Raw genomic sequence first — 57222 nt, 5'->3', positions numbered from 1 at the left:
CGTCCGGGCGGCTCGGCGCGCACCAGCTGGCGGATCAGCTCGTCCGCGGTGACACCGGGCTTGGAGAACAGCACCCGCACCCCGCGCGGCGGCGCGAGCAGCACCGGGGCGGCCAGCTCGGCGCCGTCGAAGACACAGGTCACCTCGGCACCCGTCTGCGCGGCGAGCTGCGAGAGCTGGCCGAGCAGCCTGAGGCGCTGCTTCTCCAGCGGCATCTGCGGATAGCCGGTCTTGGTGACGTTGTAGCCGTCGACGACGAGGTGCGCCTGCGGCAGCGCGAGCAGCTGGTCCAGGATCGCCGGGTCGTGCTCGGACAGCGCGCGGGCGGCGATGTCCTTCGGCGTCATCCGGCCCGGCTCGACCGCGTCCACGGTCTCGGCGGGCCGTACGGACACCGGCGGCAGCGCGAGCTCCCGCCGCAGCCCCTGCGCCGCGTCCAGCACGGTGTCCAGGAGCAGGCGTACGCGCATGTCCTCGACGCTGCGGCCCTCGCGGGCGGCCCGGCGGGCGGCCTCCAGGGCGGCCTCGGTCTCACCGAGACGCGCCTTGAGCCGACGGGTCTCGCTCTCGGCCGCGGACACCTGCGTCTGGCCCTCGGCGCGCACGGTCTCGATCTCGCTCTGCACCTTGCGCATCGCGGCCTCGCCGCGCTTGACGTCACTGAGGGCGGCGCGCAGCTTGCGGTGAAGCGATTCGGCTTCCTTCCTCACCGCCTCCAGCTCCGCGCGCAGCCGGTCGGTCTCGGTCCTGGCCTGCAGGCGGGCCCGGTCGAGCTCCTCGCGCAGCCGCTCCACCTCGGCGCGGCTCTCCTCGTCGGCGCGCTCGGCGTCCGCCCGCTGCGCCTCCTCGCCGGCGGCGGTGACCAGCTTGACCCAGCCGACGGGGCGCAGCACATAGGCCGCGGCCGCCACGTCCAGCGGATCCGCGGCCGGGGGCGGCGAGCCGGCGTCGAGGGCGCCGGCGAGCTCCGGCTGGGTGTCTCTGAGCCGCTCCCCGATGCGCTGCCTGAACAGCGCGTCGGTCTCCACGGCGACCGCCATGGCGTTCCCGGCGAACTTCGTCCGGCGATTCGGCGCGAACCGTGCGTACTGCCGCAGTTGCGCGGGCAGTTCCGCGACGGTCAGCCCGCCGAAACCGTCGGACACGATCTGCACGACGCGCTTGCGCACGCCCTCGGGCAGCGGACGGTCGAGCACCTCAGCGGCGCCGTCGCCCGGCTCCCCGCCTGCGCTCTGAACCATCCGTCGTCCCCAATACCTGTGCGAGACCCGCTCCCTTCAGGAGCCGGCACCCGGCCTGTCCACGAGTTCCACCTGATCCACGCCGTTGCACCAGCGGCAGCGCACCGACTCGATGGTCTCACTGACCACCTCGCGCTCCTCGACGTTCGGCTCTCCGGCGAGGTCGAGGTGCACGTACTCGACGACCTTCGAGGAGCGGGTCACGTCGAAGCGGGTCAGGTTGCCACAGAGGGTGCAGCGCCAGCGGGTCGTCGCGGTCGGCAGGGGAACCGTCATCGTGGCTGCTCTTCCTTCTTCCGGTCTGCGTGACGCACCGGCTTCCCTGGTGCGTGTGGCTCGTAACCCTACGGCCTGGGGGACACCCGACGCCCGTCCGTCCACAGCGGCGAGGCGGTCTGCGCGGTTCGGTCCCGTTACGTCATGATCTGTTCATGATCGGCAAGTGGAGCGCGGCGCGCGGCCGGGCGGGACGGGAACGGCCGGCGCAGTCGGCACAGTCGGCACCGGTGACGTACGGCCTGATCGTGGCGTGCTCGCTGGTCTTCGTGGCCGGCCCGGCGTCCGGTCTGAACCCCTCGTACGGCACCGGCGACGGGCTGCTCGCCGCGCAGCGGTCGTACTTCCGGCGCTGGGGGGTCGTGCCCGCGGAGCTGCTCACCGGGGACCCGGGCGCGCTGCTCACCCCCGTGACCGCGCTCTTCGTCCACGGCACCTGGCTGCACCTCCTCGGCAACATGCTGTTCCTGTACGTGTTCGGGGCGATGGCCGAGGAGCGGATGGGACGCCTCCAGTTCATCCTCTTCTACGTGGGCTGCGGCTGTCTCGCCCTGGTGGGGTTCGCCGCCGCCAACGCCGGCTCGTCGCAGACGCTGGTCGGCGCGTCGGGGGCGATCTCCGCGGTCCTCGGCGCGTTCCTGTACCTCTTCCCCGGAGCGCGGGTCACGAGCCTGTTCCCGTTCCTTTTCTTCCTGCCGCTGCGCTTTCCGGCCTGGGTGACGCTGCCGTTCTGGGTGGCCCTGCAGTGGGTGGCGGCGGGCCGGGAGGCGCGCGGGCCGGGGGTCGCGTACCTCGCGCACGTCGTGGGGTTCGGGCTGGGGTTCGCCTATGCGTGGGTGCGGTACGGGCGGGAGCCGGCCGTGCCCGCCGGCCCGGGCGGGGAACCGGCGGACGGGCCCCCGGCCGACGGGCCTCCGGCCGGGCGGCCCCGTCCCGGCGAAGCTGAGTAAGGTGAAAAAACCAGCGCCGTCCCCAGGGAGAGAACCAGCCGTGATCACCGCGATCGTGCTCATCAAGACCAGCGTCGACCGGATCCCCGAGATCGCCGAGTCGATCGCCGCGCTGGACTCCGTCAGCGAGGTGTTCTCGGTCACCGGCACGTACGACCTGATCGCCATGGTGCGGGTACGGGCCCACGACGACCTCGCCGAGATCATCCCCGGCCGGATCAGCAAGATCCCGGGCGTCGAGGCGACGGACACGCACGTCGCGTTCCGCACGTACTCCCAGCACGACCTGGAGGCCGCGTTCGCCATCGGCCTGGACAGCTGAGGGGGACGGGGCGGCCGCCGTCGGCGTGACGGCGCGCACCGCCGCGCGACGCGGTGCGGGGCAGCGGGGGCCGAGCTCCCTGACCGCCCGGCCCCGCGGGACCACGGCCCGGCCCGGCCCGGGCGGCGGCTGACGCCGGGCGGCCCACGGCGTCCTCCTGAGGCGCCCGCAGCGCGATGCGGTCCGGGGCGGTCCGGCGCCCGCACCGGCCTCGGCTCCGGCACCCGCGTCGCCCTGCGCCCGCGGTACGCCGGATGAAGAGTTCTTCATCTCCGGCTCATCCTGGGCGGCAGCCCGTCCGCGCAGGGTGGTTCCATGGCCTTCTCGCGCAGAATGGCGGCCCTGGCCGCCGTCGTGGTGATCCCGTTGGGTATCGCCGCGACCAGCTTCGCCCTCACCGACAGTCCCCAGTCACCGAAGATCCCGCCCCAGGTGGAGCTGGAGAGCGGCTCCCCCACGGCGACGCACCCCACCGGCCGGCCCACCCCGCCGCCGAGCGACGAGGTCGTGTCGCCGCCCGCCGTGACCGACAGCCCCGCCACAGACGACGATGACGACGACCGCGGCCAGGACGCGGGGGACGACGGACCCGGTGACGACGACGGACACGATGACGCACGCGACGACGGACACGACGGCCGGTCCGACGACGGCCCCGGCGGCGACGGCTGACGGCGGGCGCCGGCGGATCTCCGCCCGGGTCCGCATCCTGCTGTGGCTGCTGCTGGTGATGGCGGTCGCCCTCGCCTCCGTGGCCACCACCACCCGTTCGATACTGCTCCGGGAGACCGAGAACCGGATCAGCGGTCTGCTCGCCCAGGAGACCGGCGAGTTCAGCGCCTTCCAGAAGCAGGGCGTCGACCCGGGGACCGGCCGCGGGTTCACCGACCCGACCCGGCTGCTGGACGTCTTCCTGCAACGCCAGTACGCCGATCCGGACGAGGAGCTGCTCGGACTGGTGGGCCGGGCGGACGGCGCCCCCGCGCAGCGCATCCAGCCGCGCGACATCCCCGTCGCCGTGCCCCTGCACCGGGACGAGGACGCCCGGCGCCGCATCTTCGACTCGCCCGACCGAACCGGCACCCTGGACCGGCCGTCGGGCGGCGACGTCCGCTGGGCCAAGGTCCCCATCGCCCGGCCGGGCGGCGAGGCGGAGGCCGCGTTCGTCGTCGCCTTCCACCCGGGGCGCGAACAGCAGCGCGTGAACGACGTGTTCCGCGTGCTGCTCGCCATCTCCGGGGTGGCCCTGCTGGTGACCACCGGCATCGGCTGGGTGGTCGCCGGGCGGATCCTGCTGCCCGTACGGCTGGTGCGCACCGCCGCCGCCGAGATCACCGAGCAGGACCTCACCCGCCGTATCCCGGTGCGCGGCCGGGACGACGTGGCCGCGCTCGCCGAGACGTTCAACGCGATGCTCGACCGGCTGGAGCGGGCCTTCGCCGCCCAGCGCGAGTTCGTGGACGACGCGGGCCACGAACTGCGCACGCCGATCACCATCGTCCGCGGCCACCTGGAGGTCATGGGCGACGATCCGGCCGAGCGTGAGGAGACCGTCCGGCTGGTCACCGACGAGCTGGACCGGATGAGCCGCATCGTGGAGGACCTGCTGCTGCTCGCCAAGGCCGAACGCCCCGACTTCGTCACCCCCGAACCCGTCCAGCTCGCCGAACTCACCGCCGACGTCTACGTCAAGGCCCGCACCCTGGGCGAGCGCGACTGGCAGCTCGCCGGAACGGCCGACCTCGAGGTCCGGCTGGACCCGCAGCGCATCACCCAGGCGATGGTCCAGCTCGCGCAGAACGCCGTGCAGCACACCACGCCCGGGCAGACCATCCGCATCGGTTCCCGCGCCGACGGCACCCGCGTCGAGCTGTACGTCGCCGACTCCGGACCCGGGGTCCAGCCGCAGGACGCCGAGGTCATCTTCGAACGGTTCCGGCGCGGCACCGCCCGGCGCGGCGCCCGCGGCTCGGGCGCCGGGCTCGGACTGTCCATCGTCCGGGCGATCGCCGAGGCCCACGGCGGGCGGGTCCGCCTGCACGACACCGAGGGCGGCGGCGCCACCTTCGTACTCACCCTGGAAGAGGCACGCCCGTGAACCGCATCCTCATCGTGGAGGACGAGGACCGCATCGCGTCCTTCGTCGAGAAGGGCCTGCGCGCCAACGGCTTCACCACCACCGTGGTCGGTGACGGCGACGCGGCCTACGAGTACGCCGTCACCGGCGGCTTCGACCTGGTCCTGCTGGACATCGGGCTGCCCGGCCGCGACGGCTTCACCGTGCTGCGCGCGCTGCGCGAGGCGCGGGTGACGGTGCCCGTGATCGTGCTGACCGCGCGGGACTCCGTACGGGACACGGTGGCCGGCCTGGAGGGCGGCGCCGACGACTGGATGACCAAGCCGTTCCGCTTCGAGGAGCTGCTCGCCCGGGTGCGGCTGAGACTGCGTACGGCGGCCCGGGCGCCCGAGGTGACGGTGCTGCGGACCGGCGAGCTCAGCCTGGACCTGCGCACCCGCCGGGCCCGGGCGGGGACCCGGACGGTCGACCTGACCGCCCGTGAGTTCGTGCTCCTGGAGCTGTTCCTGCGGCATCCGGGGCAGGTCCTGTCCCGGGAGCAGATCCTGTCGCACGTGTGGGGGTACGACTTCGACCCCGGCTCCAACATCGTCGACGTGTACGTGCGCGCGCTGCGGAAGAAGCTGGGGCCGGAGCGGGTGGAGACGGTGCGCGGGATGGGGTACCGGCTGCCGGGGTGACCCGCTGCGGAGCTCGCGTGAAGTTTCCTTCATCCACGGCTCATCGACGGCTCACCGCCCCGATGAACCCTGGATGACGTGACCCTGAACCTGCGTTCCGCCCTCACCCTCTGCGCGGCCCTGTCCCTGTGCGCGCTGCTCGCCGTGCCCGGGAACTTCCCCGGGCTCGGCGCGGACGCCCGGCTCACGCTCGCCGTCTTCGCCCTGGCGACGTGTGCCTGGATCGGCACGCCGATCGACGACACGTACATCGCGCTCGGTGCCGGGCTGGCCCTGACGGTGACCGGGGTGATCAGCAGCGACACGCTGTTCGGCACCCTGGGCGACTCGACCGTGTGGCTGCTGATCTGCGCCTTCGTACTGGCGGCGGCGGTGACCCGGACGGGGCTCGCGGGGCGCGTGGCGGTGTTCCTGGTCGGCGGGGCGCGCACGGTGCGGCAGCTGACGCACCTGACGACGGCCGCGCTGGTGGTGACGGCGTTCGCGGTGCCCGCCACCTCGGGGCGGGCCGCCCTCGCGCTGCCGGTGTTCCTGGCCCTCGCCAAGGCCCTCGCCGACCGGAGACGACTGGTCGTGATGCTGGCGCTGCTGTTTCCGACCGTCATCCTCCTGTCGGCGGTGGCGACCCTGATCGGTGCGGGCGCGCATCTGATCACGGTGTCGGTGCTGTGGGAGGCGACCGGGACCCGGATCGGCTTCACGGAGTGGCTGCTGCTGGGGCTGCCGCTGGCCGTCGTCAGCTCCCACCTCGCCGCCGAGGCCGTACTGCTGACGACCACGCGGCGCGCGGACCGCGAGGGCCCGGTGCACATCACGCCCGAGCAGATCCAGGAGCACAGCGACCGCCCGGTCACCGGCGCCTGGTCGCAGGCGGAGACGCGGTGCGCGGCGCTGCTCGGCACGGTCGTGCTGCTGTGGTGCAGCGAGCCGCTGCACCAGGTGTCCCCCGCGGTGGTCGCGCTGATCGGCGCGGTCGTGGCGTCCTCTCCCGCCCTCGGCACCGTACGGCTGAAGGACGCGCTGAAGACCGTCCCCTGGTCGCTGCTGCTGTTCATGGCGGCGACGATGGCGATGGGCGTCGCGCTCGCCGACTCCGGCGCTGCGAAGTGGCTGGTGGGCGGGCTGCCCACGGGCGGTGTCCCCCCGGCGCTGTTCCTGACCGTCGTGATCGTCGTCAGCACGGCGGCCCACCTGGTGCTCCAGTCCCGTTCGGCGCGCTCCTCGGTGCTGGTCCCGCTGGTGGTCGCGGCCGCCGTGGGCGCCGGGGTCAACCCGGTCGCGGCCGCCCTCGCGTCCACCGCCGCCGCGGGCTTCTGCCACACCCTGCCGGCCTCCGCGAAGCCCGTCACGCTCTTCGCCGAGATCCCCGGCACCCCCACCTACACCCCGCGTGACCTGCTGCGGCTGTCCGCCGTCCTGGCGCCGCTCACGGCCGCCCTGGTCCTGCTCTTCGCCGTCGCGGTGTGGCCGCCGCTCGGCGTGCCCGTCGTCCGCTGACCCTCTGTTCGTCCTCCGTTGGGAGCCCGCCCATGTCGCACCCCAAGCTCACCCGTATCGCCGTCGCCCCCAGCGGGTTCAAGGAGTCCCTGTCCGCCCGGGCCGCCGCCGACGCCATCGCCGCCGGTGTCCGCCGGGTCGTGCCCGACGCCCGCGTCGACCTGATCCCGCTGGTGGACGGCGGCGAGGGCACGGCCGCCGCGCTGGCCGCCGCGACCGGGGGCCGGCTGGTCGCGCTCCCCGCCACGGGACCGGTAGGAGAACCCCTGGGCACCCACTTCGCGCTGCTCGGCGGCTCGAAGGACACCGCCGTGGTGGAGATGGCCGCGGTCGCGGGGCTCTCCCTCGTCCCGCGCGGCCTGCGCGACCCCGGTGCCACCACCACGTACGGCGTCGGCGAGCTGATCCGCGCCGCGCTCGGCACGGGCGTACGGCGGATCCTCGTCGGCTGCGGCGACTCGGGCACGTCCGACGGGGGCGCCGGCGCGCTGCAGGCCCTGGGTGCCCGGCTGCTGGACGCGGACGGCCGTGAACTGCCGCCGGGCGGCCGGGAGCTGGCCCGGCTGCACCGCGTCGACCCGTCCGGACTCGACCCCCGCCTCGCGGACGTCGAACTGCTCGTCGCCTGCAACCCGTACAACGTGCTGTGCGGCGAGCGCGGTGTCGCCCGGGTCTTCGGCCCGCAGAAGGGCGCGACGCCCGCGCAGGTGGAGGAGCTGTCGGCGGCCCTGGAGAACTGGGCGCGCGTCCTCACCCGCGACCTCCGCGTCACCGGCACCGATCTGCACCACGGCCCCGGCACCGGCGCCTCCGGCGGTCTGGGCGCGGGCCTCGCGGCGCTGGGCGCCCGCCTCCTCCCCCGCTTCGACGTGCTCCTGGACCACCTCGACCTGGACGCCCGGCTGGCCCGCGCCGACCTGGTCCTCACCGCCGAGGGCGCCCTGGACCACCAGACGCCCCGCGGCAAGGTCCCGGCCGAGGTGGCCCGCCGCGCCAAACTGTACGGACGGCCGGTGCTGGCCCTCGCGGGCACCCTGGGCGAGGGCGCCCACGACGTGCCCGGCGTGGACGCCTGCCACGGCATCCTGCCCGCCCCGATGGCCCTGGCGGAGGCCCTGCTCCGGGCCTCGGAGCTGCTCACCGACGCCACCGAGCGTGCCCTGCGGATGATCCTGCTGGGCGCCCGGCTACCGGCGCCCGCCGCGGCCCCGTTGCCCGCCCCGGCGACGGCTCACGCGGCGGTGTCGGGCACGCAGCGCCCGTTCTCCGTCCGGTAACCCCACTTCGCCCCGTCCCGCACGAGCTCGGCGACCGCGGCCGTGAACCGCTCCACGTGCTCGTCGGGCGTGCCCGCGCCGAAGCTGACCCGGATGGCGTTGAGTGACTTCTCGCCGGGCGCGGCCTCGGGCGCACCGCACTCCCCCTGCGCCTCCGGGCCGGTGCCGAGCAGCGTGCGCACCAGCGGGTGGGCGCAGAACAGACCGTCGCGTACGCCGATGCCGTACTCGGCGGAGAGCGCGGCGGCGAAGTGCGAGCTGTTCCAGCCCTCGACGACGAAGGAGAGGACGCCCACGCGCGGGGCGTCGTCACCGAAGAGCGACAGGACCCGCACCCCGGGGACCCCGGCAAGACCCGTGCGCACCTTCTCGATCAGGTGCCGCTCCCGGGCGACGAGACGGTCGAAGCCCTCCTCGGTGAGCGCCTTGCAGGCGGAGGCGACGGCGTGGGCGCCGATGACGTTCGGGGAGCCGGCCTCGTGGCGGGCGGCGCCGTCGTGCCACTCGACGTCCACGCCGCCGTCCGCGCGGCGGGAGACCGTGCGGGAGGCGCCGCCGCCCGCGAGGTAGGGCTCGGCCTCCCGCAGCCAGTCGGCGCGGCCGGCGAGGACCCCGGAGCCGAAGGGCGCGTACAGCTTGTGCCCGGAGAACGCCACCCAGTCGACGTCCAGGTCGCGCACGGACACCGGGTGGTGCGGAGCGAGCTGCGCGGCGTCCAGCACGATGCGCGCGCCGTGCGCGTGCGCGGCGGCGGCCAGCTCGCGCACCGGCCACAGCTCTCCGGTGACGTTGGAGGCGCCGGTGACGCACACCAGCGCGGGGCCCTGGGGATCGCGGGTGGCGAGGGCACCCTCCAGGGTGGCCACGGCCTCGTCCGGCGTGCGCGGGGCGTCCAGGTACGTCACCCGGGCGTCCCGCCAGGGCAGCAGCGAGGCGTGGTGCTCGGTCTCGAAGACGAACACCTGGCAGCCGGCGGGCAGCGCGGCGGCCAGCAGGTTCAGCGAGTCGGTGGTGGAGCGCGTGAAGACCAGCTCGTCGTCGGCCCGGCAGTCCAGGAACGCGGCGACCGTCGCCCGGGCGCTCTCGAACAGGTCGGTGGAGAGCTGCGAGAGGTAGCCGGCACCGCGGTGGACGCTGCCGTAGTACGGGGCGTACGCGGCGACGTCGTCCCACACCCGCTGCAGGGCCGGGGCGCTGGCGGCGTAGTCGAGCGCGGCGTAGGTGACCTCGCCGCCGGTGACCAGCGGGACGGTGACATCCCGGCCCAGAACGGGCAGCGGGGTACAAACGGCCGGGTCGGTGGCAGCGGTGGGGACAGACATGGCGAACTCCGGTGAGTGGCAGGCGAGATCACCGTGCGGACGGTGCGTCGACGACACGGGTGAAGGTGACAGAGGGGGTGCGGAGGCGGGGCTCTACGCCCTATCGCATTCGCTTGCTCACGGAAGGCTCCTCGACGACCAGGACCCCTGGTGACGCGAGGGGTCCGCGCTTGCCGCAGACCTCGCTGCCTACGGCCTGGTCCTCACCCGGGGCACCCCGCCACGGACGGAGGGTTGCCGGACAGCCGGCCGGGGCCTCATGGCTGTCGCTCATGACCTGGTACCGGAACGTACGCGAGATGATCGTCGTCCCGCAACCCGTGTCCGGATCGCGGGACGACATCGAGGGGGCACGCTACGCGTTGCTGGCGGCCACCCAGCGCTCCAGGGTCCGCTTCGCCGCGCCGGAGTCGAGGGACTCCGCGGCCCGGTCCATGCCCGCGCGGATCTGCTCCACCAGCGTGCCGCTGCCCGGCTCCAGGGCCACCAGGGCCGCCGCCGAGTTGAGCAGCACGGCGTCCCGTACGGGACCGGTCTCGCCGTCCAGCAGACGGAGCGCCACATCGGCGTTGTACGACGCGTCCGCGCCCCGCAGCGCCTGGACCGGTACGAGGTCGAGGCCCACGTCCCGCGGGTCGAAGGACTCCTCCGTCACCTTGCCGTCGCGCACCACCCAGACCCGGGACGTGGCCGTGGTGGTCAGCTCGTCCAGGCCGTCGTCGCCGCGGAAGACCAGGGAGGAGTGGCCGCGTTCGGCGAACACCCCCGCGATGATCGGCGCCATCCGCGGGTCGGCGACGCCCACCGCCTGCGCCTGGACCTGCGCCGGGTTGGACAGCGGGCCGAGGAAGTTGAACACCGTGCGAATGCCGAGCTGGCCGCGGGCGGCGGCCACGTGGCGCAGCGCCGGGTGGAACTTCACCGCGAAGCAGAAGGTGATCCCGGCCTCCTCGGCGACCTGCGCGACCCGCCGGGGGGTGAGGTTCAGATTGACGCCGAGCTTCTCCAGGACGTCCGAGGCCCCGGAGGCCGACGAGGCGGCCCGGTTGCCGTGCTTGACCACCTTGGCACCGGTGCCGGCGACGACGATCGACGACATGGTGGAGATGTTGACCGTCCTGGCGCCGTCACCGCCGGTGCCGACGATGTCCACCGTTCTCCCCGGCACCTGGATGACGTTGGCGTGCTCGTACATCGCCCGTACGCAGCCGGAGATCTCCTCGACGGTCTCGCCCTTGGCGCGCAGGGCCACCGCGAACCCGGCGATCTGCGCGTCCGTCGCCTCGCCGCGCATGATCAGGTCCATCGCCCAGGCGGTGTCGTCCGCGCTCAGGTCACGGCCGTCCATCAGCCCGTTCAGCACGGCGGGCCAGGAGCGGCCCGCCGCGGTGTCGCCTCCAGCGGGGGTCACAGCGCTCATCAGCCGCTCCTGGGTCGTGTCTTCTCCGGTACGTCGACGCCCCCACCCTATCCAGCCCGGGGCACGGCGAAGGGCCCCGTCCGTACACCGGACGGGGCCCCTGCCGTGGCGTGGCTGACGCAGTGATCAGTGGTGACCGTGGCCGCTCGTGATCTCCTTGTACTCCTCGACGGTCGGCTTGGCGATCTGGCTGTCCTCGCCGTAGTACCGCTTGCTCAGCTTGACGCGGAGCTTCTCGACGGGCGACACCTTGCGCTCGACGCCGTTCTCGTCGGTCGCGGGACCGATCTCGGCCGGCCGGTACTGCTCGTGCGCGGTGAGCGTGTACAGCTGCTCCTGGCTGAGCGGCTCGTGCACCTCGATGAACTCACCGTGCGGCAGGCGCTTGATGATGCCGGTCTCACGGCCGTGCAGCACCTTCTCGCGGTCCCGGCGCTGCAGGCCGAGGCAGATCCGCTTGGTGATGACGAACGCGACGACCGGGACGGCGAAGAACCCGATGCGGACGAACCAGGTGACCGCGTTGATCGACATGTGGAAGTGGGTGGCGATGAGGTCGTTGCCACCGCCGATCAGGCCCACCATGTACCAGCTCACCCAGGCGACACCGAAGGCGGTGCGGGTCGGCGCGTTGCGCGGGCGGTCCAGGATGTGGTGCTCGCGCTTGTCGCCGGTGATCCAGGACTCGATGAACGGGTAGAGGGCGATGATCGCCAGCACCAGGCCGAAGAGGACCAGCGGGATGAACACGCCCAGGACGAGCGTGTGACCCCAGAAGTTGATCTCCCAGCCGGGCATCGCGCGGACGAGGCCCTCGGCGAAGCCCATGTACCAGTCCGGCTGGGCGTTCGTGGACACCTGGTCGGGCCGGTACGGGCCGAGCGCCCAGATCGGGTTGATCGTGGCGATCGCCGCGATGGCCGCGATGACACCGAAGACCAGGAAGAAGAAGCCTCCGGCCTTGGCCATGTAGACCGGCAGCAGCGGCATGCCGACGACGTTGTTGTTGGTCTTGCCGGGACCCGCGTACTGCGTGTGCTTGTGGTAGAAGACCAGGATCAGGTGCGCCACCATCAGGCCGAGCATGATGCCCGGCAGCAGCAGGATGTGGATCGAGTAGAAGCGGGCCACGAAGTCGTCGCCCGGGAACTCGCCGCCGAACAGGAACATCGAGATGTACGTGCCGACGATCGGCACGGACAGGATCGCGCCCTGCGTGAAGCGGACACCGGTGCCGGAGAGCAGGTCGTCCGGGAGCGAGTAACCGGTGAAACCGGTGAACATGCCCAGGGCGAACAGCAGGAAGCCGAACAGCCAGTTGATCTCACGCGGCTTGCGGAACGCGCCGGTGAAGAAGACGCGCATCATGTGCACGAACATGCCGGCCAGGAAGATCAGCGCGGCCCAGTGGTGGATCTGCCGGATGAGCAGACCGCCCCGCACCTCGAAGCTGATGTCCAGCGTCGACTTGAAGGCCTCGCTCATCAGCTGGCCCTGCAGCGGCTCGTAGACGCCGTGGTACTCCACCTCGTTCATCGACGGGTGGAAGAACAGCGTCAGGTACACACCCGTGAGGATGATGATGATGAAGCTGTACATGCAGATCTCGCCCAGCATGAACGACCAGTGGTCGGGGAAGATCTTGCGCATGTTGGCCTTGGCCAGGGAGTAGATCCCGAGGCGGCCGTCGGCCCAGTCGGCGACGCGCTCGCCGGCCGGTGCCTTCCCGCGGGAGCGCGGGTCGGCGGCGGTGGTGTTCGTAGTGCTCATCCGCGCTCCCAGAAGGCAGGACCGACGGGCTCCTCGAAGTCGCCGAGCGCCTCGAGGTAACCCTCGTCGTTCACGCCGATGCGCAGCTGCGGCAGGGCGTGACCGGCCGGGCCGAAGATGACTCGGGCGCCGTCGGAGAGGTCGAAGGTGGACTGGTGGCAGGGGCAGAGGACGTGGTGCGTCTGCTGCTCGTACAGGGAGATCGGGCAACCGACGTGGGTGCAGATCTTCGAGTACGCGACGATGCCCTCGTGGGACCACTCGAGCTCGCGCTTGTCCTTGATGTCGTTCGGGTGGAGCCGAACGATCATCAGGGCCGCCTTGGCGATCTCGTTCATGTAGCCGTGCTCGTGCTTGTCCAGACCCTCCGGCTGAGCGAAGGTGAGCGAGCCGACGGCGATGTCCGAGGGGCGCATCGGCTCGTTCGTGTTCTGGTTGATGAGCAGCTCGCCCTTTTTCCACGCCGTGTGGCGCAGCTTGGTCCCCGGCGCCGGGCCGAGGCCGCCGAGCAGGAAGACGCCGGAGAGCGGCACCAGGGCCAGCGCGCCGAACATCGTGTTGCGGATCAGCGAGCGGCGGCCGAGCTGCGACTCCTTGGCACCCGCCCGGAAGTCGGCCATGACCTTGGCCTTGACCTCGGGCGACGCCTCGATCGGGTGACGCTCGTCGGCGACCTCCACGTCCGACATCAGCGTGCGGGCCCAGTGGACCGCGCCGGCGCCGATGCAGAACAGGGCGACGCCGAGCGTGCCGCCCAGCGCGAGGTTCAGGGCGCTGATGTGGCCGAGCGTCCAGACGTAGACGATCTTGTCGACCGGGATCGTCAGGTACGCGACGATGAAGCCGACGGTGGCCAGCATCGAGAGCGTGAACAGCAGGGCTACCGTGCGCTCGGAGCGCTTGGCGGCCCGCTCGTCGATGTCCTGGATGCGGTGCTCGTGAGGCGGCAGGCCCGGGTCGGCGAACGGGTTCTTCTCGTCCGCCACGTCCACGGCGCCGTGCGCCTGGCCCTGCGCTGCGGGCAGGTTCTCTTCTGGAATGTCTTGGCTACTCATGACTTCTTGGCCTTTGCGGTCCGAGCGGCGACCCAGACGGCGACGGCGATCAGCGCGCCGAGACCGAAGACCCAGGCGAACAGGCCCTCGGCGACCGGACCGAAGCCGCCCAGCTCCATACCGCCGTGGCTCACGGTGTCATCGCTGTTGACCGCGTCGAGGTACGCGATGATGTCCTTCTTGTTCTTCTCCGACAGCGTCGTGTCGGGGAAGGACGGCATGTTCTGCGGGCCGGTCTGCATGGCCTCGTAGATGTGCTTCGGGTCGACGTCTTCGAGAGTCGGCGCGTACTTGCCCTTGGTCAGCGCACCGCCCTTGCCGGTGAAGTTGTGGCACTGCGCGCAGTTGGTGCGGAACAGCTCACCGCCGGCGGCGCTGTCGGCGCCCGCCGGGTCGTACTGCTCCTTGGTCGGAATCTCCGGACCGGCGCCCAGCGAGGCGACGTAGGCCGCGAGCTGGTCGATCTGGGCCTGCGTGTAGATGACCTTCTTGCGCGGGATCTGAGCGCCCGGCTGCTGGGCCGGCATGCGCCCGGTGCCCACCTGGAAGTCCACGGACGCGGCACCCACGCCCACGAGGCTCGGCCCGTCGGAGGTGCCCTGACCACCGGTGCCGTGGCAGCTGGCGCAGCCGACGGCGTAGAGCTTCTGGCCCTCTTCGATGGCCAGGGACTGGGCGGTGTCGTCGGCCTGCGCCTTTTCCGCGGGCGCGAAAACGGCGTACAGCCCCCCGGTGGCCGCCAGCGCGATGAGTAGGACGACGATCGCCGCCAGCGGATGGCGTCGTCGTGCGGAGAGCTTTTTCACGGATTACCCCGGTGTCAGGATCTTCTGCGTCGATGCTTCTGGTAGTGGATCGGTCCGTCGCGGCCTCGAGCGCACCGCCGACGGCGCCCGATTTACTTGATGATGTAGATCGTGGCGAAGAGGCCGATCCACACGACATCGACGAAGTGCCAGTAGTAGGACACGACGATGGCGGCGGTCGCCTGCTCGTGGGTGAACCTGCGGGCCGCGTAGGTGCGTCCCAGGACCAGCAGGAAGGCGATGAGACCACCCGTCACGTGCAGGCCGTGGAAGCCGGTGGTCAGGTAGAACACCGAGCCGTACGGGTCGGACGAGAGCGACAGGCCCTCGTGCTTGACCAGCTCCGTGTACTCGAAGATCTGACCGCCGATGAAGATCGCACCCATGATGAAGGTCACGACGAACCACATCCGGAGCTTCTTCACGTCCCCGCGCTCGGCGGCGAAGACGCCGAGCTGGCAGGTGAGCGAGGAGAGCACCAGGATCGTGGTGTTCGTCAGCGAGAACGGGAGGTTCAGGCTGTCGGCCTTCTCGCTCCAGAACTCCGGACCGGTCACCGATCGCAGGGTGAAGTACATCGCGAAGAGGGCCGCGAAGAACATCAGCTCGGAACTCAACCAGATGATGGTTCCGACACTGGTGAGGTTCGGTCGATTGACCGACGGGTGCGCGTGCCCGGTATCTACTGTCGTTGCTGTCGCCACGACCGACATTATGTCGGTCGCTTATCCCGCCCTCACTCCGGGGGGTGCCGTTCGGAGTGTCCGAGCCGCCTGCGCTGCCCGTTCGGCCCATCGAAGCCGTGTCGGAACCGGTGCTGACGGGGTGTTCGGAGGGGTAGCATCCGCGCATCGGTCCTGTTGCCGTTCCCGTAAGTCCCGTAGTCCGTACGTACGACGCCGACGTCCCGGAGGAAGCATGCAGCCGACCGCAACGGTGCTGGTCTACAGCGACGACTCGGGTACCCGTGAGCAGGTGCGGCTCGCGGCCGGGCGCAGGCCCGCCCCGGACGTCCCCGCCGTCGAGTTCGTCGAGTGCGCCACGCCGGCCGCCGTCGTGCGCGAGCTGGACAAGGGCGGTGTCGACGTCTGCGTCCTGGACGGCGAGGCCGTGCCCATGGGCGGCATGGGGGTGTGCCGTCAGATCAAGAACGAGATCTTCGCGTGCCCGCCGGTGCTGCTGCTGATCGGCCGCCCGCAGGACGCCTGGCTCGCCACGTGGAGCCTCGCGGACGCGGCGGTGACGCTGCCGGTGGAGCCGGTGGAGTTCGCGGACGCGCTCGCCGGCCTGCTGCGGCGCAGGGCCGCTGTGAGCGCCTGAGGGCCTCACGCGGACTGGGGGCGCAGTCTGGCACGGTCGTCCGGGCGGGGTGCGTCGGCGTCCGGCGCCAGGGCGCTGCCGGCGCGCCACCGCCGCCAGTCGAGGTTCCAGTCGCCGAAGCCGTTGCCGAAGGGCGTCATCGTCTCGCCGCCGGAGTTGACGACCTGGACGATGTCGCCCTCGCGCACGGTGTCGAAGAACCACTCGGCGTCGGAGGTGCTCATGCCGGTGCAGCCGTGGCTGACGTTGGCGCTGCCCTGGGAGCCCTGCGACCAGGGGGCCGCGTGCAGGTACTCGCCGCTCCAGGTCACCCGGGCGGCGTAGTACACGGGCAGGTCGTAGGAGTCGGAGCTGTCGCGCGGTATGCCGATGCTCTCCCCGCGCATCCGGACGAAGTACTCCTTGCCGAGGACCACCTTGACGCCGTTGCGGGTCTCGTAGCCGGGTTTGCCGGTGGTGACCGGGATCTCGTTGATCACCTCGCCGTCGCGGTAGACGGTCAGGCGGTGCGCGGCGGCGTCCGTGACGGCGATCAGCCGCTCGCCCGTGGTGAGCTTCAGCGGCTTGGCGCGGCCGCCGCGGAGGCGGTCGCCGATCCGCATGCCCTCCAGGTTGCTGCGGACGCGGATCGTGGCGTGCGTGGGCCAGTACTCCTCGGGGCGGTAGTGCAGCTCCTTGTCGTCCACCCAGTGCCAGGCGCCCTCCACGGCGGGCGTCGCGTCGACCTTCAGGGCGCGTTCGACGACGGCCCGGGCGGCCCTGGTCCGGACGGGGGCGCTGAGTTCGGCGACGACGGGCTGGCCGACGCCGTACCGGCCCGCCTTCGGGCCGAAGGTGACGTCCAGCCGGCCGGTGGTCCTCGGCCGTCCGGTGCGGAAGGTGCGCACCTCGTGCCCGCGCCGGCCGTCCTCGTCCTCGGTGCTCACCCGGACGGTGTAGCGGGCGTCGGCGGCGAGCGGGGAGGTGCTGTGCCAGCGGCCGCCGTCGGCCGCGAGTTCGCCCGCGACGTACCGTCCCGCCCCGTCCACGGCCGTGACGTCCGTGAGACGGCCGTCGCCGTCGGCGGTGATGTCCAGGGGCTTGTCCGGGTCGGCCCGTCCGCCGTCGCCGGTGGGGGTGCGGAACGAGACGTGGTCCGCCGCGTCGTACGGCGTGGCCGCGAGCGGATGGCCGTCGGCGCCACAGGCGGTGACGGCCGTCCCCAGGGCGGCCAGCAGCGCGGTGGTACCGACGACCGTGCGGTGACGCGGAGTGCGCTTCATGGCCTCACCGTAGGAAGGGCCGTCCGGCCGGGCGCGGCGGATGGCCCGTCCGGGGGAACGGGATGCGCCACAGGAGTGCAAAGGAGGGAGCCCGGACCTCCTCGGCGGAGTGTCCGGGCTCCCGTCACGCTCGGCGCGTGTTACTGGTTCTGGTTCTCACCGCGGTAGTACTCGAAGACCCAGCCCCACAGGCCGAACGCGAGGACGGGCAGCGAGAAGTACAGCAGCCACCAGCCGAAGACGACGCCCAGGAAGGCGAGCGCGCCACCGACGGCCAGGGACAGCGGCTGCCAGCTGTGCGGGCTGAAGAAGCCCAGCTCGCCGGCGTCGTCCGCGACGTCCGCCTCCTTGTTGTCCTGGGCACCCGTGTCGACCCGCTTGGCCGTGAAGGCCAGGTAGTAGCCGATCATGATGCTCAGGCCGAAGGCCAGGAAGAGCGCCGTGGTGCCGGCCGGCTCCTTCGACCACCAGCCGTACACGACGGCCATGATCAGGATGAAGGCGGCCAGCCAGATGAACATCTTGCCCTGGATCTTCACTTGCCGGCCTCCTTGCCGCCGACGAGGGCCTTCTCGTCACGCTCGACGTTCTCGAGCTGGTCGAGAGCGGCGATCTCGGGGTGGTGCAGGTCGAAGGCCGGGGATTCGCTGCGGATGCGCGGCAGCGTGGTGAAGTTGTGCCGCGGCGGCGGGCAGGAGGTCGCCCACTCGAGCGAACGGCCGTAGCCCCACGGGTCGTCGACCTCGACCTTCTTGCCGTACTTGGCCGTCTTCCACACGTTGTAGAAGAAGGGCAGGATCGACAGGCCGAGCACGAACGAGGCGATCGTGGAGATGGTGTTCAGCGCGGTGAAGCCGTCGGCCGCGAGGTAGTCCGCGTACCGGCGCGGCATGCCCTCGGCACCCAGCCAGTGCTGGACGAGGAACGTGCCGTGGAAGCCGATGAACAGCGTCCAGAAGGTGATCTTGCCGAGCCGCTCGTCGAGCATCTTGCCCGTCCACTTCGGCCACCAGAAGTGGAAGCCGGAGAACATCGCGAAGACGACGGTGCCGAAGACGACGTAGTGGAAGTGCGCCACCACGAAGTACGAGTCGGAGACGTGGAAGTCCATGGGCGGCGAGGCCAGGATGACACCGGTCAGACCACCGAAGGTGAAGGTGATCAGGAAGCCGGTCGCCCAGAGCATCGGTGTCTCGAAGGACAGCGAGCCCTTCCACATCGTGCCGATCCAGTTGAAGAACTTCACACCGGTCGGCACGGCGATCAGGAAGGTCATGAACGAGAAGAACGGCAGCAGTACGCCACCGGTCACGTACATGTGGTGCGCCCACACGGTCACCGACAGACCGGCGATGGAGATGGTCGCGGCGACCAGGCCCATGTAGCCGAACATCGGCTTGCGGGAGAAGACCGGGATGACCTCACTGACGATGCCGAAGAACGGCAGCGCGATGATGTACACCTCGGGGTGCCCGAAGAACCAGAACAGGTGCTGCCACAGCAGCGCGCCGCCGTTGGACGCGTCGAAGATGTGGGCACCGAACTTGCGGTCCGCCTCCAGGGCGAACAGGGCGGCGGCCAGGACCGGGAAGGCGAGCAGCACCAGCACGCTGGTCAGCAGCACGTTCCAGGTGAAGATCGACATGCGGAACATCGTCATGCCGGGGGCGCGCATGCAGATGATCGTGGTGATGAAGTTGACCGCACCGAGGATCGTGCCGAAGCCGGAGAGGGCCAGACCCATGATCCACATGTCGGCGCCGACACCCGGCGAGCGGACCGCGTCCGACAGCGGGGAGTAGGCGAACCAGCCGAAGTCGGCCGCGCCCTGCGGGGTGAGGAAGCCGCCCACCGCGATGAGCGAGCCGAAGGAGTACAGCCAGTAGGCGAACATGTTGAGCCGCGGGAACGCCACGTCGGGCGCGCCGATCTGCAGCGGCATGATCCAGTTCGCGAAGCCGGAGAACAGCGGGGTGGCGAACATCAGCAGCATGATCGTGCCATGCATGGTGAACGCCTGGTTGAACTGCTCGTTCGACATGATCTGCGTACCCGGGCGGGCGAGCTCGGCGCGCATGAAGAGCGCCATCAGGCCACCGATGCAGAAGAACGCGAACGAGGTGACCAGGTACAGCGTGCCGATCGTCTTGTGGTCCGTGGTGGTCAGCCACTTGATCACCTGGTTGCCGCGCTTCCGGTTCAGCGCCGGCTGCCCGTTCTCGTACGAGTCGGCCGCGGCACCCGGGGATGCGTTGAGGATGCTCACAGCTGGTTCGCCTCCCGGTTCTTCTCGTGTTCGGTCTGCTCGATGCCGGCCGGGGCGTAACCGGTCTGGCCCTTCTCCGCGAGCTCCTTGACGTGCTGCTCGTAGCGCTCTTCGGAGACGACCTTCACGTTGAACAGCATCCGGGAGTGGTCGACGCCGCACAGCTCGGCGCACTTGCCCAGGAAGGTGCCCTGCTTGTTCGGAGTCACCTGGAAGGCGTTGGTGTGGCCCGGGATGACGTCCTGCTTCATCAGGAACGGCACCACCCAGAAGGAGTGGATGACGTCACGCGAGGTGAGGACGAAGCGGACCGTCTTGCCCTCGGGGAGCCAGAGGGTCGGGCCGGGGTTACCGGTCTGCTCGTTCCTGGTGCCCGGGATGCCGCAGTCGTAGACGCCGCCCGCCTTCTCCGGGAAGTCGTCCTTGAACCGCTGCGGGATCGCGTCCAGGTTCTCGTCGGTCCTGGCGTCGCCGGTGGAACCGTCGACGTTCTCGATGTAGTTGAAGCACCAGCTCCACTGGAAGCCGACCACGTTCACCGTGACGTCGGGCTTCTTGGAGGTGTCGAGGAGCTCGGACTCGTCGCGCGCGGTGAAGTAGAAGAGCACCGAGACGATGATCAGCGGGACGACCGTGTACAGGGCCTCGATGGGCATGTTGTACCGGGTCTGCGGGGGGATCTCGACCTTCGTGCGGCTGCGCCGGTGGAAGAAAGCGCTCCACAGGATCAGGCCCCACACCAGCACGCCGATGGCGAGCGCGGCCGCCCAGGAACCCTGCCACAGGGAGAGGATCCTCGGAGCCTCTTCCGTGGTCGGGGTGGGCATACCAAGGCGGGGGAAGTCTTCCCAGTTGTACGAGCAACCGGTGGCTGTCGCCAGGACCAGGCCCGCGGTCAGTGCCTGCAGCAGCTTCCGCCGCATCGGGCGCCGCGGCGAGCGGTCGGAGCCGTTGGGACTCACGTAGCGCCTTCCCGAGAGTCTCGCCCGCGCGGTCGGCTGCGGCCTTCTCGCTGGTCGGTCGCCGCCCTGCGTCGGGCAGGGGTTTGGATGTTTATGCGGACCAAACCCTACTGGACGCCATTTGGGGTCGCGCGGGGAGGGTGCCCAACGCGCCGCCGGACACCCCGAAGGGGTGGAATGCCCGCCTCCGCCCCACGCCTGACGCCCCCTTGGCCACCGGCCGGCCCGACCGGTGCGCGGTCCGGCGGAGATAGCGTGGCGGGGTGTCCTACTTCGACGCCGCATCCTCCGCTCCGCTGCACCCCGTCGCGCGGCAGGCGCTGACCGCCTCGCTCGACGAGGGCTGGGCCGACCCCGCCCGCCTCTACCGGGAGGGGAGGAGAGCCCGGCTGCTGCTCGACGCGGCACGTGAGGCGGCCGCCGAGATGGTGGGATGCCGTCCGGACGAGCTGGTCTTCGACTCCTCGGGCACGCGCGCGGTGCACTCGGGGATCGCGGGCGCGCTCGCCGGGCGCCGCCGCACCGGCACCCATCTGCTCGTGTCGGCCGTCGAACACTCCTCCGTACTGCACGCGGCCGAGACCCATGAGGCCGGCGGCGGCACGGTCTCCCGGGTGCCGGTGGGCCGTACGGGTGCCGTCGACCCGTCCGGGTACGCCGCGGCGCTCCGTCCGGACACCGCGCTCGCCTGCCTGCAGTCGGCCAACCACGAGGTGGGCACCGAGCAGCCGGTCGCCGAGGTGGCCGGGGCGTGCCGCGCGGCGGGCGTGCCCCTGCTGGTGGACGCGGCGCAGTCGCTCGGCTGGGGGCGGGTGGACGGCGACTGGTCCCTGCTGACGGCCAGCGCCCACAAGTGGGGCGGACCGGCCGGTGTCGGACTGCTCGTCGTGCGCAAGGGGGTGCGGTTCGCGCCGCCCGGTCCGGCGGACGAGCGGGAGTCGGGCCGGGCCGCCGGGTTCCAGAACATCCCGGCGATCGTCGCGGCGGCGGCCTCGCTGCGGGCCGTACGGGCGGAGGCGGCCGCGGAGGCCGTACGGCTGCGCGAGTTGACGGACCGCATCCGGGCCCGGGTGCCGTCGCTGGTCCCGGACGTGGAGGTGGTCGGCGACCCGGCGCGCCGGCTCCCCGGCATCGTCACCTTCTCGTGTCTCTATGTCGACGGGGAGACCCTGCTGCACGAGCTGGACCGGGCCGGCTTCTCGGTGTCGTCCGGCTCCTCCTGCACCAGCAGCACCCTGACCCCCAGTCACGTACTGAAGGCCATGGGCGTGCTCAGTGAGGGCAACGTCCGCGTGTCGCTGCCGCCGGGAGCGGCGGAGGAGGACGTCGAGCGGTTCCTGTCGGTGCTGCCGGACGCGGTCGCGGCGGTGCGCGGGAAGCTCGGGGCGCCCGCCGCCGAACGGCCCGGGGCGGCCGTCCCCGGCGACTCCGGCAGCTCCGGCAGCTCGGGCGACTCGGGCGACTCGGGCGACGCTCTCGTCGTGGACTCCCTCGGCAAGCGGTGTCCGGTCCCGGTCATCGAACTGGCCAAGGTGATCGGCGATGTACCGCTGGGCGGCACGGTCCGCGTCCTGGCCGACGACGAGGCGGCCCGGCTCGACATCCCGGCGTGGTGCGAGATGCGGGGACAGGAGTACGTCGGGGAGGAGCCGGCGGACCGGGGCGCGGTGTACGTGGTCCGCCGACTGGCGTAGTCCCCGGCTCAGGCGAGGTGGAGCTGGACCTCGGCGGCCGCCTCGTCGCCGTACGCCTTGGTGAAGCGCTCCATGAAGTGGGTGCGGCGCAGCCGGTACTCCTGGGTGCCGACCGTCTCGATGACCAGCGTGGCGAGCATGCAGCCGACCTGGGCGGCGCGCTCCAGGGAGACGCCCCAGGCGAGACCGGAGAGGAAGCCGGCGCGGAACGCGTCACCGACGCCGGTCGGGTCGGCCTTGCGCTCCTCCTCCGGGGTGCCGACCTCGATCGGCGCCTCACCCGCGCGCTCGATGCGCACCCCCTGCGCGCCGAGGGTGGTCACGCGGTGGCCGACCCGGGAGAGGATCTCGGCGTCCGTCCAGCCGGTCTTCGACTCGATGAGCCCCTTCTCGTACTCGTTGGAGAAGAGGAAGGCCGCGCCGTCCAGCAGGATGCGGATCTCCTCGCCGTCCATGCGGGCGATCTGCTGCGAGAAGTCGGCGGCGAAGGGGATGGAGCGGGAGCGGCACTCCTCGGTGTGGCGCAGCATCGCCTCCGGGTCGTCCGCACCGATGACGACCAGGTCGAGGCCGCCCACGCGGTCCGCGACGGTCTTCAGCTCGATGAGGCGGGCCTCGCTCATGGCGCCGGTGTAGAAGGAGCCGATCTGGTTGTGGTCGGCGTCCGTGGTGCACACGAAGCGGGCCGTGTGCAGCGTCTCGGAGATGTGCACGGACTCGGTGTCGACGCCGTGCCGGTCCAGCCAGGCCCGGTACTCGTCGAAGTCGGCGCCCGCCGCGCCGACCAGGATCGGCCGGGCACCGAGCTGGCCCATGCCGAAGGCGATGTTCGCGCCGACACCTCCCCGGCGCACGTCGAGGGCGTCGACCAGGAAGGAGAGGGAGACCGTGTGCAGCTGGTCCGCGACGAACTGGTCGGCGAAGCGGCCGGGGAAGGTCATGAGGTGGTCGGTGGCGATGGAGCCGGAGACTGCGATACGCACGGCGAGGACACTCCTGCGAGGGGGAAAGGAGGTTGACAGTTCACGCTACCCGCTCGTCCGGACACCCAGAAGCAGACATAATTACTCGATAGTAGGCTTTTTCGGTGGCTCCGGCGCTGCTTACCTTCTCTTTATGAGGAAACCCGAGAACCAGAGCGCCCCACCGGACGGCGGACTCGCGGAGCTGCGCGGGGACTGCGCCCGGATGGTGCCGCACTGGACGGCACCCGAGCGGCCCGCTCCCCTGCCGGTGTCGCCGTCGCTGATCCACGGGGTGACCGTGCCGCCCGCGTCCGCCCGGCTGCTGGACGCGATGTCCGAGTACGGCGACTGAGCGGCTGAGCAGGGAACCGTACGCTCCCTGAAAGCGTCCCATCGCTGTCCCCCGTCGAGGGGACCCGGTTGTACGACCCCTCCGTGCCCCCCTCTTGCCAGGACCGGGTCACCAGGGACAGCTGTGGAGCCGAAGGAGCGATGCGGTGAACACCGAGCGACCCGAGCCCGAGGACTACGACGCGACGTCCGACGCCGCCGGCGGCACCCGGGGAGCGGAGGGTGCCGGCGGCTCGGAGCGTCCCGCGCGCGGCGAGGCCGGGTTCCCGGCCGGCTCGGGTCCGGGGACCGGGTCCCGGACACCCGCGGGGTCCGGCACAGGGCCGGACCCCGGGTCGTCCCCGGCCGCCGGCGCGTCCGCGGTTCCTGCGGCCGGGGGGAAGCGGCCGCGGCGGCGGCCCTCCACCGTGGTGGGGGCCGTGGCGGCCGCGGTGCTGCTCGCCGGGGGCGGTGGCGCGTATCTGGCCGCGACCGCCGACGGCCACACGGACGGCGGCCTCCGGGCCGAACGCGACCCCGGCGCAGGCGGCGCTCCCCCGCCGCTCGCCCTCGGCGGCCACGGCCGGGACACCGGCGGGGGCGTGGCCCCCGGCGAGCCCCACCCCGGCGGTGCCGCCTACCGCGCCGACGGCGACCTGCCCGGCGGTCCGGACTCCGCCCCCGTCTACCGCCCGGCCGGCGAGGTCACCTCCGCCGACGTGACCCGTCTCGCGCGGGCGCTCGGCGTCGAGGGCACGCCCCGGGCCGAGGGGCGGACCTGGCGGGTCGGCACCGTCAAGGACGGTTCGGGTCCCGTCCTCCGGGTGAACAGGCAGGCCCCCGGCACCTGGTCCTTCAGCCGCTACACGCCGGGCACCGACAACTGCGGCAAGCCGGACGTCTGCGCCCGGGGCAGCGCGAGCGGCGGCGCCCCGGTGAGCGAGGCCGCGGCGAAGGAGGCGGCCGCCCCGGTGCTGGAGGCCGTGGGCCAGGGCGCCGCCGAGCTCGACGCGGGCCAGGTGACGGGCGCCGTCCGGGTGGTGAACGCCGATCCCGAGGTCGGGGGTCTCCCCACGTACGGCTGGGCGACCGGCATCCAGGTCGGCGCGGACGGCCGGGTGGTCGGCGGCAGCGGCAACCTGAAGGCGCCGGAGAAGGACGACACGTACCCCGTGATCGACTCGCGGAAGGCGCTCGACCTGATGAACGAGCCGGGCCCCGTCGACGGCGGCGGACGCCAGGGCATCGGCGGCTGCGCCGGCCCCGTACCCCTGCGGGAGCGGGACGGGAGCCCGTGCCCGGCGCCGACCGTGGGGCCGGAGCCCGAGCCGCTGACCGTCGCGGGCGCCGTGTTCGGGCTCGCGGCACACCATGTGGACGGCGAGCAGGCGCTGGTGCCGTCCTGGCTGTTCGAGGTGCGTCCGAACGGGACGGGCCGGAACTTCACGGTGACGCATCCGGCCGTGGACCCCGCGTACCTGGCCGCGGCGGAGCCGGCCGAGCCGTCGCCCCGCGTCCCCGCCGAACCCGGAGGCGATGCGACGGCCGCGCCGCCGGCGGCGCGCGACGTGAAGATCGAGGGCTGGACGGCCGACGGCAGCGATCTGACGGTGAGCTTCTGGGGCGGGGTCTGCAGTCAGTACTCGGCGTCGGCGGACGAGGAGACCGGCCGGGTCACGGTCACGGCGACCGAGAAGCCGGCGCCGCCGGGCAAGGTGTGCATCACCATCGCCCGGGCCACCGAGCGGACGGTGCGCCTGGACGCGCCGCTCGGTGACCGCGAGGTCGTGGGCTCGGACGGGCGGCGGATACCGGAGGGCGACCTGGTCCCTCCCACGCCGCCGGACGGGGAGTAGGGACGGGAGCGACGGACAGCACGACGTGAAGGCGGCGTCCCCCGGAGGGGACGCCGCCTTCATTCGCGCACGCGCGCGGGTGGAGCCGCGGGCTCAGCTGAAGGAGTCGCCGCAGGCGCAGGAACCCGTCGCGTTCGGGTTGTCGATCGTGAAGCCCTGCTTCTCGATGGTGTCCACGAAGTCGATGGACGCGCCACCGAGGTACGGGGCGCTCATGCGGTCGGTGACGACCTTGACGCCGCCGAACTCCTTGACGACGTCGCCGTCGAGCGAGCGCTCGTCGAAGAAGAGCTGGTAACGCAGGCCGGAGCAGCCACCGGGCTGGACGGCGACGCGCAGGGCGAGGTCGTCCCGGCCTTCCTGGTCGAGCAGGGCCTTTACCTTGGCCGCGGCATCGTCGGTCAGGATGATGCCGTCGCTGACGGTGGTGGTCTCGTCCGATACGGACATCTACATCTCTCCCGGGTTGTACGGAGACTGCTTGCCGACGAGTGCAACCGGCCGGGCCGTGGATTCATTCCGGGCCGGACGGATTACCCCGCGCCCTTTCATGCTCGCACACGGGCCGCGGGCCGGACAGCGCCTCGTCAGGACCCCCCGCGGACGGGCGACGCGGGCTCCTGGGGATTCACGTCACATCGACGCTATGGCCATCGTCAAAGTGACGTGAAGCGGCTATCATAGATAGCGTCAGTTAGACGAAAAGGTCGGTCTCATGTCCCGCCGTCCCGCTCGCGGGGTCGCGAGCCGCAGAACAGAAAGGGTGCGTGTCGTGACCACCGCCCAGCCCCAGGAGCTCGACGTCCAGCCGACGCCCCTCGCCCTGCTGCTGCTCGGCCGCGAGGCCGATCCGCGGAGCGAGCGCGGTGTCGAGTGCCCCGGCGATCTGCCCTCGCCGTCCGACCCGGACCTGGTGGAGCGTGCCCGCGCGGCCAAGGAGAGGCTCGGGGACAAGGTCTTCGTGCTGGGCCACCACTACCAGCGCGACGAGGTCATCCAGTTCGCCGACGTGACCGGTGACTCGTTCAAGCTGGCCCGGGACGCGGCGGCGCGTCCGGAGGCCGAGTACATCGTGTTCTGCGGTGTCCACTTCATGGCGGAGTCCGCGGACATCCTGACCTCCGACGACCAGAAGGTGGTCCTGCCCGACCTGGCCGCGGGCTGCTCCATGGCCGACATGGCCACGGCCGAGCAGGTCGCCGAGTGCTGGGACGTGCTGACCGAGGCCGGGATCGCCGAGCAGGTCGTGCCCGTCTCGTACATGAACTCCTCGGCGGACATCAAGGCGTTCACCGGCAAGCACGGCGGCACGATCTGCACCTCGTCCAACGCGAAACGGGCGCTGGACTGGGCGTTCGAGCAGGGCGAGAAGGTGCTCTTCCTGCCCGACCAGCACCTGGGCCGCAACACCGCGGTGCGGGACATGGGCATGTCGCTGGAGGACTGCGTCGTCTACAACCCGCACCGGCCGAACGGCGGACTGACCGCCGAGCAGCTGCGCGCCGCCAAGATGATCCTGTGGCGGGGGCACTGCTCCGTGCACGGCCGCTTCTCGCTGGAGTCCGTGGAGGACGTACGGGCCCGGATCCCCGGTGTGAACGTGCTGGTCCACCCGGAGTGCAAGCACGAGGTGGTCGCCGCGGCCGACTACGTGGGCTCCACGGAGTACATCATCAAGGCGCTGGAGGCGGCCCCGGCCGGTTCCAAGTGGGCGATCGGCACCGAGCTGAACCTCGTCCGCCGCCTGGCGAACCGTTTCGCCCCCGAAGGCAAGGAGATCGTCTTCCTCGACCGCACGGTCTGCTTCTGCTCCACCATGAACCGCATCGACCTGCCGCACCTGGTCTGGGCGCTGGAATCCCTGGCAGAGGGCACCCTCGTCAACCGCATCGAGGTCGACAAGGAGACGGAGGCCTTCGCGAAGCTGGCCCTGGAGCGGATGCTGGCGCTGCCGTAGCGCCCCTGTCGAGGGGCGCGGAGCTGTGACATATGTGCGGCTCCGCCCGCGATGGGAGTCCCCCCTGTTCGAGCGGAGCCGAGAACTCGGGGGAGCGACGAGCCACGCGCACCCCGCGCAATGACAGGCACCCTGTCCGGCACCGCGAACGAAGAGGGCGCCCCTCGCACGAGGGGCGCCCTTCCGCCGTACGGGCCCGGCTCAGACCTTCGCCGGCTCCGGCTCCCCGGACTCCGCGGACGCGGAGTCCGCACCCGGGCCGCCGTCCTCCCGCTCCCGCTTCGCCGCCTTCTTCGCCGCCCGCCGCTCCTTGCGGAGCTCGACCATCGCGTAGAGGGTCGGGACCAGCAGCAGGGTCAGCAGGGTCGACGTGATCAGACCGCCGATCACCACCACCGCGAGCGGCTGGGAGATGAAGCCGCCCTCACCCGTGATGCCCAGGGCCATGGGGATCAGGGCGAAGATCGTCGCCAGGGCCGTCATCAGGATCGGGCGGAGGCGGTGCCGGCCGCCCTCCATGACGGCCTCCACCACGCCGTACCCCTGCGCCCGGTACTGGTTGATCAGGTCGATCAGGACGATCGCGTTGGTGACCACGATGCCGATCAGCATCAGCATGCCGATCATCGCGGGGACGCCCATCGGAGTGCCCGTGGCGATCAGCAGGCCGAGCGCGCCGGTCGCCGCGAACGGGATGGAGACCAGCAGGATCAGCGGCTGGATCAGGGACCGGAAGGTCGCCACCAGCAGCATGAACACGATCGCGATCGCCGCGAGCATCGCCAGGAAGAGGTTCATGAAGGCCTCGTCCTGTTCCTCGGTGACACCGCCGACGGTGGCGGTGGCGCCCGCGGGCAGGTCCAGCGCGTCGAGCTTCCTGGTGAGGTCCGCGCTCACCGCGCCCGTGTTGTCGCCCGTCGGGCTGGCCGTGACGGTCGCGGCCCGCTGACCGTCGATCCGGGTGATGGCCACCGGGCCGTCGACCAGCTCGACGTCCGCGATGTCGCCCAGCTTCACCGGGCCGAGGGGCAGCGCCCTCAGCTCGGCGAGCGTGTCGGCCGGCTTCGCCGACTTGATGACGATGTCGCGCTCGGTGTCGTCGAGGGTCGCCGTGCCGCTCGTCGTGCCGCGCACCGCCTGGCCGACGACCGCGCCGAGCGTCTGGTCGTCGAAGCCCGCCGCCGCGGCGTTCTCGTTGGCGCGCACCGATATCCGCGGCACGCTCTGCGAGAGGTCGCTGGTGACGTCGCCGACGTCGTCCAGCGACTCGACCGCCTCGCGCACCTGCTCCGACGCCTCGCGCAGCACGTCCGCGTCGGCCGCCTTCACGACGACGCTGAGGTCCTGGTTGCCGAAGCCGCCGTCGGCCGAGACCTTCGTCGTGCCGATGCCGGTGCCGGAGAGCTTGCCGAGGCCGTCCTCGACGCGCTTCTGGACGTCCTCGGCGGACGCGCCGTCCTCCAGCATCACCGTGTACGAGGCCATGTTGGTGTCCGTACCGCCGCCGAAGGCCGCCATGAAGCCGGACGAACCGACCGTGACCTGGTAGTCCTTGACGCCGTCCACCCCGTCGAGCACCTGCTCGACCTTCTGGGCGGCCTCGTCGGTCCTCGCCAGGCTGGTACCGGGCTGCAGCTCCTGGCTGATGTTCAGGACGCCCTGGTCGCCGGCGTCGAAGAGGTTCGTCTTCAGCAGCGGCGTCATGCCCAGCGTGCCGATGAGGACGACGACCGCGATCGCCACGCTCGCCAGCCGGCGGCGCGTCGCGAAGCGCAGCACCGGCAGATAGGCGCGCTGCAGACGGCTCTTCGCCTCCTTCTCCTCGGCCTTGCGGCGCGCCTCCTCGGCGTCCTCGGGCGTGCCCTTCGGCGCGCGCAGGAACCAGTACGACAGCACCGGCACGACCGTCAGCGAGACGAGGAGGGAGGCCAGCAGCGCCGCCGTCACCGTGAGGGAGAAGGACCCGAACAGCTCGCCCACCATGCCGCCGACCAGGCCGATCGGCAGGAAGACCGCGACCGTGGTGAGGGTGGAGGCGGTGATGGCGCCCGCCACCTCGCGGACGGCCTTGAGGATGGCCTCCTGGCGCTCCTCGCCGTAGCCGAGGTGGCGCTTGATGTTCTCCAGGACCACGATCGAGTCGTCGACGACCCGGCCGATGGCGATGGTCAGCGCGCCCAGCGTGAGCATGTTGAGAGAGAGGTCGCGGGTCCACAGCACGATCAGCGCGAGGACCACCGACAGCGGGATGGACACCGCCGTGACCAGCGTGGAGCGGATCGACGCCAGGAAGACGAGGATGATGACCACCGCGAAGACCAGGCCGAGCGCGCCCTCGGTCGTCAGGCCCTCGATGGACTTGGCGACCGCCGGGCCCTGGTCGCTGACGACGGTGACGGTCGCCCCGGGACCCAGGTCCTCGCGCATCCCGGGCAGCGCCTCCGCGACGGCGTCCGAGATGGCGACCGCGCTGCCGTCGCGGTCCATGGTGGCGGAGACGGCGAGGCTGGGCTTGCCGTTGGTCCGGGCCAGGGAGGTGGCCCGGGCCTCCTCCTCCTTGACGGTGGCGACGTCGCCGAGGCGTACGGGCTTCGCGTTCTCGCCCTCGCCGGTGACCATCAGGTTCTCGATCTGCTCGAGCGAGGTGAGACCGCCGCCGACCTGGACGGTGCGGTTGCCGCCGTTCTCGTCGAAGGAGCCGGCCGGGACGGTGGCGCCGCCCGCCTGGAGCGCCTGGCCGAGCGAGGCCGTGGTCAGGCCCGCCCGGGCGAGGGCGGCGTCGTCCGGGGTGACGGCGACCTGGAGGTCCCGTACACCGTCGACCGTCACCTGGCCGACGCCGTCGATGTCCTCCAGCGTGGGGACGACGGTCCGGTCGAGCCGGTCCGCGAAGGCCTGCTGGTCCTCGTCGGAGGTGACGGCGAGGACGACCGCCGGGAGGTCGTCCGTCGACCCGGCGACGACCTGCGGGTCGACGGTGTCCGGGAGCATGACCCGGACCCGGTTGACGGCCTGCTGGACGTTGGCGACGAGCGTGTCGGTGTCGGGGCCGTAGTCGAAGGACGCCATCACCACGGCCGTGCCCTCGGCCGCCGTGGAGGTGACACCGGTGATGCCGTCGACGCCTTCGAGGCTGTCCTCGAGGGGCTCGACGACCTGCTTCTCGACCACGTCCGGGGACGCGCCCTGGTACGGCGCCAGCACGGACACCATGGGCAGTTCGATGGTGGGCAGCAGCTGCTGCTTGAGCTGCGGTATCGCGATCGCACCGAAGACGATCGCAATGATCGACATCAGCCCTATGAGGGCCCGTTGCGCGAGGCTGAATCGGGACAGCCAGGACATGGGTCAGCGTCTCTCTTCTGTGGCCATAAGCGGAGAAGGGGCGCAGATGAGCGCCACGCATAACACCCTGCGCCATGGCCGGCCGCCGATCCGTCGCCCCTGGGTCCATTTCCATACGGGGTGCCTACTGCGGGCGCAGTAGGGAGGGAGCGGGTCCGGTCCACCCTTGGGCGTACCGGCCGACGAGACACCCTGTCAGGGATTCGTCAGGTGTCCGCCGGCCCGGACCTCACTCCGCGCGGGGGCGGACGAGCCCGGACTCGTACGCGATGACCACCAGCTGGGCGCGGTCCCGGGCGCCCAGTTTGGCCATGGCGCGGTTGACGTGCGTCTTCACCGTCAGCGGGCTGACTTCGAGCCGTTCGGCGATCTCGTCGTTGGAGTGTCCTCCGGCGACCTGGACGAGGACCTCGCGCTCCCGGCCGGTGAGGCTTCCCAGCCGCTCGGAACGGGCCGGATCGCGGCCGTCGTCCTCCGCCCAGCCCTCATGGGCGAGGAACCGGGCGATCAGTCCCTTGGTGGCGGCGGGCGACAGCAGCGCCTCGCCGCCCGCCGCGACCCGGATCGCGTTCAGCAGCTCGTCGGGCTCGGACCCCTTGCCGAGGAACCCGGAGGCGCCCGCGCGCAGCGACTGCACCACGTACTCGTCGACCTCGAAGGTCGTCAGCATCACCACGCGGACGTGGGCCAGCGCGGGGTCGGCGGTGATGAGCCGGGTGGCGGCGAGGCCGTCGGTGCCGGGCATGCGGATGTCCATCAGGACCACGTCCGCCCGCTCGGCACGCGCGAGCCGCACGGCCTCGGCGCCGTCCGACGCCTCCCCCACCACCTCCATGTCCGGCTCCGAGTCGACGAGCACGCGGAAGGCGCTGCGCAGCAGCGCCTGGTCGTCGGCGAGCAGAACACGGATGGTCATGCGTTTCCCCTCCGGGGCGGTGACGGTCTTCCGGGCGGCCGCGCCCGGACGGCGGTGACGCGGGTGGGCGGACGGACGGTACGGACGGTACGGACGGTACCCGCGTGCCCGGGCGAGGGGGCGGGGCCCCTCGCCCGGCGGGCGGCGGGCGGCGGGCGGCGTCCGGCAGGGCGCCACGACGCACGGACGAGGCACCGCGCTACGCGACACCGCGCGCGGCCCGTGCCGGTGGCCACCGGGGCTGCCGGGATTGCCGGGGCTGCCGGGACCGCCGGGGGGCGCGTGGCGCGGCATCGCACGCGCCCGTGCCGATGACCGCCGGGACCGCATGGCGCGGCACCGCGCGTGGCCCATGCCGGTGGCCGCCAGAACCGCCGGAGCCGCCGGAACCGCCGAGGTCGCCGAGGTCGCCGGGGGCCGCGCGGCGCGACACCGCACGCGCCCGTGCCGATGACCGCCGGGACCGCATGGCGCGGCACCGCGCGTGGCCCATGCCGGTAGCCACCGGAGCCGCCGGGACCACCGAGGTCATCGAGGTCACCGAAGTCACCGAGGTCGCCGGGGCCGCGCGGCGCGACACCGCACACGGCCCGTGCTGGTGACCACCGGCGCCAACGGAGCCACCTGGGCTTTCGGAATTGCCCGGGCTGCCGGGACCACCGGGGGCCGCGCGGCGCGACACCGCACGCGGCCCGTGCCGGTGACCGCCGGGGCCACCAAGGCCACCGGGACCGCCGGGACCGCGTGGTGGCACGCGGTGCCGCCCGTACCGCCGTCCCCCTCACGTCACCCCGTCATCACCCCGTCCCCGTCGCCCGTCACCCGGCCTCCGTCACCCCGTCCCCGTCACCCGGTCTCCGCCGCCGCAGCCGTGCGGCCGTCGAGGGGGAGGGTCGCGTGGACGCGGAAGCCGCCGCCGTAACGGGGGCCCGCGGTGCAGGTGCCGCCGAGGGCCGTGACCCGTTCGCGCATGCCGAGGAGGCCGTGGCCGCCGCCGTTCCCGTTCTCCGCGCGGGCGCCGTCGTCGGCGCGGCCGGTGGGTGCGCCCGTGCCGTCGTCGAGCACGGTGATCTCGATGCCCGGTCCGACGCGGACGATGCTGACCTGGGCCTTCGCCGCAGGGCCCGCGTGCTTGCGCACATTGGTGAGGGCCTCCTGGACGATGCGGTACGCGGCGAGGTCGACGGCGGCCGGGAGTTCGGTGCCGTGGTCGGCGCGGGCGACCTCGACGGGCAGGCCCGCGCTGCGGAAGGTGCCGGCGAGTTCGTCGAGGCGGGCGAGGCCCGGGGCGGGCTCGGTGGGTGCCTCGGGGTCGCCCGACTGGCGCAGCAGACCGACCGTGGCGCGGAGTTCGTCGAGCGCGGAGCGGCTGGCCTCGCGGACGTGGGCGAGGGCCTCCTTCGCCTGGTCGGGGCGCTTGTCCATGACGTGCGCGGCCACGCCCGCCTGGACGTTGACCAGCGCGATGTGGTGGGCGACGACGTCGTGCAGGTCCCGGGCGATCCGCAGACGCTCCTCGGCGACCCGGCGGCGGGCCTCCTCCTCCCGGGTGCGCTCGGCCCGGTCCGCCCGTTCCCTTATGGCGTCCACGAAGGCCCGGCGGCTGCGCACCGCGTCCCCGACCGCGGCGGCCATCCCGGTCCAGGCGAACAGGCCCAGGTTCTCCTGGGCGTACCAGGGCCGCGGGCCGAGGAGCATGGCGCCGCCCGTCAGGACGACCATGGTGAGCAGGCCGACCCGCCAGGTGGTCGGGCGGTCGGTGGCGGAGGCGACGGTGTAGAGCGCGACGACGGCGGACACCGCGATCGGGGCCCGGACGTCGTCGGTGGCGAACTCGGCGAGCGAGAGCGCGACGATCACGCCCAGCACGGCCACGGGCGAGCGACGGCGCAGCACGAGGGCCGCGGCGGCGAGGACCATGAGGGCCAGACTGACCGTATCGGGGGTCCTGGCGCCCCACTTCGCACCGGTCTCCGCGTGCGGGTCGACGAAGGAGCCGGCGACCATGCAGGCCAGGACGCCCGCCGCCAGGACGGCGTCCGGGGCCGACGGGTGCGCCCCGAGCCAGGACCTGACGCGCTGGAAGGTGGTCACGGTGGTTCACCGTACGGGGTCGCCGGAAGTGGCGGACCGCTGCCACCGGTACCGGACCGCACGGACGGACCGCCGCCACCGGTACCGGACCGCACGGACGGACCGCCGCCACCGGCACCGGACCGCACGGACCGGACCCGGACCGGGTTCAGCCAGGGATCAGCCCGTCGCCCCGCAGCAGCTCCCTGACCTCCTCCAGGGTCGCGTCCGGCGACGGCAGGATGAGCTCGGACGGCTCCAGCGAGTCGTCCGGCAGGGGGGTCCCCAGCTCGCGGACCTTGTCCAGGAGGGCGTGGAGCGTGCGGCGGAAGCCGGGGCCGTCACCGCGCTCCGTCTCCGTGAACAGTTCGTCGTCCAGGTCGTTCAGTTCGGCGAGGTGGCTGTCGGCCAGCCTCACCTGCCCCTCCCCCATGATCCGTACGATCATGTCGCCCTCCAGTCAGGCGTGGGAATCAATCTCGGGACCGGCCGGCTCGCGAGCGGTCACTGCTTGTCGAAACGCGGGGTCTCCTGCTGCTGGGACTGCGGCTGCGCCTGACCCTGGCCCGTGCCGCCCTCGATGGCCTGCTGTGCGGCGGACGTGCCCCCGGCCAGTTCGGCCTTCATGCGCTGCAGCTCCAGCTCCACATCCGTACCACCGGAGAGCCGGTCCAGCTCGGCCTGGATGTCGTCCTTGGTGCTTCCGGTGGGGTCGTCCAGGGCGCCGGAGGCGAGGAGCTCGTCGATGGCACCGGCGCGGGCCTGCATCTGCGCCGTCTTGTCCTCGGCCCGCTGGATGGCGAGACCGACGTCGCCCATCTCCTCGGAGATGCCGGAGAACGCCTCGCCGATGCGGGTCTGCGCCTGGGCCGCGGTGTAGGTCGCCTTGATGGTCTCCTTGCGGGTGCGGAAGGCGTCCACCTTGGCCTGGAGCCGCTGGGCCGCCAGGGTGAGCTTCTCCTCCTCGCCCTGGAGGGTGGCGTGCTGCGTCTCCAGGTCCGTCACCTGCTGCTGGAGCGCGGCACGGCGGGAGAGCGCCTCGCGGGCCAGGTCCTCACGGCCGAGCGCGAGCGCCTTGCGGCCCTGGTCCTCCAGCTTGGAGGACTGCGACTGCAGCTGGTTCAGCTGGAGCTCCAGACGCTTGCGCGAGGTCGCCACGTCGGCCACGCCGCGGCGCACCTTCTGCAGCAGCTCCAACTGCTTCTGATACGAGTAATCGAGGGTTTCGCGCGGGTCCTCGGCCCGGTCAAGGGCCTTGTTCGCCTTCGCGCGGAAGATCATCCCCATACGCTTCATGACACCGCTCATGGGCTTCGCGCGCCCCCTTCTGACCGACTTCAGCTCCAGCGACTGCAACAGAACCAACGGTACGGGTTCTGCATCCATTACCGCACTGTTCGGGGACCGATGCGCTCATCCCCAAGGACGACTGCGGACGGCACCGATCCGGCGTAGGGAGTAGGTGACTCCCGGGGTCGGGTGCGGGTGCGGGCTCGCGCACCCCTCGGGCGCCCGTCCCACGGACCGTCGTCGGCCTCCCCTTCCAGGCCGTGTTCAGGCCGTGTTCAGGCCCTTTTCAGGATGCTTTCTCCCCCTTTACAGACGTCTGGTGTTGCCGGATCGTTCCCCACCGGACTGGGGTCCATGCGGACACACCCCGTACCCTTGGGTTTTGTGTTCCGTAGCCGTGCCAAGGAAGAGAAGGCCCAGGCCGCCGCACAGGCGCCGGTGACCGACTCCAAGCAGACCCGCGACCCGCAGGCCCCCAAGGGCCGCCCCACGCCGAAGCGCAGTGAGGCCCGTACGCAGCGCCGCAGCGTGGCCAACACGCCGATGACGCGCAAGGAGGCGGCCAAGCGCAACCGCGACGAGCGGCGTGCCGCCATGGAGCGACAGCGGCAGGCGCTGGCGAGCGGCGACGAGCGGTACCTGCCGGTCCGCGACAAGGGCCCGGTGCGGAAGTACGCCCGCGACTTCGTGGACTCGCGGTTCGCCATCGCCGAGTGGTTCCTGCCGATGGCCGTGGTCATCCTGGTGCTGAGCATGGTGCAGGTGCCCGCGCTGCAGAACGTCGCGCTGCTGCTGTGGCTCTTCGTGATCGTCCTGATCGTGGTCGACTCGGTGGTCACCGGCATCCGGCTGAAGAAGCAGCTCGCCACCCGCTTCCCGAACGAGAACAAGCGCGGCGCCGTCGCCTACGCGCTGATGCGCACCCTTCAGATGCGTCGCCTCAGGCTGCCGAAGCCGCAGGTCAAGCGCGGAGAGCGGCCCTGAGCACAACCCCTTCTCCACATGGCGCGGCACCCACCGGGTCACCGGGGTGGGACGGGCTGCGCGAGGCGGTACGGCAGGAACTGGTGACCCGGCAGCTCGACGAGCAGATAGCCGGACGGTTCGCCGTCGGCCGGCGGCTGCGGGTGCTGGACGTCGGCATGGGCCGGGGCACGCAGGCCCTGCGGCTGGCCCGCGCCGGGCACGCGGTGACCGGCGTCGAGCGCGATCCGGAGCGGGTCGCCGCCGCCCGTGAGACGCTCGCCGCCGAGCCGGAGGGCGTCCGCGGCCGGGTCCGGGTCGTCGAGGGCGACGGCCGGGACACCGGGGTGCACTTCCTGCCGGGCAGCTTCGACGTGGTGCTGTGCCACGGTGTGCTGATGCACGTCGAGGAGCCGGACCCGCTGCTGGCGGGCCTGGCCCGGATGCTCGCCCACGGCGGGCTGCTGTCGCTGCTGGTGCGCAACGGCGACGTGTCCGCGCTGCGGTCGGCGCGCGCCGGGGACTGGGCGGGGACGCTGGCCGCGTTCGACGCTCCCGCGCACGCCCCCCGGGTCCCGGCGCCGCGCGAACCCGGGGAGTGCTCCGGCCGCCCCGGACCCGACGTGTGGGCGGACCGGCTGGGCGCGCTGACGGCCACCCTCGCGGGGATCGGGGCACCCCTGCACGCCTGGTACGGGGTGCGGGTCTTCACGGAACTGGCGGACGGCGGCGTACCGGCCCCGCGGGGCCCCGAGGACACGGACGCGCTGATCGCGGCGGAGGACCGGGCGGGCCGGACGGATCCCTATCGCCGGGTGGCGGCACTGCTGCACCTGTGCGGGGTGCGCGGCTGAAGCCCGCGGCGCGCGGGCCTGGATGCCCGTTCGGGCGCACATCTCACGCCGGGGCCGCCGTCACGCGGTGAGACTCGGGCCATGGACCTCTCCCGCGCCCGTCCGCCCACTCCCCCGGCCGCCGCCTCCGCCTCCGTACTCGCCGTACTCACCGTGCTCGCCGTGTCCGGCCTCGTGACCGTGTCCGGGTGTTCCGCCGGCGGGGCGCCCGCCGTGCGGGACGGCGCGACCACCACCCGGGCCGCCGTCCCCCGGGCGGCGAACCAGCTGGAGGAGGACTACCGCAAGGCGGTCGACGACGTGCTCCCCTCGGTCGTGCAGATCCAGGCGGACGACAGCCTGGGGTCGGGGGTGGTGTACGACGGCAAGGGGCACATCGTCACGAACGCGCACGTGGTGGGCGACGCCCGGACGTTCCGCGTGACGACGGCGAACAGCGGGGACGTGGTGAGCGCGCGGCTCGTGTACGCGTACCCGGAGCAGGACCTCGCCGTGATCAGGCTGAACGAGGTGCCGAAGGGCCTGCGGGCGGCCTCCTTCGGGGACTCGTCGAAGGTCGGCGTGGGCCAGATCGTGCTCGCCATGGGGTCGCCGCTCGGGCTGTCGTCCAGCGTGACCCAGGGGATCGTGTCGGCCACCGGCCGGACGGTGACCGAGGGCGGCGCGGGCGGGGGCACGGGTGCGACCATCCCGAACATGGTGCAGACGTCCGCCGCGATCAATCCCGGCAACAGCGGCGGCGCCCTGGTGAACCTGGCCAGCCAGGTCGTCGGCATCCCCACGCTCGGCGCGACCGACCCGAACCTCGGCGAGGGCGCGGCGCCCGGCATCGGCTTCGCCATCCCCTCGTCCATGGTGCGGACGGTCGCCGACCAGATCATCAGGAGCGGCCGGGTCACCGACTCGGGCCGGGCCGCGCTCGGCATCACCGGCCGCACCCTCGTCGGCGGCGACTACCGCCCGGCCGGGGTGGCCGTCGTCACGGTCGACCGGGGCGGCCCGGCCGACCGGGCGGGCATCGAGGGCGGCGACGTCATCACCGGACTGGCCGGCACGGACGTCACCACCATGACCTCGCTCGCCGAGGCCCTGGCGGAACGGCGCCCGGGCGACCGGACGAGCATCACGTACCTGCGGGACGACGACGAGCGGACGGCCCGGGTGACGCTCGGGGAGCAGTAGCCGGGCGCCGGCGACTCCCTACGCCTCCTCCGCCGACCGCAGGCTCATCGGGCCGTAGATCTCCGTGGCGTCCTCGTACAGCCGGACCTGGTCGGCGCCGCCCTCGAGCAGGGCCTTCCAGTGCTCGCCGACCCAGGACTCGGCGTCCCCCTGCGTGGTCCACTCCTCGGGCTGCACCGCCGGCTGGACCTCCGTCCCGTCGGCCTTCTCGAACCGCCACGTCCATGCCGCCATGTGCGCCTCCGTACGTACCGGCCCGGCACCGGGGACGGTGCAGGGCAAGATCGGGCTCCTGCCCAGAGCCTAGTCGGACGCGCAAGACCTGCGGGGACGGTCCGGGACACGGGAAAATCAGCCGCGTGGAACTGACACTGCTCGGCACCGGCGCCCCCGCGGGGCTCCCCCGCCCCGACTGTCCCTGCGCGGCCTGCGCGACCGCCCAGGGCACCGACGCCCGCGCCGCGACCGCGCTGCTGGTGGACGGCACGCTGCTGCTCGACCTGACGCCCGGCGCCGCCCTCGCCGCCGCCCGCGCCGGGCACACCCTGGCCGGAGTGCGGCAGGTGCTGCTCTCGCACCCGCACGAAGGCCCCGCCGTGGAGGTCCCGGCGGGGCTGCCGCAGCCGGGGCGGGTGCCGGACGGGCGGGAGCTGGCGCTGATGAGCGGGCACCGGGTGCGGGCGCTGGCGCTGGACGCGCCGGGGACGGGGTACGCGGTGACGGCGCCGGACGGGCAGCGGCTGCTGTACCTCCCGCCGGGCACCGCGCCCGCCGGGCTGGAGGAGTGGCCGGCCGAGCCGTACGCCATGGTGCTGCTCGACGTCCTGGGGCGGCCGGACGCGCTGGCGCGGCTGCGGGCGGTGGGTGCGGCGGGTCCCACGACCGACGTCGTCGCCGTGCACATCGGCCACGAGGTGCCGCCGGGCGCCGAACTGCGCCGCCGCCTCGCGGCCGTGGGGGCGCGGGCCGTACCGGACGGCACGACGCTGGAGGTCGGCGCCTACGAGGAGGTCCCCGACGTGCCCCGGCGCACCCTCGTCCTGGGCGGCGCCCGGTCGGGGAAGTCGGTGGAGGCGGAGCGGCGGCTGGAGGCGTTCCCGGACGTGCTGTACGTGGCGACGGGCGGCGTGCGGGGCGGGGACGGCGAGTGGGCGGCCCGGGTCGCCGCGCACCGGGAGCGGCGGCCGGGTTCCTGGCGCACCGCCGAGACCTGCGACCTCGTGCCGCTGCTGAAGGAGGACGGGCCGCCGCTGCTCATCGACTGTCTGTCCCTGTGGCTGACCGACGCGATGGACGCCGTGGGCGCGTGGGACGACGCCGAGTGGGCCGACGGCGGCGAGCGCTCCCTGCGGGCACGCGTGCGCGACCTCACCGAGGCCGTGCGGCAGACCCGCCGCACCGTGGTGGCGGTGTCGAACGAGGTCGGCTCCGGCATCGTGCCCGCCACCGCCTCCGGGCGCCGCTACCGGGACGAACTCGGCCGCCTGAACGCGGCGTTCGCGGCCGAGTGCGAGCACGTGCTGCTCGTGGTGGCGGGCCAGGCGCTGCCGCTACGGGGCTGACGCGGTCCGGCGGGCGAGCACGCGGTACGCGTTGGAGAAGCGGGTACGGCGCAGCAGCGGGGCGAGCCCGTGGTCGAGGGCCGCGGCGGAGAGCAGCAGCGGGGCACAGGCCCGGGGCGGGACGGGCCGCCCGTGGGCGAGGGCCAGCCGGAGGGCGCCGGTGAGGTCGTACGGGACGTGCGGGCCGCGGCGGTCCGTGGCGACGACCGCGCAGCCGGCGGCCTCCAGTTCGGCCAGCACGTTGCGCAGCGGCAGCAGGTGCAGCCCGCCGCCGCCCGCCCGACGGCGGCCGAGCGGCGCGCCGAACGAGCGGCCCGGGTCCCAGAGTTCGACCAGGAGGTGGCCGCCGGGGCGCAGCAGGGCGGGCGCGGCGCGGAGCTCCGCGCGCGGGTCGGAGGTGTGTTCGAGGTGGTGCACCATGCTGACCACGTCGTAGCGGCCGCGCAGCCGCGCGACGATCTCCGGATCGGCCAGGGTGCCCTGGTGCGCCTCCTCCACCCGCCCGGCCGCGCGGGCCCGGGCGACGCGCGGGCTCGGGTCGAGCCCGTCGAAGCAGGTGTACGGGTGCACCTGTCCGGCCGCCGCCGGGAACGCGCCGTCCCCGGTGCCGACGTCGAGCCAGCTCTCGGGCTCGGCGGCGGGCGGCACCGTGCGGGCGGCGGCGCGGTGGCGCCGGGCGGGGGCGTCGTGGCCGCCGTGCGGGGGACGGGGCCGGGAGGCCGGGGCGGCGGGCCGGGGGGCGAGGAGGGTGTGGGCGCACTCCCGGCACTCGTCCACCACGAAGGACGCACGGACCCGGGTGCGCAGGCGGGACGAGCCGCACCAGGGACAGCCGCCGCGGCGCGGCTCGTGGGACGGTTCGGCGGTGGGCATGGGCGGCTCCCGAGGCATTCCGGCTGAAACCGGAACGTATGGGATGGCCATCGCGGGCGCAACGACACACATGTGCCGCGCCGTCCCACGCGCCGCCGATGTGACGCCTCTCCGTTCGATCGCGGCCGGTACTGTTCGGCGAATGAGCTCGCTGAATCTCGACGACTTCACCGATCTGATCGAGCGCCCCGACGGCGGTGTGCGCCGCGACGCCGAGGCGCGGCGGGAGAGGCTGACCGTGCCGCCGGGAGCGCTGGGGCGCCTGGACGACCTGGGCGAGTGGCTGGCGGCGGCGCAGTCCGCCGTGCCGGTGCGTCCGGTCACCCGCCCCCGGGTGGTGCTGTTCGCGGGCGACCACGGCATCGCCGCGCAGGACGTGTCCGCGCGGCCCGCGGGCACGGCGGCGCGGCTGGTGCGGGCGGTGCTGGACGGGGAGAGCCCGGTGGCGGTGCTGGCGCGGCGCCTGGACGTGCCGGTGCGCGTGGTCGACATGGCGCTGGACTGCCCGCCCGAGGAGCTGCCGGCCGAGGTCGTACGGCACCGGGTGCGGCGCGGTTCCGGGCGCATCGACGTCGAGGACGCGCTGACCCCCGAGGAGGCGGAGGCGGCGTTCCTGGCGGGCGTCGCGGTCGCCGACGAGGAGGCGGACTCGGGGACGGACCTGGTGGTGCTCGGCGACGTGAGCGTCGGCGGCACCACGGCGGCGGCCGTGCTCGTCGCCGCGCTGTGCGGGACCGACGCCTCGGTGGTGACCGGGCGGGGCGGGCGGCCCATCGACGACCTGGCCTGGATGCGCAAGTGCGCGGCCGTGCGGGACGCGCTGCGGCGGGCCCGCCCGGTCCTCGGCGACCAGCTCCGGCTGCTGGCGACGGTCGGCGGGGCCGATCTCGCCGCGACGACGGGCTTCCTGCTGCAGTGCGCGGTGCGCAAGACCCCGGTGATCCTCGACGGCGTGGTGTCGGCCGCCTGCGCGCTCGTCGCCCAGCGGGTCGCCTTCCGGGCCCCGGACTGGTGGCTGGCCGGTCAGCGCAGCGGTGAGCCGGCCCAGACCAAGGCGCTGGACCGGCTGGCGATCGAGCCGCTCCTCGACCACGGCGTGAGCGTCGGCGAGGGCACCGGCGCGCTGCTCGCCCTGCCCCTCGTCCAGGCGGCGGCCGCCCTGGCGGCGGAGCTCCCCGAGGTTCCCGAGGTCTCAGAGGCCCCCGAGGCCCCCGAGACCCCCGCGACCAAGAACGGCGGGGACGACGCGGGTACGGCACAGGACGCGCCCTCGGGCACCCCGAGCTAGGCCGGTAACCTGCGCCGATGCGCACCACCCCGCTCTCCCCCCTCGCCGACGGGCTCCGTTTCGCCTTCGGCACCCTCACCGTGCTGCCCGTCCCGCTGACCCGCTGGGACCGCGGGGCGGCACGCGCCGGGATGCTGTGCGCGCCCGTCGCCGGGCTGGTCGTCGGGCTCGGGGCCGCCGCGCTCGGGCTGCTGCTCCTCCTGATCGGGGTCTCTCCCCTGCTCGCGGCCGTGGCGAGCGTCGCCGTGCCCGCCGTGCTCACCCGCGGCCTGCACCTCGACGGACTCGCCGACACCGCCGACGGGCTGGGCAGCGGCAGGCCCGCCGACGAGGCGCTGCGCATCATGAAGCGCTCCGACATCGGCCCCTTCGGCGTGATCACCCTCGTCCTGGTGCTGCTCGCCCAGGTCGCCGCCCTCGCGCAGGCGTACGGCACGTCGTGGGCCCACGGCGCGCTCGCGGCCGTGGTCTCCGCGTCCGCGGCCCGGCTCGCGCTCACCCTGGCCGCGCGCGCCGGGGTGCCCGCGGCGCGGCCCGAAGGGCTGGGGGCGGCGGTCGCGGGGACGGTCCCCGCGCGGGAGGCGCTGCTCGTCGGCTGCGCGGTGACCGTGGCGGCGGCGGTCGCGGGCGCCCTCTGCGGACCGTACGCCGTCCCCTACGACGCGGTGCGGGCGGCCTTCGCGGTCGTACTCGCCTGCGGCTGCGCCGAGTTGGCGCTGCGGCACTGCCGGCGCCGCTTCGGCGGGGTGACGGGCGACGTGTTCGGCGCGCTGGCGGAGACCGCCGCGACGGCTGCGCTCGTCGTGCTGTCGGCGGGCTGACGGGGCACTCTCCCTGGTGGGAAGGCGCGGGCGCGCGGACCCGTTCCGGCGCGCAGGGCCTAGGCTCGTCCTTGGCAGCCTCCGGTTCCGGCGGTAACCGCCTGCTCCGCACGGTTCCGCCCGGCCCGGCCGGGACTGCCGCGTACGACGGATCTAGGGTCTTCCTCCAGGGCCGGTCGACCCCATCCGTTCGGCCACCGAAAACTCAATCGGAAGCGAGAATTCACCACCGTGACTGCTCTCACTCTCAGCACCGCCGCCGCGTCCGGCCTCAAGGCCGACGCGATCGTGGTCGGTGTCGCGAAGGGCTCTGCGTCTGATTCGGGCCCGGTCGTCGCACCGGGCGCCGAGGCCGTGGACAAGGCGTACGACGGCAAGCTGGCCGGTCTCCTGGAGACGCTCGGTGCCTCGGGCGCCGAGGGCGAGGTGACGAAGCTGCCCGCGCCGTCCGGCTTCAAGGCGCCGCTCGTGGTGGCGGTGGGCCTCGGTGCCGCGCCCGAGAAGGACGCCGCGTACGAGCCCGAGACGCTGCGCCGGGCGGCCGGTGCCGCGGCCCGCGCGCTGGCCGGTGCGAAGAAGGCCGGGTTCGCGCTGCCCGTCGACGGCGCCGGGGACGTCGCCGCGATCGGCGAGGGCGCACTGCTCGGCTCGTACGTCTTCGACGCGTACAAGGAGAGCGGCGAGCCCAAGGCCAAGAACGGCAAGGCGAACGGCAAGGCGAACGGCAAGGCGCCGCTCGGCGAGGTGACGCTGCTCGGCGCCAAGCCGCGCGACCGCGCCCACAAGGCCGCCGTCGAGCGCGCCGTCGCCGTGACGGAGGAGCTGAACCGGGCCCGCGACCTGATCAACACCCCGCCGAACGACCTGAACCCGGAGGCGTTCGCCGCGATCGCGCAGGCCGCCGGCAAGGAGCACGGCCTCAAGGTGCAGGTGCTCGACGAGAAGGCCCTGCTCAAGGGCGGCTACGGGGGCATCCTCGGGGTCGGCGCCGGCTCCGCGTCCCCGCCCCGCCTGGTCAAGGTGTCGTACACGTCCTCCAAGGCGAAGAAGCACCTGGCCTTCGTCGGCAAGGGCATCACGTACGACTCGGGCGGCATCTCGCTCAAGCCCGCCGGGCACAACGAGACGATGAAGTGCGACATGAGCGGTGCCGCCGCCGTGTTCGCCGCGGTCGTGGCCGCCGCGCGTCTCGGCCTGGAGGTGAACGTCACCGGGTACCTGGCGCTGGCGGAGAACATGCCGTCCGGCTCGGCCACCCGCCCCGGCGACGTGCTGCGCATGTACAGCGGCAAGACCGTCGAGGTCCTCAACACCGACGCCGAGGGCCGGCTGGTGCTGGCCGACGCGATCGCCAAGGCCTCCGAGGAGAAGCCGGACGCGATCGTGGACGTGGCCACGCTGACCGGTGCGATGATGCTGGCGCTCGGCAGCCGCACGTTCGGCGTCATGGCGAACGACGACGCGTTCCGCACCGCCGTGCACGAGGCCGCCGAGGAGGTCGGCGAGGCCGCCTGGCCGATGCCGCTGCCGGAGCACCTGCGCAAGGGCATGGACTCCGCCACCGCCGACATCGCGAACATGGGCGAGCGGATGGGCGGCGGCCTGGTGGCCGGCCTGTTCCTGCGCGAGTTCGTGGGCGAGGGCATCACCTGGGCACACCTCGACATCGCGGGCCCGGCCTTCAACGAGTCCGCCCCGTTCGGCTACACCCCGAAGGGCGGCACGGGCTCGGCGGTGCGCACCCTGGTGCGGCTGGCGGAGCTCACGGCGGCGGGCGACCTGGGCTAGCGGATCACTTGTCACACCGGCAACGGCCCCGGCGCCCACCGCTCCGGGGCCGTTCCGTCCCCGCGGCCGGCGGGCGGGACGCGAGTGGAACGTCTCACACTCGGGCCCCGCGTCTCGATTGGCGCCGACAAGTGCGAAGATGGGGCTCGGCAGGACAGGGCCCCCACCACAGGGCCGAAGCAAAGAGCGGCCGGACACCAGCCGCCGACCGGTCAGTGGAGACCGGCGCACGGCGCAATGCATGGAGGACGTGACGTGGCGAACGACGCCAGCACCGTTTTCGACCTAGTGATCCTCGGCGGCGGTAGCGGCGGTTACGCCGCGGCCCTGCGCGGGGCGCAGCTGGGCCTGGACGTCGCCCTGATCGAGAAGGGCAAGGTCGGCGGTACCTGCCTGCACAACGGCTGCATTCCGACCAAGGCCCTGCTGCACGCCGGCGAGATCGCCGACCAGGCCCGCGAGAGCGCGCAGTTCGGTGTGAAGGCCACCTTCGAGGGCATCGACATCGAGGCCGTCCACAAGTACAAGGACGACGTCATCTCCGGCCTGTACAAGGGCCTGCAGGGGCTGATCGCCTCCCGCAAGGTGACCTACATCGAGGGTGAGGGCCGCCTCTCCTCCCCCACCTCCGTCGACGTGAACGGCCAGCGTGTCCAGGGCCGCCACGTCCTGCTGGCGACCGGCTCCGTGCCGAAGTCCCTGCCGGGCCTCGACATCGACGGCGACCGGATCATCTCCTCGGACCACGCGCTGAAGCTGAACCGCGTCCCGCAGTCCGCGATCATCCTGGGCGGCGGCGTCATCGGCGTCGAGTTCGCCTCGGCGTGGAAGTCCTTCGGCACCGACGTCACGATCATCGAGGGCCTGAAGCACCTCGTCCCGGTCGAGGACGAGAACTCCTCGAAGCTCCTGGAGCGCGCCTTCCGCAAGCGCGGGATCAAGTTCAACCTCGGCACCTTCTTCGAGAAGGCCGAGTACACGCAGGACGGCGTCCGCGTGACCCTCGCCGACGGCAAGACCTTCGAGGCCGAGGTCCTCCTGGTCGCCATCGGCCGCGGCCCGGTCTCCCAGGGCCTCGGGTACGAGGAGGCCGGCGTCGCCATGGACCGCGGCTACGTCCTCGTCGACGAGTACATGCGCACCAACGTCCCGACGATCTCCGCCGTCGGCGACCTGGTGCCCACGCTGCAGCTCGCGCACGTCGGCTTCGCCGAGGGCATCCTCGTCGCGGAGCGGCTGGCCGGCCTGAACACCGTGCCGATCGACTACGACGGTGTGCCGCGCGTGACCTACTGCCACCCCGAGGTCGCCTCCGTCGGCATCACCGAGGCCAAGGCCAAGGAGATCTACGGTGCGGACAAGGTCGTCGCGCTGAAGTACAACCTGGCGGGCAACGGCCGCAGCAAGATCCTGAAGACCGCGGGCGAGATCAAGCTCGTCCAGGTCAAGGACGGTGCCGTGGTCGGCGTCCACATGGTCGGCGACCGCATGGGCGAGCAGGTCGGCGAGGCCCAGCTGATCTACAACTGGGAGGCGCTGCCCGCCGAGGTCGCCCAGCTCATCCACGCCCACCCGACGCAGAACGAGGCGCTCGGCGAGGCCCACCTGGCGCTGGCGGGCAAGCCGCTGCACTCGCACGACTGACCCTCGGTCGACGTATGCCGACGACCACACACAGACTTCAGAGCAATTCGTAAGGAGCACACGAAACCATGCCGGTTTCCGTAACCCTTCCGGCGCTCGGTGAGAGCGTCACCGAGGGCACCGTCACCCGCTGGCTGAAGGCCGAGGGTGAGCGCGTCGAGGCCGACGAGCCGCTGCTCGAGGTGTCGACCGACAAGGTCGACACCGAGATCCCCTCGCCCGCCGCCGGTGTCCTGGCCTCCATCAAGGTCGCCGAGGACGAGACCGTCGAGGTCGGCGCCGAGCTGGCCGTCATCGACGACGGCACGGGTGCCCCGGCCGAGACCCCCGCTCCCGCCGCCGAGTCCGCCCCGCAGGCCGAGGAGCAGGTCGCCCCGCCGGCCCCGGAGCCCACCGCGGCCGCGCAGCCCTCCACCCAGCAGGAGGCCCCCGCCCCGGCCCCGACCGCCGAGGCCGCCTCCGGCGGCGGCTCCGCCGAGGGCACGGACGTGGTCCTGCCCGCGCTCGGCGAGTCCGTCACCGAGGGCACCGTCACCCGCTGGCTCAAGGAGGTCGGCGAGTCCGTCGAGGCCGACGAGCCGCTGCTCGAGGTCTCCACGGACAAGGTCGACACCGAGATCCCGGCGCCCGCCTCCGGCGTGCTCCTGGAGATCGTGGTCGGCGAGGACGAGACCGCCGAGGTCGGCGCCAAGCTCGCCGTCATCGGCCAGCCGGGCGCCGCTCCGGCCGCTGCTCCCGCCGCCCCCGAGGCCCCGGCGCAGCCCGCCCAGGCCCCGGCGCAGGAGGCTCCCGCGGCTCCGGCGCCCGCCCCGGCGCAGGAGGCCCCTGCTCCGCAGGCGCCCACCACCCCGGCCCCGCAGCAGCAGGAGACCCCGGCTCCCGAGCCGGCTCCGGCCGCTCCGGCTCCGGCGCCCGCCCCGGCGGCTCCGGCCCAGGCCCCGGCCGCTCCGGCCGCCGGCCGGCCGGCCGACGACGGCGCGTACGTGACCCCGCTGGTGCGCAAGCTCGCCGCCGAGAACAGCGTCGACCTGTCCACCGTCAAGGGCACGGGCGTCGGCGGCCGTATCCGCAAGCAGGACGTGATCGCCGCCGCCGAGGCCGCCAAGGCCGCCCCGGCTCCGGCCGCCGCCCCCGCCGCCGCTGCCCCCGCAGCGAAGAAGGCCCCCGTCCTGGAGGCCTCCCCGCTGCGCGGCCAGACCGTGAAGATGCCGCGCATCCGCAAGGTCATCGGCGACAACATGGTCAAGGCCCTGACCGAGCAGGCCCAGCTCTCCTCGGTCGTCGAGGTCGACGTCACGCGGCTGATGAAGCTGCGCGCCCGGGCCAAGGACGCGTTCGCGGCCCGTGAGGGCGTCAAGCTCTCCCCGATGCCGTTCTTCGTGAAGGCCGCGGCCCAGGCGCTGAAGGCCCACCCGGCCATCAACGCCCGGATCAACGTCGAAGAGAACACCATCACCTACTTCGACACCGAGAACATCGGTATCGCGGTGGACTCCGAGAAGGGCCTGATGACCCCGGTCATCAAGAACGCCGGCGACCTCAACCTCGCCGGTATCGCCAAGGCCACGGCGGAGCTGGCGGGCAAGGTCCGCGCGAGCAGGATCAGCCCGGACGAGCTGGCCGGCGCGACCTTCACCATCAGCAACACCGGCTCGCGCGGCGCGCTGTTCGACACGATCATCGTGCCGCCGAACCAGGTCGCGATCCTCGGCATCGGCGCCACCGTGAAGCGCCCGGCCGTCATCGAGACGGAGGAGGGCACGGTCATCGGCGTCCGCGACATGACCTACCTGACGCTCTCCTACGACCACCGCCTGGTGGACGGTGCCGACGCGGCCCGCTACCTGACGGCCGTCAAGGCGATCCTGGAGGCCGGCGAGTTCGAGGTCGAGCTCGGCCTGTAACAGCCACCCAGGTACGTCCGTTCGTACGGTGCCCCGTCCGGAACCCTCCGGGCGGGGCACCGTCGTATCGACGGGGGCGTGTGCGGCTCGTCTCACCTGTGTCAAGACGCTCCCGTGCGCCCCTCCCCCGCGGTCGCGCGGCCGTATTGTCTAAAGGTCAACGCCCTGGGGCGGTGAGCCCCTACCCCAGGCCTAAGGAGCCCTCATGACCGCGCCCGTCATCCACTCGCTGCGCGAACAGATCCGCGAGCACATCGTGGAGGGGATCGTCAGCGGGCGCTGGAAGCCGGGCGAGCGGATCGTGGAGCGCCGGATCGCGACGGAGCTGGAGGTCAGCCAGACCCCCGTGCGCGAGGCGCTGCGGGAGCTGGAATCGCTGCGGCTCATCGAGTCGGCACCCAACAAGGGCGTACGGGTGCGGAACCTGACCGCGGCGGACCTGGAGGAGTCGTACCCGGTGCGGGCCGGTCTGGAGGCCATCGCGGCGGAGCTCGCGGCGGGCCGGCTGGCCGAGGACTGCGCGGCGCTGGAACCGCACGTCGCCGCGCTGTACGAGGCGGACCGCCTGGCGGACGGCACGGCACAGGTCCGGCACACGGTGGCGTTCCACCGCGAGCTGGTGCGGGCGGCCGGCAACTCCGTGCTGCTGCACACCTGGGAGGGCCTCGGCATCGAGGTGTTCACGGCCCTGTCCATCCGCTGGCTGGGCACGGTCCAGCAGTCGTACGCCGAGGAGCACGAGGAACTGGTGGCCGCGTTTCGCCGCCGCGACCCGCGCATCGCGGACCTGGTGAAGGCCCACGTCCTGGGCTGCGCTCCGCGCACGGGCAGCGAACCTTCGTAGTCGCGGTTCCCACCTGCGAAAACCTTGGATTCCCAGGGCACCCGGTGCCCTTTCCCAAGGCACCGGGTGCCGACTTTCTCGTGATCAAGAAGTTCTGCCCGTCAACCCTTTGATCGATCATCGATCAGGGGGTTACAGTCCTCGCTGGGCTTGCACCCGAGCCCTCGCCCTGTCCTGCCACGACATCGAGGGCACCCCCACCCCTTGCCGACGAGGGAACCCCCCTCCGCATCCGGAAGGCGGCGCAATGACCGACCCCAACGCTATCCGGCCGAGCTCGCTCGACCAGCTCCCCGACCGCGACCCGGAGGAGACCGCCGAATGGCAGGCCTCCCTGGACGCCGTCACCAAGGCCGCGGGGCCGCACCGCGCCGCGTACCTGATGCGCCGCACGCTGGAGCGCGCCGAGCAGGGCGGTCTGGCGCTGCCGAAGCTGCTGGAGACCGACTACCTCAACACCATCCCCACCGCCGCCGAGCCCGCCGTGCCCGGTGACGAGGCGATGGAGCAGCGGATCACCGCGTGGAACCGCTGGAACGCGGCCGCGATGGTGACCCGCGGCAGCAAGTACGGCGTCGGCGGCCACATCGCCACCTTCGCCTCCGCCGCATGGCTGTACGAGACGGGCTTCAACCACTTCTTCAAGGGCAAGGAGGGCGACGGCTCCGGCGACCAGCTGTACATCCAGGGCCACGCCTCCCCCGGCATCTACGCCCGCGCCTTCCTCGACGGCCGGCTGACCGAGCAGCACCTCGACAACTTCCGGCAGGAGGCCGGCGGCAACGGCCTGCCCTCCTACCCGCACCCGCGCCGCCTGCCCTGGCTGTGGGAGTTCCCGACGGTGTCGATGGGCCTCGGCCCGCTGTCGGCGATCTACCAGGCGCGCTTCAACCGCTACCTCACCAACCGCGGCATCAAGGACGTCTCCGCGTCGCACGTGTGGGCGTTCCTCGGCGACGGCGAGATGGACGAGCCCGAGTCGACGGCGGCCCTGGCACTCGCCTCCCGCGAGGGCCTGGACAACCTGACCTTCGTCATCAACTGCAACCTGCAGCGCCTCGACGGCCCGGTCCGCGCCAACTTCAAGATCGTGCAGGAGCTGGAGGCCCAGTTCCGCGGCGCCGGCTGGAACGTCGTCAAGACGCTGTGGGGCTCGGCCTGGGACGAGCTGTTCCAGCTCGACACCACGGGCGCGCTGGTCCGCCGCCTGCGTGAGGTACCGGACGCGCAGGTGCAGACGTACCAGACGCGCGACGCGGCCTACATCCGTGAGGACTTCTTCGGCAAGGACCCGGCGCTCGCCGAGATGGCGAAGCTGCTGAGCGACGACAAGATCCTCGAGTGTTTCCACTTCTCGCGCGGCGGTCACGAGGCCCGCAAGGTGTACGCGGCCTACAAGGCGGCCGTGGAGCACAAGGGCGCGCCGACCGTCATCCTCGCCCAGACCGTCAAGGGCCACACCCTCGGCACGGGCTTCGCGTCGAAGAACGCCAACCACCAGATGAAGAAACTGTCGGTGGACGAGTTCAAGACGATGCGTGACCTGCTCGACCTGCCCATCCCGGACAGCGCGTTCGTCGACGGCCAGGTGCCCTACGGCCACCCGGGCGCGAACTCCCCCGAGGTCCGCTACCTCCAGGAGCGCCGCGCGGCCCTCGGCGGCCCGGCCCCGGCCCGCCGCACGCACCCGGTGGCGCCCCTCCCGGCCCCCGCCGACAAGGCGTTCGCCGCCTTCGACAAGGGCTCCGGCTCGCAGAGCGTGGCGACCACCATGGCCTTCGTCCGCCTGGTCAAGGACCTGGTGCGGGACAAGGAGACCGGCAAGCGCTGGGTGCCGATCGTCCCCGACGAGGCGCGCACCTTCGGCATGGAGTCGCTCTTCCCGTCCCTCGGCATCTATTCGCCCAAGGGCCAGACGTACGAGCCGGTCGACCGCGACCAGCTGATGTACTACAAGGAGGCCGAGAACGGCCAGATCCTCAACGAGGGGATCACCGAGGCCGGTTCGATGGCCGACTTCATCGCCGCGTCGACGTCGTACGCGACGCACGGCGAGACGATGATCCCGTTCTACATCTTCTACTCGATGTTCGGCTGGCAGCGGACGGCCGACCAGATGTGGCAGCTCGGCGACCAGCTCGGCCGCGGCTTCCTCATCGGCGCGACGGCCGGCCGGACGACGCTGACCGGTGAGGGCCTCCAGCACGCCGACGGTCACACCCCGGTCATCGCGGCCACCAACCCGGCCTCGCTGACCTACGACCCGGCGTTCGCGTACGAGATCGCGACGATCGTCAAGGACGGTCTGCGCCGTATGTACGGCGAGGCCGCGCCCGGTGAGGACCAGGACGTCTTCTACTACCTCACCGTCTACAACGAGCCGCTGCCGCAGCCCGCGAAGCCGCAGGGCCTCGGCATCGACGAGGGCATCGTCAAGGGCCTGTACCGCTTCAACACGGCGGAGTCGGCGGGCGTGACCGTCCCGGCGAACGCCCCGCGCATCCAGCTGCTCGGCTCCGGCACGGCGATCCACTGGGCCCTCCAGGCGCAGAAGCTGCTCGCCGAGGAGTGGGGCGTGGCCGCCGACGTGTGGTCCGCGACCTCCTGGACGGAGCTGCGCCGGGACGCCATGGAGGCGGACGCGGCGCTGCTGCGGGGCGAGGAGCGGGTGCCGTACGTCCGCCAGGCCCTCCAGGGTGCCGAGGGTCCGGTGCTGGCCGTCTCCGACTACATGCGCCAGGTCCCGGACCAGATCGCGCAGTGGGTCGAGCAGGACTGGGCCTCGCTCGGCACGGACGGCTTCGGCCTCTCCGACACCCGTGACGCGGCCCGCCGCCACTTCGGCGTCGACGCCCAGTCCATCGTGGTCGCCGCCCTCGCCCAGCTCGCCCGCCGCGGCGAGGTCAAGGCGACGGCGGTGAAGGAGGCCCGGGAGCGCTACGGCCTGTAACGCGCCACGGGATCCGAGGTGATCCGCGAGCGAAGGGGTACGGCCGCCGCCGTACCCCTTCGCTGTCGGCGGGGCACTGCATCATGAGGGCATGCGTGCTGCCCGCCTCATCAAGATGGTGCTGCTCCTCCAGTCCCGCCCCTCCATGACCGCCGCCGAACTGGCCCGCGAGCTGGAGGTGTCCGAGCGCACGGTCACCCGGGACGCGAGCGCGCTGTCGGAGGCCGGGGTGCCCGTGTACGCGGACCGGGGCCGCGCCGGCGGATACCGGCTGATCGGCGGCTACCGCACCCGGCTGACCGGGCTCGCCCGCAGCGAGGCCGAGGCGCTGTTCCTGTCCGGCGTCCCGGGCGCCCTGCGCGAGATGGGCCTGGAGGACGCCGCCTCCGCCGCCCGGCTGAAGGTGTCCGCGGCCCTCCTGCCCTCCCTGCGGGACGCCCCGCGGACGGCGGCCCAGCGCTTCCACCTGGACGCGCCCGCCTGGTTCCAGGAGCCGGAGACCCCCGCCCTGCTGCCCGCCGTCGCGGACGCCGTGTGGGACGACCGGACGGTCACCGCCCGCTACCGACGGGGCCGGACCGAGGCCGAGCGCCTGCTGGAGCCGTACGGGCTCGTCCTCAAGGCCGGGGTCTGGTACCTGTGCGCGCGGGTGCCGGAACAGGGGCGTGAGCCGGACGCCTTCCGGGTGTACCGCGTGGACCGGTTCACGGCCGTCACCGCCCTCGACGACCGTTTCGCCCGCGACGAGGAGTTCGACCTGCCGCGGTTCTGGGAGGAGCGGGCCGTGGAGTTCGCGCGGTCCATCCTGCGCGCCGAGGTCGTGGCACGGCTCACCCCGGAGGGGATACGCAGACTGCAGTACGCCCTCGACCCCGAGTCGGCGCGCGAGGCGCTGGCGGCCGCCGGGGACGCGGACGAACGGGGCCGGGTGACGGTCACGCTCCCCGTCGAGTCCGAGGAGGTCGCGCACGCCCAGCTGACGGCGCTCGGACCGGAGGTGGAGGTGCTGGCCCCGCAGTCGCTGCGCGAGCGGTTCGCGCGGGACGCGGCGCGGCTGGCGGAACTGTACGGTCCGTACCCCTCATAACAATCCTTCGTACTCCAGGTGCGTCCCGCCCCGGCAGGGCCGATGCTGGTGCCGTGATGGACGAGACGGAGTTCTGGGAGCTGGTGGACTCGACCCGCGAGGCCGCCGAGGGCGATCCCGAGGAGCACGCCGACCTGCTCGTCGAGCGGCTCGTCCAGCTCGACCCGGACGCGGTGCTGGACTTCGCCCGGCACTTCGAGTGGCGGTACAACCGGGCGTACACCTGGGAGCTGTGGGGCGCCGCCGCCGTCCTGCTCGGCGGGGCGAGCGACGACGCCTTCGACTACTTCCGGTGCTGGCTGATCGGTCAGGGGCGCGAGGTGTTCGAGGGCGCCGTGCACGACCCGGACTCGCTCGCCGCGCTGCTGAGCGACTTCGACGAGGAGCTCGACGGGGACGGCGAGGAGCTCGGCTACGCGGCGGACGAGGCGTACGAGCAGCTCACCGGCACCGTCGCCCCGGATCTCGGGGTGTCCCCGGCGGGACCCGAGCCCGCGGGCACGCCCCTGGACTTCGAGGACGACGCCGCGCTCGCGGAGCGCTACCCCCGGCTCTGGGCGCGGTTCAGGTCCTGACGTTCAGGTCCTGACGTTCAGGTCCTGACGTTCAGGTCCTGACGTTCAAATCCTGACCGTTCCCGCGGCCCCGCCGTCCGTCACCGCCTGCCCTGGAGCCGTGCCGCCGTCTCCCTCATCCCGGGCAGCCGGTCCGCGAGGGCGGCGCCCGGGCAGCTCGTCATGTAGCCGTCGCGGTGGCCCGCGAGGGCCGGCAGCAGGGCGGAGGTGCCGGCGGCGTACCGGCTGCGGTCGTTGCTGGAGACCAGGCGGACGCGGGAGCGCGGGTCGACGTCGGCGAGGCCGAGCTTCCAGGCGGCGAGGGCGGCGATCGCGTCGGTCATCGCCCGGGGCACCTCCGCGCCCTCGGTGAAGGTGCCGATGGCCGCGACGCCCGCCGTGCGGTGGTTGAAGCCCTGGGTGTGGGCGCCGGTGACGGCCCGCTCGACGCCGCCCGCCCGGCCCTCGTAGATCGTGCCGCAGCGGTCGACGAGGAAGTTGTACCCGATGTCGTCCCACTCCCGGGCGCCGGTCTGGCCCGCGTACAGGTGGCGGATGATGTACGGCGCGTCCGCGCAGTCGTAGCCGTTCGGGCTGTCCGTGTGGTGCACGAAGACGGCGGTGACCCGGTCGTCGTACCGCGCGGGCGGCCGGCGCCCGTGGCGCGCGGCGTCGCCCAGCCAGCGGGACCGGGGCACGATCGGCGGCCGGGCGGCCGGGTGCGCGGCGGCGGCCCTGGCGGCCACGGTGCGGCCGGCCTCGTCCACCGCGCGGTCGACCCCGACGGCGCACAGCACCAGTCCGAGGGCGGCGGCCAGCCCGGGGAGGCAGCGGAGCGGCACGAGGAACGCGCTCGACCGCGGCAGCGGCGGCAGCTCCCGGAACAGGTCCGCCCAGGTGCGACTCCGCCCCCGCCGCCTTCGCCGCGGGCCTTCGCCGCGCGCCGGCCGGAAGACACGCATGGCACCACTCTGCCCCGGTTCGACACGTTCTGCGATGTGTGGCGTACCACCCGCTGGAACCAACATCCGGGCCCGGGACGTTCTCCTCTCCGATCGCCCCCGCGCGTACGGACGGACCGGTCGCTTCGCCTGACCCGCTCGGGCCGGGGTACCTGATCACGGGGTCCGTCCCGCTCGTACCAGGGCCCGACAGAAAGGCGGCTGGAGTGGACCTGCTCGACATCCTGCTGTTGCTGGTGATCCTGGCCTACGCGGCGTCCGGTTACCGGCGCGGCCTGGTGGCCGGCTGCGTCTCCCTGGCCGGGTTCGTGGGCGGTGCCGTCCTCGGTGTGTGGCTGCTGCCCTGGGTCATGGACCTGGTCGGAGTGACGCCGGGGAGGCCGGCCGCGACGGTCACGGCCGTGCTGACGGTGCTGGTCCCGGCCGTGGCCGCGCACGAGCTGGCGGGGCGCCTCGGCCTGCTGCTCCGCCGCGAGCTGGACCGCGGCCCGCTGCGGGTGGCCGACGGGGTGGGCGGGGCCGCGGCCAACACGCTCGCCGTCCTCGTCGTCGCCTGGGTCGCCGCGAGCGTGCTGGCCGCGTCCTCGACCCCGGCGATCACCCAGGCGATCCGCAACTCGACGCTGCTCGGCGCGGTGCAGGACACCATGCCGGACACCACGCCAGCCTGGTTCTCCCGGGCCACCTCCGCGCTCACCGAGGCGGGCTTCCCGCAGGTCTTCAACCCGTTCGAGAACGAGCCGGCGGCGGGTGTCGCCGAGCCCTCCGGCGACAGCGTCACCGCCGCGGCGACGAACGCCGCCCAGCGCAGCAGCGTCAAGGTCGAGGGTTTCTCCGGCGCCCAGGGCCGCGAGGGCAGCGGCTTCGTCTACGCGCCCCAGCGGGTGATGACCAACGCCCACGTGGTGGCGGGCATCGACGAGCCGACCGTGCGCGTCGGCGGCGTGGGGCCCGCGCACGAGGCGCGGGTCGTCCTGTTCGACCCGCAGAAGGACGTCGCGGTGCTCTACGTCCCGTCGCTCGACGCCCCCGTGCTCCGCTTCGACGACACCGCCGAGCGCGGCGACGCCGCGGTGGTGGCCGGCTACCCGGAGGACGGCGGTCTCGACCTCCAGGCGGCCACGGTCGCGAGCCGCATCGACGCCACCGGCCAGAACATCTACAGCACGGAACAGGTCACCCGCGAGATCTACTCCGTCCGCTCCACCGTGCGCCCCGGCAACTCCGGCGGTCCGCTCCTCACCACGGACGGCGCGGTGTACGGCGTGGTGTTCGCCCGTTCCACCTCCGACAGCCGGACGGGTTACGTCCTGACGGCGGACGAGGTGGCACCCGAGGCGCGGCGGGCGAGCACCGCGACGGCCCCGGTGGACACGGGCGAGCTGATCGCGTCGTGAGCGGCACCATCGGTGCGACGGGTGCGACGGGTGCGCCCCCGGACGTCACAGACGCTGCCCCATGAGCACGTCGTCCACGTACTCCCCGTCGAGCAGGAACTCCCCCGGCAGCACCCCGTCCACCACGAATCCCTCGGACTCGTAGAGCCGGCGCGCCGGGGTGTTGTGCCCGAGGACGCGCAGGCTCAGCCGCCGCGCGCCCTGCCGCCGCGCCTCGTCCCGCGCGGCCCGCAGCAGCGCCCGGCCCACCCCGGCGCCCCGCGCCTCCTCCGCCACGGCCAGGCCGAGGATCTGCCGCACATGGGCGTTGGCGGCGAGCGGCGTGGGGAAGCCCAGCCGGAGGTAGCCGACGAGCCGGCCGCCGAGCTCGGCGACGAAGTGGTCCCGGGGCCCGAACCGCTCGGTGAAGAACGGCTCGTACGGCGGTACGGGCCGGGGCTGGACGGAGTGCAGCGTGGACCAGGTGGCGCGGTCGAGCCGGCCGAGGGCGTCCTCGTCGCCGGGGCCGGCGAGGCGTATGTACGGAACGGGCATGCGGCCACGGTACGGCGGCCGCCCGGTGCGGCGGCGCACTCCGCCCGGCAGGATGGGCCCATGAACCCTGAGACCGGTGCCGCCGGACACCTCCCGCCCGCCTCCCGCGTCGCCGTCGCCGGGGCCTCCGGGCTGATCGGTACGGCCCTGGTCCGCTCGCTGCGGGCGGACGGGCACGAGGTGGTGCGGCTGGTGCGGCGGGAACCCCGCGCACGGGACGAGGCCCGCTGGGACCCGGAGGCGCGGCACGTGGACACCGCGGCGCTCGCCGGGTGCGCGGCGGTGGTGAACCTCGCGGGCGCGGGTGTGGCGTCGCGCCGCTGGACGGACGCGTACAGGGCGACGATCCGCCGCAGCCGGGTGCTCGGCACGACGACGCTCGCCGAGGCCGTGGCCGCGCTCGACGAGCCGCCGCGCGTCTTCGTGAACGGCAGCGCGGTCGGGTTCTACGGCGAGACGGGCGACCGCGTGGTCGACGAGTCGGCACCGCCCGGCGAGGGCTTCCTGCCGTCGGTGTGCGTGGAGTGGGAGGCGGCGGCGGCTCCGGCGCAGGACGCGGGCGTCCGCACGGTGTTCGCCCGGACGGGGCTGGTGGTCGCCCGGGGCGGCGGGGCGTGGGGGCCGCTGTTCCCGCTGTTCAAGGCGGGGCTGGGCGGGCGGATGGGCAACGGCCGCCAGTACTGGAGCTTCATCTCGCTGCACGACGAGGTGGCCGCCCTGCGGCACCTGCTCGACACGCCGTCGCTGTCGGGACCGGTGAACCTGACGGCTCCCACGCCCGCCACCAACCGGGAGGTGACGGCGGTGATGGGGCGGGTGCTGCACCGGCCGACCGTGTTCACGGTGCCCTCCCCCGCGCTGCGGCTGGCCCTCGGCGGGGTGGCGAGCGACGTCCTGGGCAGTACCCGCGCGGTTCCGTCCCGCCTCCTGGAGTCGGGCTTCACGTTCGCGTTCCCGGAAGTGGAGGACGCCGTACGGGCGGCGCTGCGCTAGGGTCTGTTGCGAAAGTGGATCTTGTTCGTTGATGATCACGTCCTGTGGGACGTGGGGATCTGACAAACGACCAGTGGGCCCGGCTTGAGCCTC

General features: G+C 72.8%; 50 protein-coding genes and 1 riboswitch (1 of these 51 only partly in view). Of the genes, 27 read left to right on the top strand and 23 right to left on the bottom strand.

Translation table 11 applies throughout. From position 1 onward, the window contains the following. Positions 1-1241, bottom strand: partial view of an NYN domain-containing protein gene (locus IEZ04_RS20005; RefSeq protein WP_189218286.1) — the 5' portion only. Its footprint begins 109 nt before the window's first position; only the first 1241 of its 1350 coding nucleotides appear in the window; its start codon is at positions 1239-1241; the stop codon falls past the left edge of the window. A gap of 36 nt (positions 1242-1277) precedes the next feature. Next, positions 1278-1517 (bottom strand): hypothetical protein, encoded by a 240-nt coding sequence (locus tag IEZ04_RS20000; RefSeq protein ID WP_189218285.1) that lies wholly within the window; start codon positions 1515-1517, stop codon positions 1278-1280. Positions 1518-1672: 155 nt separating this feature from the next. Between IEZ04_RS20000 and IEZ04_RS19995 the strand changes: the two genes are divergently transcribed. The 7 genes from IEZ04_RS19995 (at position 1673) to IEZ04_RS19965 (ending at position 8320) form a co-directional block, all read left to right on the top strand. Next, positions 1673-2467, top strand: a complete 795-nt coding sequence (locus IEZ04_RS19995; RefSeq protein ID WP_189218284.1) for a rhomboid family intramembrane serine protease — start codon at positions 1673-1675, stop codon at positions 2465-2467. Positions 2468-2507: 40 nt separating this feature from the next. Beyond that, positions 2508-2789 carry an Lrp/AsnC family transcriptional regulator gene (locus IEZ04_RS19990; RefSeq protein ID WP_189218283.1) on the top strand — a complete coding sequence of 94 codons (282 nt, stop codon included), beginning with the start codon at positions 2508-2510 and terminating at the stop codon, positions 2787-2789. Positions 2790-3104: 315 nt separating this feature from the next. Next, complete coding sequence (locus IEZ04_RS19985) at positions 3105-3461, top strand: small secreted hydrophilic protein (protein WP_229821136.1); 357 nt, start codon at positions 3105-3107, stop codon at positions 3459-3461. Then, positions 3400-4887 (top strand): sensor histidine kinase, encoded by a 1488-nt coding sequence (locus IEZ04_RS19980; RefSeq protein WP_373296336.1) that lies wholly within the window; start codon positions 3400-3402, stop codon positions 4885-4887. Before IEZ04_RS19985 ends, IEZ04_RS19980 begins: the two co-directional genes overlap by 62 nt. After that, the gene (locus IEZ04_RS19975) at positions 4884-5546 is read left to right on the top strand and encodes a response regulator transcription factor (RefSeq protein WP_189218281.1); all 663 of its coding nucleotides are present in this window, start codon (positions 4884-4886) and stop codon (positions 5544-5546) included. Before IEZ04_RS19980 ends, IEZ04_RS19975 begins: the two co-directional genes overlap by 4 nt. A 78-nt stretch (positions 5547-5624) precedes the next feature. Continuing rightward, positions 5625-7043, top strand: coding sequence for an SLC13 family permease (locus IEZ04_RS19970; protein ID WP_189218280.1), 1419 nt, complete (start codon positions 5625-5627; stop codon positions 7041-7043). Between the two features lie 32 nt (positions 7044-7075). Then, entirely contained in the window at positions 7076-8320 is a 1245-nt protein-coding gene (locus IEZ04_RS19965) for a glycerate kinase (RefSeq protein ID WP_189218279.1), read from the top strand. On the opposite strand, the gene IEZ04_RS19960 is transcribed toward IEZ04_RS19965, so the two are convergent. The 6 genes from IEZ04_RS19960 to ctaE all read right to left on the bottom strand — a co-directional run bounded on the left by IEZ04_RS19960 (position 8275) and on the right by ctaE (position 15406). Further along, positions 8275-9642 carry an aminotransferase class V-fold PLP-dependent enzyme gene (locus IEZ04_RS19960; RefSeq protein ID WP_189218278.1) on the bottom strand — a complete coding sequence of 456 codons (1368 nt, stop codon included), beginning with the start codon at positions 9640-9642 and terminating at the stop codon, positions 8275-8277. The two genes, IEZ04_RS19965 and IEZ04_RS19960, sit on opposite strands and share 46 nt — an antisense overlap. Before the next feature lie 161 nt (positions 9643-9803). Further along, positions 9804-9920: riboswitch (SAM riboswitch) on the bottom strand. Between the two features lie 77 nt (positions 9921-9997). After that, positions 9998-11062 carry an anthranilate phosphoribosyltransferase gene (gene trpD / locus IEZ04_RS19955; protein WP_189218277.1) on the bottom strand — a complete coding sequence of 355 codons (1065 nt, stop codon included), beginning with the start codon at positions 11060-11062 and terminating at the stop codon, positions 9998-10000. Positions 11063-11188: 126 nt separating this feature from the next. Further along, positions 11189-12832, bottom strand: a complete 1644-nt coding sequence (qcrB, locus tag IEZ04_RS19950; protein ID WP_189218276.1) for a cytochrome bc1 complex cytochrome b subunit — start codon at positions 12830-12832, stop codon at positions 11189-11191. Further along, positions 12829-13887, bottom strand: coding sequence for a cytochrome bc1 complex Rieske iron-sulfur subunit (gene qcrA / locus IEZ04_RS19945; protein ID WP_189218275.1), 1059 nt, complete (start codon positions 13885-13887; stop codon positions 12829-12831). Before qcrA ends, qcrB begins: the two co-directional genes overlap by 4 nt. Then, on the bottom strand, positions 13884-14693 hold the full coding sequence (gene qcrC / locus IEZ04_RS19940; protein ID WP_189218274.1) for a cytochrome bc1 complex diheme cytochrome c subunit: 810 nt from the start codon (positions 14691-14693) through the stop codon (positions 13884-13886). The genes qcrA and qcrC overlap by 4 nt, the downstream gene beginning before the upstream one ends. A gap of 92 nt (positions 14694-14785) precedes the next feature. After that, the gene (ctaE, locus tag IEZ04_RS19935) at positions 14786-15406 is read right to left on the bottom strand and encodes an aa3-type cytochrome oxidase subunit III (protein WP_189218273.1); all 621 of its coding nucleotides are present in this window, start codon (positions 15404-15406) and stop codon (positions 14786-14788) included. Between the two features lie 205 nt (positions 15407-15611). On the opposite strand from ctaE, the gene IEZ04_RS19930 reads away from it, so the two are divergent. Next, positions 15612-16013, top strand: a complete 402-nt coding sequence (locus IEZ04_RS19930) for a response regulator (protein WP_189218272.1) — start codon at positions 15612-15614, stop codon at positions 16011-16013. A gap of 5 nt (positions 16014-16018) precedes the next feature. Here IEZ04_RS19930 and IEZ04_RS19925 read toward each other — a convergent pair whose 3' ends face one another. From IEZ04_RS19925 to ctaC, 4 genes are all read right to left on the bottom strand, one after another. Beyond that, entirely contained in the window at positions 16019-17275 is a 1257-nt protein-coding gene (locus tag IEZ04_RS19925) for a L,D-transpeptidase (RefSeq protein WP_189218271.1), read from the bottom strand. Between the two features lie 140 nt (positions 17276-17415). Continuing rightward, a complete protein-coding gene (locus IEZ04_RS19920; RefSeq protein ID WP_189218270.1) occupies positions 17416-17814 on the bottom strand; it encodes a cytochrome c oxidase subunit 4 in 399 nt (132 codons plus the stop codon). Next, the gene (gene ctaD / locus IEZ04_RS19915; RefSeq protein WP_189218269.1) at positions 17811-19541 is read right to left on the bottom strand and encodes an aa3-type cytochrome oxidase subunit I; all 1731 of its coding nucleotides are present in this window, start codon (positions 19539-19541) and stop codon (positions 17811-17813) included. Before ctaD ends, IEZ04_RS19920 begins: the two co-directional genes overlap by 4 nt. Then, a complete protein-coding gene (ctaC, locus tag IEZ04_RS19910; protein ID WP_189218268.1) occupies positions 19538-20503 on the bottom strand; it encodes an aa3-type cytochrome oxidase subunit II in 966 nt (321 codons plus the stop codon). The genes ctaD and ctaC overlap by 4 nt, the downstream gene beginning before the upstream one ends. Positions 20504-20766: 263 nt before the next feature. On the opposite strand from ctaC, the gene IEZ04_RS19905 reads away from it, so the two are divergent. Then, positions 20767-22197: a cysteine desulfurase/sulfurtransferase TusA family protein gene (locus IEZ04_RS19905; protein ID WP_189218267.1), complete on the top strand. Its 1431-nt coding sequence runs from the start codon at positions 20767-20769 to the stop codon at positions 22195-22197. 8 nt (positions 22198-22205) lie between these two features. Here IEZ04_RS19905 and IEZ04_RS19900 read toward each other — a convergent pair whose 3' ends face one another. Further along, positions 22206-23180, bottom strand: coding sequence for a carbohydrate kinase family protein (locus IEZ04_RS19900; RefSeq protein ID WP_189218266.1), 975 nt, complete (start codon positions 23178-23180; stop codon positions 22206-22208). A 133-nt stretch (positions 23181-23313) separates the two neighbouring features. Here IEZ04_RS19900 and IEZ04_RS19895 point away from each other — a divergent pair, with 133 nt between their 5' ends. Together IEZ04_RS19895 and IEZ04_RS19890 are read left to right on the top strand one after the other, a co-directional pair. After that, complete coding sequence (locus IEZ04_RS19895; protein ID WP_189218265.1) at positions 23314-23514, top strand: hypothetical protein; 201 nt, start codon at positions 23314-23316, stop codon at positions 23512-23514. Positions 23515-23659: 145 nt separating this feature from the next. Beyond that, positions 23660-25348, top strand: coding sequence for a hypothetical protein (locus IEZ04_RS19890; protein WP_229821135.1), 1689 nt, complete (start codon positions 23660-23662; stop codon positions 25346-25348). A 93-nt stretch (positions 25349-25441) separates the two neighbouring features. Here the strand turns inward: IEZ04_RS19890 and IEZ04_RS19885 are convergent, their stop codons facing one another. Further along, a complete protein-coding gene (locus tag IEZ04_RS19885; protein WP_189218264.1) occupies positions 25442-25798 on the bottom strand; it encodes a HesB/IscA family protein in 357 nt (118 codons plus the stop codon). 322 nt (positions 25799-26120) lie between these two features. On the opposite strand from IEZ04_RS19885, the gene nadA reads away from it, so the two are divergent. Then, on the top strand, positions 26121-27305 hold the full coding sequence (gene nadA / locus IEZ04_RS19880; protein WP_189218263.1) for a quinolinate synthase NadA: 1185 nt from the start codon (positions 26121-26123) through the stop codon (positions 27303-27305). A 201-nt stretch (positions 27306-27506) separates the two neighbouring features. On the opposite strand, the gene IEZ04_RS19875 is transcribed toward nadA, so the two are convergent. From IEZ04_RS19875 to IEZ04_RS19855, 5 genes are all read right to left on the bottom strand, one after another. Then, positions 27507-30650, bottom strand: a complete 3144-nt coding sequence (locus IEZ04_RS19875) for an efflux RND transporter permease subunit (protein WP_189218262.1) — start codon at positions 30648-30650, stop codon at positions 27507-27509. Between the two features lie 229 nt (positions 30651-30879). Beyond that, positions 30880-31566 (bottom strand): response regulator transcription factor, encoded by a 687-nt coding sequence (locus tag IEZ04_RS19870; protein ID WP_189218261.1) that lies wholly within the window; start codon positions 31564-31566, stop codon positions 30880-30882. 846 nt (positions 31567-32412) lie between these two features. Then, positions 32413-33660 carry a sensor histidine kinase gene (locus tag IEZ04_RS19865; protein ID WP_189218260.1) on the bottom strand — a complete coding sequence of 416 codons (1248 nt, stop codon included), beginning with the start codon at positions 33658-33660 and terminating at the stop codon, positions 32413-32415. A 148-nt stretch (positions 33661-33808) separates the two neighbouring features. Further along, positions 33809-34087: a PspA-associated protein PspAA gene (pspAA, locus tag IEZ04_RS19860; RefSeq protein ID WP_189218259.1), complete on the bottom strand. Its 279-nt coding sequence runs from the start codon at positions 34085-34087 to the stop codon at positions 33809-33811. Positions 34088-34143: 56 nt separating this feature from the next. After that, positions 34144-34947: a PspA/IM30 family protein gene (locus IEZ04_RS19855; RefSeq protein WP_189218258.1), complete on the bottom strand. Its 804-nt coding sequence runs from the start codon at positions 34945-34947 to the stop codon at positions 34144-34146. Between the two features lie 336 nt (positions 34948-35283). Here IEZ04_RS19855 and IEZ04_RS19850 point away from each other — a divergent pair, with 336 nt between their 5' ends. The 3 genes from IEZ04_RS19850 (at position 35284) to IEZ04_RS19840 (ending at position 37928) form a co-directional block, all read left to right on the top strand. After that, the gene (locus tag IEZ04_RS19850; RefSeq protein WP_189218257.1) at positions 35284-35913 is read left to right on the top strand and encodes a DUF3043 domain-containing protein; all 630 of its coding nucleotides are present in this window, start codon (positions 35284-35286) and stop codon (positions 35911-35913) included. Positions 35914-35996: 83 nt separating this feature from the next. Continuing rightward, positions 35997-36746 carry a class I SAM-dependent methyltransferase gene (locus tag IEZ04_RS19845; protein WP_189218256.1) on the top strand — a complete coding sequence of 250 codons (750 nt, stop codon included), beginning with the start codon at positions 35997-35999 and terminating at the stop codon, positions 36744-36746. A gap of 81 nt (positions 36747-36827) precedes the next feature. Next, the gene (locus tag IEZ04_RS19840) at positions 36828-37928 is read left to right on the top strand and encodes a S1C family serine protease (RefSeq protein WP_189218255.1); all 1101 of its coding nucleotides are present in this window, start codon (positions 36828-36830) and stop codon (positions 37926-37928) included. An 18-nt stretch (positions 37929-37946) separates the two neighbouring features. Here the strand turns inward: IEZ04_RS19840 and IEZ04_RS19835 are convergent, their stop codons facing one another. Continuing rightward, entirely contained in the window at positions 37947-38162 is a 216-nt protein-coding gene (locus IEZ04_RS19835; RefSeq protein ID WP_189218254.1) for a hypothetical protein, read from the bottom strand. Positions 38163-38287: 125 nt separating this feature from the next. Here IEZ04_RS19835 and IEZ04_RS19830 point away from each other — a divergent pair, with 125 nt between their 5' ends. Then, positions 38288-39490, top strand: coding sequence for a bifunctional adenosylcobinamide kinase/adenosylcobinamide-phosphate guanylyltransferase (locus IEZ04_RS19830; RefSeq protein WP_189218253.1), 1203 nt, complete (start codon positions 38288-38290; stop codon positions 39488-39490). Here the strand turns inward: IEZ04_RS19830 and IEZ04_RS19825 are convergent. Further along, positions 39479-40363 carry a class I SAM-dependent methyltransferase gene (locus IEZ04_RS19825; RefSeq protein ID WP_189218252.1) on the bottom strand — a complete coding sequence of 295 codons (885 nt, stop codon included), beginning with the start codon at positions 40361-40363 and terminating at the stop codon, positions 39479-39481. The two genes, IEZ04_RS19830 and IEZ04_RS19825, sit on opposite strands and share 12 nt — an antisense overlap. 142 nt (positions 40364-40505) lie before the next feature. Between IEZ04_RS19825 and cobT the strand changes: the two genes are divergently transcribed. The 9 genes from cobT (at position 40506) to IEZ04_RS19780 (ending at position 53264) form a co-directional block, all read left to right on the top strand. Next, positions 40506-41651, top strand: a complete 1146-nt coding sequence (gene cobT / locus IEZ04_RS19820) for a nicotinate-nucleotide--dimethylbenzimidazole phosphoribosyltransferase (protein WP_189218251.1) — start codon at positions 40506-40508, stop codon at positions 41649-41651. Between the two features lie 17 nt (positions 41652-41668). Next, entirely contained in the window at positions 41669-42472 is an 804-nt protein-coding gene (locus IEZ04_RS19815; protein ID WP_189218250.1) for an adenosylcobinamide-GDP ribazoletransferase, read from the top strand. Between the two features lie 231 nt (positions 42473-42703). Then, positions 42704-44260: a leucyl aminopeptidase gene (locus IEZ04_RS19810; protein ID WP_189218249.1), complete on the top strand. Its 1557-nt coding sequence runs from the start codon at positions 42704-42706 to the stop codon at positions 44258-44260. A 255-nt stretch (positions 44261-44515) separates the two neighbouring features. After that, complete coding sequence (lpdA, locus tag IEZ04_RS19805; RefSeq protein ID WP_189218248.1) at positions 44516-45904, top strand: dihydrolipoyl dehydrogenase; 1389 nt, start codon at positions 44516-44518, stop codon at positions 45902-45904. A gap of 68 nt (positions 45905-45972) precedes the next feature. Continuing rightward, on the top strand, positions 45973-47808 hold the full coding sequence (gene sucB / locus IEZ04_RS19800) for a 2-oxoglutarate dehydrogenase, E2 component, dihydrolipoamide succinyltransferase (protein WP_189218247.1): 1836 nt from the start codon (positions 45973-45975) through the stop codon (positions 47806-47808). A 205-nt stretch (positions 47809-48013) separates the two neighbouring features. After that, positions 48014-48652 (top strand): GntR family transcriptional regulator, encoded by a 639-nt coding sequence (locus IEZ04_RS19795; protein ID WP_189218246.1) that lies wholly within the window; start codon positions 48014-48016, stop codon positions 48650-48652. Between the two features lie 247 nt (positions 48653-48899). Next, positions 48900-51602, top strand: a complete 2703-nt coding sequence (gene aceE, locus IEZ04_RS19790; protein ID WP_189218245.1) for a pyruvate dehydrogenase (acetyl-transferring), homodimeric type — start codon at positions 48900-48902, stop codon at positions 51600-51602. A gap of 91 nt (positions 51603-51693) precedes the next feature. Further along, positions 51694-52689, top strand: coding sequence for a helix-turn-helix transcriptional regulator (locus tag IEZ04_RS19785; RefSeq protein ID WP_189218244.1), 996 nt, complete (start codon positions 51694-51696; stop codon positions 52687-52689). Positions 52690-52745: 56 nt separating this feature from the next. Further along, positions 52746-53264, top strand: coding sequence for a DUF4240 domain-containing protein (locus tag IEZ04_RS19780; protein ID WP_189218466.1), 519 nt, complete (start codon positions 52746-52748; stop codon positions 53262-53264). A gap of 80 nt (positions 53265-53344) precedes the next feature. Here the strand turns inward: IEZ04_RS19780 and IEZ04_RS19775 are convergent, their stop codons facing one another. After that, positions 53345-54205 carry a peptidoglycan recognition protein family protein gene (locus IEZ04_RS19775; protein WP_189218243.1) on the bottom strand — a complete coding sequence of 287 codons (861 nt, stop codon included), beginning with the start codon at positions 54203-54205 and terminating at the stop codon, positions 53345-53347. 206 nt (positions 54206-54411) lie between these two features. Here IEZ04_RS19775 and IEZ04_RS19770 point away from each other — a divergent pair, with 206 nt between their 5' ends. After that, positions 54412-55602, top strand: coding sequence for a MarP family serine protease (locus IEZ04_RS19770; protein ID WP_189218242.1), 1191 nt, complete (start codon positions 54412-54414; stop codon positions 55600-55602). A 45-nt stretch (positions 55603-55647) separates the two neighbouring features. Here IEZ04_RS19770 and IEZ04_RS19765 read toward each other — a convergent pair whose 3' ends face one another. Continuing rightward, positions 55648-56136, bottom strand: a complete 489-nt coding sequence (locus IEZ04_RS19765; protein WP_189218241.1) for a GNAT family N-acetyltransferase — start codon at positions 56134-56136, stop codon at positions 55648-55650. A 60-nt stretch (positions 56137-56196) separates the two neighbouring features. Here IEZ04_RS19765 and IEZ04_RS19760 point away from each other — a divergent pair, with 60 nt between their 5' ends. Beyond that, a complete protein-coding gene (locus tag IEZ04_RS19760; RefSeq protein WP_189218240.1) occupies positions 56197-57129 on the top strand; it encodes a TIGR01777 family oxidoreductase in 933 nt (310 codons plus the stop codon). Positions 57130-57222 lie beyond the last annotated feature (93 nt).

The organism is Streptomyces ruber, assembly GCF_014648075.1.
In the GTDB taxonomy this organism is placed as follows: Bacteria; Actinomycetota; Actinomycetes; order Streptomycetales; family Streptomycetaceae; genus Streptomyces; species Streptomyces ruber.
The sequence above is the reverse complement of the archived record's forward strand: the minus strand, read 5'-3'. Positions and strand labels throughout refer to the sequence as shown.

Bases quoted from the DNA above. Each gene is read 5' to 3' on its own strand.
- IEZ04_RS19875 (WP_189218262.1), bottom strand. From the start codon at position 30,650: ATGTCCTGGCTGTCCCGATTCAGCCTCGCGCAACGGGCCCTCATAGGG.
- IEZ04_RS19995 (WP_189218284.1), top strand. From the start codon at position 1,673: ATGATCGGCAAGTGGAGCGCGGCGCGCGGCCGGGCGGGACGGGAACGG.
- IEZ04_RS19765 (WP_189218241.1), bottom strand. From the start codon at position 56,136: ATGCCCGTTCCGTACATACGCCTCGCCGGCCCCGGCGACGAGGACGCC.
- IEZ04_RS19795 (WP_189218246.1), top strand. From the start codon at position 48,014: ATGACCGCGCCCGTCATCCACTCGCTGCGCGAACAGATCCGCGAGCAC.
- trpD (WP_189218277.1), bottom strand. From the start codon at position 11,062: ATGAGCGCTGTGACCCCCGCTGGAGGCGACACCGCGGCGGGCCGCTCC.
- IEZ04_RS19780 (WP_189218466.1), top strand. From the start codon at position 52,746: ATGGACGAGACGGAGTTCTGGGAGCTGGTGGACTCGACCCGCGAGGCC.
- ctaE (WP_189218273.1), bottom strand. From the start codon at position 15,406: ATGTCGGTCGTGGCGACAGCAACGACAGTAGATACCGGGCACGCGCAC.
- IEZ04_RS19985 (WP_229821136.1), top strand. From the start codon at position 3,105: ATGGCCTTCTCGCGCAGAATGGCGGCCCTGGCCGCCGTCGTGGTGATC.
- aceE (WP_189218245.1), top strand. From the start codon at position 48,900: ATGACCGACCCCAACGCTATCCGGCCGAGCTCGCTCGACCAGCTCCCC.
- pspAA (WP_189218259.1), bottom strand. From the start codon at position 34,087: ATGATCGTACGGATCATGGGGGAGGGGCAGGTGAGGCTGGCCGACAGC.
- IEZ04_RS19895 (WP_189218265.1), top strand. From the start codon at position 23,314: ATGAGGAAACCCGAGAACCAGAGCGCCCCACCGGACGGCGGACTCGCG.
- IEZ04_RS19825 (WP_189218252.1), bottom strand. From the start codon at position 40,363: ATGCCCACCGCCGAACCGTCCCACGAGCCGCGCCGCGGCGGCTGTCCC.
- IEZ04_RS19925 (WP_189218271.1), bottom strand. From the start codon at position 17,275: ATGAAGCGCACTCCGCGTCACCGCACGGTCGTCGGTACCACCGCGCTG.
- IEZ04_RS19835 (WP_189218254.1), bottom strand. From the start codon at position 38,162: ATGGCGGCATGGACGTGGCGGTTCGAGAAGGCCGACGGGACGGAGGTC.
- IEZ04_RS19760 (WP_189218240.1), top strand. From the start codon at position 56,197: ATGAACCCTGAGACCGGTGCCGCCGGACACCTCCCGCCCGCCTCCCGC.
- IEZ04_RS19960 (WP_189218278.1), bottom strand. From the start codon at position 9,642: ATGTCTGTCCCCACCGCTGCCACCGACCCGGCCGTTTGTACCCCGCTG.
- IEZ04_RS19870 (WP_189218261.1), bottom strand. From the start codon at position 31,566: ATGACCATCCGTGTTCTGCTCGCCGACGACCAGGCGCTGCTGCGCAGC.
- IEZ04_RS19930 (WP_189218272.1), top strand. From the start codon at position 15,612: ATGCAGCCGACCGCAACGGTGCTGGTCTACAGCGACGACTCGGGTACC.
- IEZ04_RS20000 (WP_189218285.1), bottom strand. From the start codon at position 1,517: ATGACGGTTCCCCTGCCGACCGCGACGACCCGCTGGCGCTGCACCCTC.
- IEZ04_RS19855 (WP_189218258.1), bottom strand. From the start codon at position 34,947: ATGAGCGGTGTCATGAAGCGTATGGGGATGATCTTCCGCGCGAAGGCG.
- qcrB (WP_189218276.1), bottom strand. From the start codon at position 12,832: ATGAGCACTACGAACACCACCGCCGCCGACCCGCGCTCCCGCGGGAAG.
- IEZ04_RS19785 (WP_189218244.1), top strand. From the start codon at position 51,694: ATGCGTGCTGCCCGCCTCATCAAGATGGTGCTGCTCCTCCAGTCCCGC.
- sucB (WP_189218247.1), top strand. From the start codon at position 45,973: ATGCCGGTTTCCGTAACCCTTCCGGCGCTCGGTGAGAGCGTCACCGAG.
- IEZ04_RS19775 (WP_189218243.1), bottom strand. From the start codon at position 54,205: ATGCGTGTCTTCCGGCCGGCGCGCGGCGAAGGCCCGCGGCGAAGGCGG.
- IEZ04_RS19815 (WP_189218250.1), top strand. From the start codon at position 41,669: ATGCGCACCACCCCGCTCTCCCCCCTCGCCGACGGGCTCCGTTTCGCC.
- IEZ04_RS19965 (WP_189218279.1), top strand. From the start codon at position 7,076: ATGTCGCACCCCAAGCTCACCCGTATCGCCGTCGCCCCCAGCGGGTTC.
- IEZ04_RS19980 (WP_373296336.1), top strand. From the start codon at position 3,400: ATGACGCACGCGACGACGGACACGACGGCCGGTCCGACGACGGCCCCG.
- cobT (WP_189218251.1), top strand. From the start codon at position 40,506: ATGAGCTCGCTGAATCTCGACGACTTCACCGATCTGATCGAGCGCCCC.
- IEZ04_RS19885 (WP_189218264.1), bottom strand. From the start codon at position 25,798: ATGTCCGTATCGGACGAGACCACCACCGTCAGCGACGGCATCATCCTG.
- IEZ04_RS19850 (WP_189218257.1), top strand. From the start codon at position 35,284: ATGCGGACACACCCCGTACCCTTGGGTTTTGTGTTCCGTAGCCGTGCC.
- qcrA (WP_189218275.1), bottom strand. From the start codon at position 13,887: ATGAGTAGCCAAGACATTCCAGAAGAGAACCTGCCCGCAGCGCAGGGC.
- IEZ04_RS19840 (WP_189218255.1), top strand. From the start codon at position 36,828: ATGGACCTCTCCCGCGCCCGTCCGCCCACTCCCCCGGCCGCCGCCTCC.